The organism is Billgrantia montanilacus (genome assembly GCF_003336675.1).
Classification (GTDB): domain Bacteria; phylum Pseudomonadota; class Gammaproteobacteria; order Pseudomonadales; family Halomonadaceae; genus Halomonas; species Halomonas montanilacus.
In genome coordinates this window covers 280898-335765 of the sequence record NZ_QPII01000003.1, presented here as the reverse complement: position 1 = coordinate 335765, position 54868 = coordinate 280898, and the positions used below count along the sequence as shown (strand labels likewise).

Genomic DNA, 54868 nt, shown 5'->3' with positions numbered 1-54868 from the left:
TGCCGCCCACGTAGGTGGGTTCCAGCGTCTCGCCGGTGGCAGGGTTGACGCCATGGATGGGCGTGGAACTGCCGCTGACGGCCTCGCGGCCGATCAGCATCTTGCCTTGCAGGGTCATAAAAGAACTCCTTGTGCTGCTTCCAGGGGCCTGGCCCGATATAACGCGGCTAGCGGTCACTGGGGGCGATATTTGGCATACATGTTTCTGGCGCGGTTAAGGTGCTGAAACATGGTTTCCCGGGCCGCCTCGGCATCCCGCATCAGGATGGCTTCGAGAATATAGGTGTGCTCCTGTCGCACCCGCTCGAGATAGCGCTCCGATGTCACAGGATTGATCTCGATACTGAGTAGCTTGGCGCGGGGAATCACGCTCTGGCTCAACTGCTCGTAGAACTGTGCGAAGAACGGATTCTGAGTAGCCTTGGCAATCGCCAAATGAAAATCGAAGTCCTCCACACGTGCCTGTGACTTTTCTTCTTGAGCCTTGATGAAGGCGTCATGGCGTGCCTTCAGAATCCGGCGATCCGCCTCGCTGTGGCGCAGTGCCGCCAGTTCGGCCGCAGACGGCTCCAGGGTCAGGCGCAGCTCGAGTACATGGAGAATATCTTCCACGGTGGTGGGATTGATTTGCTTGGCCGGCCGGGCTTCGATGGTCGTGGAGCGCAGTACCGTGGTACCGACGCCACGGCGTGTCTCGACCAGACCGAGCGACTTGAGGTGGGTAATGGCTTCACGGATTACCGTGCGGCTGACGCCGAACGCCTCACAGAGACCGTTTTCGGTCGGCAGCTTCTCCCCTACGGGGATGCCGCCGTTGACGATCAGCGCTTCCAACTGGTCGGCAACATGCAGGGACAGGCTGCCTTCGCGTGAAAGCTTCTGAATGTTCAGCTGTTTTATGCCAGCTGCAACAGCGGGTTTACCTGTCATATCGCCTTCCATCCATCAGGAAACTGGTTCTATCGGTTCAGTGGATTCGTAATCATGCATATCCGTCCGGCATCGCGAGGCTCTGTTCGAAAACTGGCTGCGCTCGCTGCCTTTCCCGGCAATACCTAGGCATCATCGGGATGGCTGGATGTGGCGAACGGGCCGCCTTGAAAGATGACCGCCGGATCCTCGGGGTCGAGCCCGGCATCGAGTTCCTCCATCTCGGCGCGCCATGGTTCCGAGCTGTCCTTCGGCACCCAGCCCAGAAAAGCGGCCTTGCTGTTGTCCCACCACCGCTCGGCATTGTTCGAGTAACCGTAGACCACGGTATGGGCCAAACGCGGCGTGACAATGGCGCGTTGAACCAGGCTGACGAAATCCTCGGCACTGAGCCAGATCGCCATCTTGCGCGTATCGGTCGGCTTGGGGTGACACCAGCCGATACGAACGCTCAAGGTCTCGATACCAAACTTGTCATGATACAGACTGGCCAAGTCTTCACCGAAGCACTTGGTCACACCGTACAGTGAATCGGGACGGTGCGGCACATCGGTATCGATTCGGCGCGTACGCTCGTAGTAGCCGGTCACATGGTTCGAGCTGGCGAAGACGATGCGCGGCTTGCCCGTCTGGCGAGCCGCTTCGTACAGGTTATAGGTGCCGATGATATTGGCCTGGAGCAGGCTGTCCCACGGCTTCTCCAACGAGACGCCCCCCAGGTGCACGATGGCATCGCAGCCATCGACCAGGCCGCTGACGGCACCGGCATCGGAGAGATCGCACTGTACGAGCTCTTCGTGGCTGGCCGCCTCGCCCAGATCGGCGATATCGGAAAGCCGTACCTTGTGGGCCAGCTTCGACAAGTGCGGTCGAATGATTCGCCCCATGCCACCGCCGGCACCCGTTACCAATAGACGGTCGATCATGCGTTTCCTCCTTCCAGGCAGATAAAGAGATCAGAAGCCGTAGAGCACGGCGGGGTTGTCGACCAGAATCCGCTGCCGGTCATCCGCGCTGGTCCATTCGAGCAGCACGTCGAGCTGTTCGGCATCATCCGGATACCGTTCCCTTGGCACGCCGACGTGAGGCCAGTTGCTGCCCCAGATCACCCGCTCCGGGGCATGGGCGATGACCCGGCGGGCGATCGCTTCCACGTCCTCGTAGCATGGCCCGCCGGTCACGCTCGTCTCGTAGCCGCCACATATCTTGAACCAGGCATTGCCGCGATCGAGCAGCCTCAGGATCTCGTCGACACGGCAATCATCAGCCGGTACCGGGGGCATGAACTTGCCGATATGATCGATGATGTAGTCGACCTCGAGGCGCTGCAGGCCGTCGAGATAGTCGTCCAGGTGCTGGCCGTTGAACTGGACCATCAGGTGCCAACCAAGCGGCCGAATGAGACGTTCCACCTCGGGCATTTCCGCATGGGTCACGGCACCACAGGGCAGGTTCATTATCCTCGCCCCTCGCACCCCTTGTTCGTGCCACTCTCGCAGGCACTTGCCAGGCGTCCCCGGCGCCACGGCCGCTACGCCGCGGGCGGATGCCGTGCCCAGCTGGGTCAACGCCTCGATGAGTGCGCCATTGTCGCGCTGATAGGCGTTAGACTGGGTGACCACCACCCGCTCCAACCCCAGGCGCTGCTGCACCTGGCGGTAATCCGCTACTGTAGCCAGCTCAGCAATGGCCGGCCCGCCAGGCTGCGCTTCGTAGCCGGGAAGATAGAGGTGCATATGGCAATCGGTGGCCCCCGGCGGTGTCTCTAGCCGTGGTGGCGGCCCTTCCAATGGCCGCGTATTGGCGGGTATCGCTGTCACGTCGTCATGCCTCCTTGAGGGCGAAGTGGCTGAGCGCCTCGCGATTGATGTCGATGCCCAGGCCGGGGCCGTCGGGAATGGTCACAACGCCAGCGACATGTTCGATGGGTGACTGAACCACCGCCTGCCGAAACGGATTTTCGGTACGGTCGAACTCAAGAATCGGCTCGATCGGATCGCGCCGTGGTGGGTTGGGGAGTAGCGCGGCCATGAACTGCAGGCTGGCCGCGAGACACACCGCCGTACCCCAGACGTGTGGCACCAGACGCACGCCATGCAGCGCCGCCATGTCGGCCACCCGGCGAATCTCGGTGAACCCGCCAACGCCGCAGATGTCGGGCTGGACGATATCCACGGCCCGGGTCGCGAGTGGTTCGTGCATGGCGTAGCGGCCGTGCCAGGTCTCGCCGCCAGCCACCGGGATCGGCTGGTCGGCACGTACCGCACGATAGGCCGAGATATGCTCGGGCAGCACAGGCTCCTCGAACCAGTCGATATCGAACTTCGCCGCTCGCCGGCCCACTTCGACCGCTTCCAGGTAGTCGTAACCGTGGTTGGCGTCGATCATCAGGCGCAGGTCGGGGCCGATCGCCTCCCGCACCGCCTCGATCACACTCAGGTCCTCCTCCACATCGAAGCCGATCTTGATCTTCACTGCATGGAAGCCTTCCCGCCGATAGCCCGCAACCTCACGAGCAATATCCTCTACCCGGTCGACACCCTCGCGCCGGAAGGAGCCGGTGGCATAGGCACGCACGCTGTCGCGAAAGCGCCCGCCCAGCAGGGTCGAAATCGGCACACCGAAGCGCTTGCCCTTGATGTCCCACAGGGCAATATCGATACCGCTCAGGGCGGTGACGGTCAGGCCTCGCTGGCCCTGGTCACGCAACCGGTTGTAGAGATCCAGCCAGATCTTCTCCGTCTGCAGCGGGTCCTGACCGACCAGGGCGGTGGCATAGGCCTTCACCACGGCCGCGTTGGGCAGCGCCGGCCCCAGGCACTCGCCCCAGCCGGTGGTGCCGTCGTCGCACACGACCTCGACCAGACAGTGCTGACGCCGCGAGAAGTGCATGGATGCGCTCTCGAAGGTGGCATCGAGCACATGGTCGAGAATATGGGTATATACGGCTGCTACCTTCATCAGGTCGGGTCCTGTCGGTACGTAGGGATCGAGTGAGGCACTGTTCTGTTGCCTAGCGGAAGAAGTGGGGCAGCGTCAGCGACACTGCCGGGACGTAGGTCACCAGCATCAGGGCGACGAACAGCGCCAGGTAGAACGGCCAGATGGTGCGCACGGCCTGTTCAATCTTGATCTTGCCGATCACGCAGCCGACGAACAGACAGGCCCCGACTGGCGGCGTGCACAGGCCCAGCCCCAGATTCATCATCATGATGATGCCGAACTGGATCGGATCCATGCCGAACTGCATCGCCACCGGCAGGAAGATCGGCGTGCAGATCAGGATCAGGGCGGCCATGTCCATGAGCATGCCAAGCCCCAGCAACAGCAGGTTCAGCATGAGGAAGATAACGATGGGCTTGTCCGAGATCCCCATCAGCACCTCGGTCAGCAGCAGCGGTACGTTATATAGGGCCAGCAGGTAGGAAAAGGCCGCGGCGCAACCGACCAGGATCATGACCAGTGCGGTAGTCTTGACCGATTGCAGCACCGCAGCCTGGAACGAGGCCCAGTTCAACTCACGATAGACCAGCGAGGTGACGACGATGGCATAGATGGCCCCGAAGGCGCCGGATTCGGTCACGGTGAGAATGCCCGACAGCACGCCCCCGACAATGATCACCGCCGTCATCAGCCCCGGCAGGGCTGCGGCCAGGCTCATGACCAGCACGTCCCACCCCGGAAAGGTCTCGCCACGGTAGCCGCGTCGCACCGCTACCACATAGGCCGCCACCGCGAGCGTGAGGCACATCAGGATGCCCGGCACGATGCCGGCGATGAACAGCTGGGTGACCGAAATACCGCCCCCGGCTGCCACGGCGTAGAGAATCATGTTATGGCTAGGCGGTATCACCACCCCGGCCACCGACGATGTCACCGTGACATTGACGGCATAGTCGGCGTCGTAGCCCTTCTCCTTCATCACGGGAATCAACAGCGAACCAAGCGCCGAGGTGTCGGCAACGGCAGAACCGGAAATGCCGCCGAACAGCATCGACGAGCTGACGTTCACGATACCCAGTCCGCCGCGCATCCTGCCCACCGCAGCCGACGCGAGTCTCACCAGTCGCGTGGAAATCCCGCCGTGCAGCATCAGTTCCCCGGCAAAGATGAAGAACGGAATGGCCAGCAGCGAGAAAACGGAAATGCCCGACAGGATGCGCTGGAAGGCAACAAAGAGCGGCAGGCCTTCGTATATGAAGGTGACGACCGCGGCCAGGCCCACGGCAAACGCAACAGGCGCACCGACCAGCAGACCCAGGAAGAAAACACCGAAAAGAATGGCAAGGCCCATGTCAGCTATCCTCGGCACGGTCGCGATGGAAGATGCGCGATACGATATTGGCGGTGGCAAACAGCACCAGCAGGCCGCCACAGATCACCAGCGGTGCCGCACGCCAGCTTTCCGAAAGCCTGATCAGCGGTATGGCGCGCTCGAGATTGGTCATGACCAGGCCCCAGCCCTGGTACGCCATGAAGCCACCAAAGAGCACGATGAAGAGATCCGAGACATAGCGACAAATCGTTCTGAAAGGCTCAGGCATGCTTTCACGAACGAAGTCGATACTCAGGTGCGTATTGCCCCTGACACCTGCCGCCGCACCCAGACACGTGATGTAGACCACGAGAAGCAGGGAAGCCTGTTCCACCCAGGTTGGCGTGTTGTTGAGTACATAGCGACCAAACACCAACCAGCCGAAAATGGCGATCAGAAAGACGAGCAGCACACCGGCCGTGGCCAGGCACAGATTGGCGACTCCATCAAGAACTCGGCTAACCAGCTTGTGAAATCGTGGAAGATACACGGCGGCCCCTGGATCAGCGTAGATACTCATAGCGTACGTCTCCTGCCCTCCCGGCGACGCAGGTCACCGGGAGGGAATCGTCGCGTTGGAGATCAGTTCGAGGACCGAATCGCTTCGACCAGGCTTTCAAGCTCAGGATTGGCCTGGATGAATCCCGCATAGACTGGATCCATCCTTTCCTGGAAGGCCGCCTTGTCTTCTACTTCATTGATCTGAACACCGGCATCCACGACCTTCTGATGGCTCGCCCGCGACCCTTCGACCCAGAGCTCGCGCTGCATTGTGGACGCCTTGATGGCCTCGTCACGTACGATTTCCTGATCTTCGGGCGACAGTGCCTCCCAGCTGGCCTTTGCAATACACAGGCATTCAGGGATGATCAGGTGCTCGGTCAATGAGTAGTACTCGGCGACCTCATAGTGGTTACTGGACTCGAATGAAGGATAGTTGTTTTCCGCTCCATCCAGCACCCCTGTTGTCAGTGATTGATACACTTCGCCATAGGCCATTGGTGTTGCATTGCCACCCAGCGCCTCGATCATGTCGACGTAAAGATCGTTGTTCATGACGCGGATTTTCAGGCCACGAACATCATCGGGCGTACTGATGGGACGCTCGGTGTTATAAAGACTACGAGCACCGGAATCGAACCAGGACAGTGCGATCAGGTTCTTTTCCGCAAGGGCATCGGCGAACTGCTGGCCAATCTCGCCATCCATGACCTCATGCATATGTTCGATGCTGCTGAAAATGAATGGCAGGGAAAGGACGTTGGTTTCCTTGACGATGGGCCCCATGGGTCCCATGTTGAAATTGGCAAAATCCAGCGCACCGCTGCGCGTCTGTTCAATGGCATCGGGCTGGTCGCCAAGAACCCCGTTATTATAAACCTGAACCTTGAGCCGCTCTTCGGTTCTTTCGGTCACAGCCTCGGCGAAGGCTTCCAGGGCAACGGTATTCGGATAGCCCGGGGGGTGGATGTTCCATCCACGCCAACTGTTGGCCTGTGCCGGAAGCGCCATGGCCACCATGGCAACGGATACGGCAACTGCACTCCACGTCTTGCTTGTTGTTTTCATGACGCACTTCCTTCGTTGATATCGTTGAAGTTATAGTTTTTGAGCGATTCCCACCAGGGCTTCCAGCTGGTTTCGCTCTTCCTTCGTGGGCATCACCAGCGGTGCCCTGACACTCCCGGCCGACCGGCCGATGATTTCTGCGCCTGCCTTGATCAGGCTGACGGCATATCCCGCTTTTCTATCCCGAAGATTGATGAAAGGGATGAAGAAATCGTTGGTAATCTGTTTGACGACGTCCCGATTCCCCTTTCGCAGTTCCTGATAGAACTTGACGGCCATTTCCGGCACGAAGTTGAAGACAGCCGATGAATAGGTATTGACACCAATGGAGAGGTAAGCCTCGGCAAAAATCTCCGCGGTCGGTACGCCACCGATGTAAACAAGCCTGTCACCCACGGTCTTAACGATCTTGTTCAGTGCCTGGATATCCCCCTTGCCATCTTTCAGGCCGATCAGGTTTGGACAGCTGTCGGCAAGCTGGCTGACCGAAGCGACATCGAGCACACCGTTGCCGCGGTTGTAGTAGATGATATTGAGTTCGGTCCAGTCACAGATCTCACGAGCGTATCGCACCAGGCCATCCTGCGGACATTCCGTGAGATAGGGTGGCATCAGCAGGATGCCGTCGGCCCCCGCCTCTTCGGCCGCCTTGGCGTAGACCTTGCCGCTTTCCACGCTCAAGCCTGCACTGGCGATTACCGGCAGTTTGCCTTTGACGGTTTCTACAGCGACACGAACCACATCGCGATATTCCTCGAACGAAAGGTTGAAGAACTCGCCCGTACCCCCGGCGACGAAAACGGCGGAGATATCGTGACTGATGAACCACTCCAGGCGTCGACGATAGCTATCCGCATCGAACCGCCCGCTCTTGTCGAAATCGGTAATGGGAAAAGACAGCAACCCATCGCCCAAGGCTGCCGTAACGGCGGCTCTGGAAAACTTCACGGCGACATCCTCTTGTTCATGCATTGGCCCATTGGAGGCGACCCACCTGCTGGTCGGGGAGACAACCGGCACGACCAGTTGTCATACATCATACAACTTAAATGGGGACTCGACAGCATGCAAGCCGGTCATGGGCCAAAAGCGACTAAAGTGTAATATGCTTTATTTCGAATGGGCGTGGATCAGTTCAAGACGTGGATCAGCCCAGATCCCCGAAGCGATACTGCAGCAGGGAGAGCGCCACCACCGGGGCGGTTTCGGTGCGCAGGATACGCGGGCCGAGGGATAGGGGTGAAAAGTCGGCAGCCTGGGCGGCATCGACTTCAATACTGGACAGGCCGCCTTCCGGGCCGATCAGCAGCGCCACGCTGGGTGGCGCGGTTTCCCGCGCCAGGGCTCGGTCGGTGGCGGGGTGAAGCACCAGGCGCAGGGCTTCGTCGCGCTCGTCGAGCCAGTCGGCCAGTGGCATGGGGGGGTGAACTGTCGGCACCGTGGCGCGGCCACACTGCTCGCAGGCGCTGACGGCCACCGCCTGCCAGTGGGCGAGCTTCTTTGACGCTCGGTCCTCCTTGAGGCGCACGTCGCCATGCTCGGTATACAGCGGCGTGATCGCCGCCACACCCAACTCGACGGCCTTCTGGATGGCGTAGTCCATGCGGTCGCCCTTGGAGATCGCCTGCCCTAGATGGACTGCTAGCGGCGACTCGCCCATGCCCGCATCGACGGCCTCGATGCGTGCCACTACCCGCTTGCGGCCCGCCTCGATGAGCACTGCACTGGCTTCCCGGCCTTGGCCGTCGAAGAGCCGCACAGGGGCGCCTTCGCCCATGCGCAGCACCCGCGCCAGGTGCCGCGCGGCACCGTCGGGCAGAACGACGTCGCCGCCGACGGTGAAGTCGGCGGCGACGTGGATACGCGGGGCTCTTGCCACGCTCCTGACTGACACGTGCGGACCGCCCTTACTGTGTGGTCTGCTCGCCCTGCTGCTGGGCCTGTTCGGCCTCGCGCTTCTTCTTCTGGGCGTAGATCGCCTCGAAGTTGACCGGCGCCAGCATCAGGGGCGGGAAGCCACCGCGGTTGACCAGATTGTCGACGCACTCGCGGGCGTAGGGGAACAGCACGTTGGGGCAGAAGGCCCCCAGTGTGTGCTCGAGCTGTGCGCCCTCGATGCCGCTGATGCGGAACAGGCCGGCCTGTTCGATCTCGGCCAGGAAGGAGGTAGTGCCCTCTTCGCTGTGCTTGACCTGGGCCGTGACCTTGATCACCACCTCGAACAGGTCGTCACCCACCTTCTTGCTGGAGGTGTTGAGATCCAGGCTGACCTTGGGCTTGAACGGCTGCTGGAACACGGCCGGCGAGTTCGGCGCCTCGAAGGAGATGTCCTTGACGTAGATACGCTGGACGGCGAACTGCAGCTGCTGCTTGTTCTGGTCGGTGGCCTGGCTGCCACCGGCGGCGTTCTGGCTATTCTCTTCGGCCATGGAAGTATCCTTTGCGTCTTGTGTTTGACTATTTCTTGACCACCGGCAAGCCGTCGGCCTGCCACTGCATCATGCCGCCCTTGAGCTTGAGCACCCTGGGAAGGCCGGCCTTGGCCAGCTTGGCGACCGTAACGCCCGCTGACTGGCCATTCTTGCAGACGACGATGATCGGCTTGTCCTTCACTTTTTCCAGCTCCCGCACGCTGTCGTCGATACGACTCTGGGGGATGTTGCGCGCACCGGCAATGTGCCCGGCCTTGAAATCCCCTGTCTCGCGGGTATCAACGACCACGGCGTCCTCGCGGTTGATCAGCTGTGTCGCCTGACCGGATGTAACACCACTGGCGGCACTGTTGCGGACCTCGTAGGCGATCCAGGCAGCCAGCACCAACAGGAAGGCACCCACGAGGAGCGGGTGATTCTGCACGAATTCGAACAGCTGATCGATCATGGGTCCGGAACACTCTTCTCGATACACGTTTAGGGCAATCTGAAGGCGGACAGTATACACCAAGCCATGGCCCCTGGCGGCATGGCCCGCGCTTTACCTGATATGACGCTCGACCATGCCGTGCGTTATGATGCCGCAAGCCGATTCAAGTCGCGACCCCCGTCGTTCCAGGCGGTCGAGGAGGCTATGGGCAGCGTACCTTTCACAGCGAAGCCCGCCAGCCCCGGGTCGCGCCAATACCCAACGAGGCCTTTACCCCATGACGAACCCCGCTCCCGCCGCTCCTCGCCCGGTCGCACTGATCATTCTCGATGGCTATGGCCACAACCCGGACAGCGCGAACAATGCCGTGGCTGCCGCTCACAAGCCGGTAATGGATCGCCTGTGGCAGGAAAGGCCCCATACCCTGATCCACACAGACGGCCGCCATGTGGGGCTACCCGACGGGCAGATGGGCAATTCCGAGGTCGGCCACATGAACCTGGGTGCGGGGCGCGTCGTCTACCAGGAGCTCACCCGCATCACCAAGGCGGTGGAGGACGGCGACCTGGATGGCAATGCCATCCTCACCGACGCCATCGATGCCGCGGTGGCACAGGGCAGGGCCGTGCACCTGCTGGGCCTGCTCTCGCCGGGCGGAGTGCACAGCCATGAGGACCATATTCTCGCCATGGCCGAGCTGGCGGCCCGGCGCGGAGCCAAGCGCATTTTCGTACATGGCTTCCTCGATGGCCGCGATACGGCGCCCCGGAGTGCGCTCGCCTCGATCGAGCGCACCAATACGAAGCTGGTTGAACTGGTCGGCGCCGGCAACGGCGGCGTAGCCTCGATCATCGGCCGCTACTTCGCCATGGACCGCGACAATCGCTGGGATCGCGTCGAAAAGGCCTATCGCCTGCTTACCGAGGGCCGCGGCGAGTTCGAGGCGGCCAGCGCCGAAGAGGGCCTGCGAGCCGCCTACGAGCGTGGCGAGAACGACGAATTCGTCAGCGCGACCGCCATCCGTACCGACGGCGAGCCCGCCAGCATCGCCGACGGCGACGCCGCCATCTTCATGAATTTCCGCGCCGACCGCGCACGCGAGCTGACCCGGGCCTTCGTCGAGGATGGCTTCAGCGGCTTCGAGCGTCGGGTTCGCCCCGCCCTGGCGGGTGGCAGCCTGGTGACCCTGACCCAGTACGCCGCCGATATCCCCGCGCCGGCCGCCTTTCCCCCGGCGGAGCTTCACAACACCCTGGGCGAAGTCATGGAGCAACGCGGCCTGACCCAGCTGCGCATCGCCGAGACCGAAAAGTACGCCCACGTCACCTTCTTCTTTTCGGGTGGCCGCGAGGAGGAGTACAGGGGGGAGACCCGAGTGCTGGTCCCCTCCCCGCAGGAGGTGAAGACCTACGACGAGAAGCCTGAGATGAGCGCCGAGGAGGTCACCGACCGCCTGGTGGAAGCCATCGACTCCGGTCACTACGACCTGATCGTGTGCAACTACGCCAACGGTGACATGGTCGGCCACACCGGCAAGTTCGATGCCGCCGTCAAGGCCATCGAGGCCGTCGATGCCTGTGTCGGCCGCGTAGTGGAGGCGATCGAGCGTGCCGGCGGTGCCTGCCTGGTCACCGCCGACCACGGCAACGCGGAACTGATGGTGAACCCGGAAACCGGCGTAGCGCAGACCGCCCACACCACCTTCGAGGTACCGTTGATCTATGTCGGCCCCCAGCCGGTACGATTGCTCGATGATGGCTGTCTCTGCGACATCGCCCCGACCCTGCTCACCATGATGGACCAGTCGATCCCCGATGAGATGACCGGCCGGGTGCTAATCGAGTCGGCATGACGGGCAGGGCCCACACACCATGAGCCGAATCCGGCACCGCACTGCCCTGTGGGCCCTGCTGCTGAGTCTCGTCGCGCTGGCGTTGGGTTCGGCCGCGACGCAGGCCGCCACGCCAAGCGAGCGCGAAGCTCGCGAACGCCTGGATGCCATCGGCAGCGAGATCCAGGCGGCCAGCCGGCGGCTCGGCGCGACCCGGGAGGCACAGGATGAAGCGACCCAGGAGCTGCGCCAGGTGGAGACGGCACTGGCCGAGACCCACGGCCGCCTTGATGATATCCAGGCCGACCGCCAGGGCCTGAACCGGGAGATCGCTGCGCTGGAAGCTGCCCGAGAAGAGCTGGAGGAGGAGCGCGCCGAGCAGAGCGCCGCCCTGCAGGCCCAGCTCGACGCCCTCTACCGCCTGGGCCTCACGCCCCAGTTGAAGCTGCTGCTCAACCAGGATGACCCGGCACGGCTCGATCGACTGCAGACCTACCTCAACCACCTGGCACGAGCTCGCAATGCCCGTCTCGACGAGATCGCCAGCCTCGACGCCCAGCTGGCCGAGAACCGCCGTGAGCAGCGCGAGCGCGGTGAGCGGCTTGACGCCCTGGCGGACGAGCTGGCGTCACGCAGCGCCGAGCTTGCCCGGCGCATGGAGGAGCGGGAACGGCTGGTGGCCGACCTGCAGGGCCGTTACAGCGATGAGCAGACGCGACTGTCGGCACTCGACCGGGACCGCACCGAGGCCGAGCGAGTGCTGGAGCAGGTGCGCCAGGAGATGGCCCGGCTGCAGCAGCCGCCCCCGTCCACCGCCATCGAGCAGACCCAGGGCGAGCTGCCCTGGCCGGTCCAGGGCAGCGTCACATCGAGCTTTCGGCGCGGCGACGGGGTACACCACAACGGCATGTTGATCCAGGCCCGTGAAGGTACGCCGGTCAAGGCCGTCCATGCCGGGCGTGTGGTCTTCGCCGACTGGATGCGTGGCTTCGGCAACCTGCTGATTCTCGACCATGGCGACCAGGTCATGACGCTGCACGCCCACCTGCAGCAGTTCAGTGCCGAGGTGGGCCAGGCGGTATCTGGTGGTGACACCATCGGCACGGTCGGCGTGAGCGGTGGAAACGAATCACCGGCACTCTACTTCGAGGTCCGCCGTAACGGTGACCCCATCGACCCCCAGGGATGGATTGCCAAACGATGAGAGACGCTATTTCACAAGCCCCGGAGCAAGGGCTATGCTGGTCAGCCTCGTTTCGATACCGCGGAGTTCGCATGTCCTTACGTTCTGTCGGCTTCCTGCCCGCTTCCCGGCGCCTGCTGGCAACGCTGCTGCTGGTCCTGCCGCTTGCCGCCCTGCCGCTGACCGTTCAGGCCACCGCCCCGGTCGATGAGCTGCCTCTGGAGGATATCCAGACCTTTGCCGAAGTCTTCGAGCGGATCAAGCGAGCTTATGTCGAAGAGGTCGACGACCGTACGCTGATACGCAACGCCATGCGCGGCATGCTCAGCGAGCTCGACCCTCACTCCGCCTACCTGGACCGGGACGAGTTCCAGAGCCTTCGGGAAAGCACCGAAGGCCAGTTCGGCGGCATCGGCATCGAGGTGGGCCTGGAAAACGGCCGGCTGACCATCATCACCCCCATCGACGACACCCCCGCTTCCCGTGCCGGCCTGCAGGCGCGAGACACTATCCTGAGCATCGATGGTACCTCCACCGAACGCCTCTCGCTGCAGGAGGCCGTCTCGCTGATGCGCGGTGAGCCGGGCAGCGAAATCACCGTCACCATCATGCGCAGCGGTGAAGAGGGCGCCTTCGATGTCACCCTGACCCGCGAGATCATTCGTACCGAAAGCGTGCGCAGTGAGCTGCTGGAAACGGGTTACGGCTACCTGCGGGTCAGCCAGTTCCAGAATCGCACCGGCGAACAGGTCAACAGCGCCATTCGCCAGCTGGAGCGTGACGGCCCGCTGGACGGCTTGATCCTCGACCTGCGCAACAATCCCGGTGGCGTGCTGCAGGCTGCCGTGGCCGTGGCCGATGCCTTCCTGGATAGCGGCCTGGTCGTCTATACCGAAGGACGCCTGCCGGACACCGAGATGAGCTTTTCCGCTGGGCGCGAAACAATCGCCCCTGATGTGCCCCTGGTGGTGCTGATCAACGGCGGCAGCGCCTCTGCGGCAGAGATCGTCGCCGGCGCCCTGCAGGACCAGCGTCGTGGCGTGATCATGGGCACCGATAGCTTCGGCAAGGGATCGGTGCAGCAGGTCATGCCGCTGGGCAACGGTGAAGGGCTGAAGCTGACCACGGCGCTCTACTACACACCCAACGGGCGCTCGATCCAGGCACTGGGCATCGAGCCGGACGTGGAAGTGGTGCGCGGCCGGGTCGAAGTGACCGAAACGGGCCGCCAGCTGCGCGAGGCCGACCTGGAAGGCCACCTGCGCTCGCGCGACGACCCCCGCCAACGCGAGGCAATGACAGAGCGTCTGCGCGAGGACTATCAGCTCGGTGAGGCAATCAATCTACTCAAGGCGCTGAACGTGCTCGGCCGGCGCGACAGGTAGCTCCTAGCGGCAGGCAGCGGGCAGGCGACCGCGGTGCCCGGTCGCCTGACGCATCAGCAACCGCTTGACCGGCACCAGGCGATCGACCCCCGAAAGACCGAGGTTGCGCGCCAGGGTCAGGGCCGGATGGCGGCTGCCGAAGAGCAGGCGAAATCCATCCATCAGCGCCAGCATAGCCGCATTGTCGCCCCGCCGGCGTCGCGTATAGCGGGACAGTACGCTCTCGTGGCCTATCGACATGCCGCGCCGGCGCGCCGTGAGCACCTCTTCGGCCAGCACCGCCACGTCCATCAGGCCCAGGTTGACCCCCTGGCCGGCCAGGGGATGGATGCTGTGGGCGGCATCGCCCACCAGCACCAGGCCCGGCTGCCCATAGGTTTTCGCATGACGCTGGGTCAGCGGAACGGCAAGCGCCCGGTCCACGACCTCTACCCCACCCAGGCGCGACTCGAAGGCCGCCGCCAGGGCATGGCCCAGCACATCGGGCGACAACTCGACCAGCCTTGCGGCCTCCTGCGGCGACGTCGACCAGACGATGGAGCAGTAGCGGTCGTCGCCATCGACGGTCAGGGGCAGGAAGGCGAGCGGGCCGGTCGGCAGGAAGACCTGGCGTGCCACACCGCCATGGGCACGCTCCGTGCGTACGGTGGTCACCACGGCCATGTGCCCGGTGTCATGGGCGCTGACCTCGATCCCGGCCAGGGCCCTCAGCGGCGACTGGGCCCCGTCGGCGGCCACCACCAGCGGCGCCGATAGACGTTGGCCATTTTCCAGAATCACCTCGTGTCCTTTCTCCGCCGACGCCAGGCCGGAAACCCGGGCGCCGAACCGGACGGTTATCGTTGGCAGCTCGGCCAGGCGCGCCTCCAGCGCCGCCAGGATCACATCATTCTCGACGATATGTCCCAGCTCCGGTACGCCAGCCTCCTCGGCGGTGAAGGTGACTTCGCCGCTACCTTCACTGTCCCAAACCTGCATATGGCGGTACGGCGTCACCCGACGCGCCTGCATCCAGCGCCAGACACCCAGGCCCTCGAGCAGGCGCTGCGACACCGGCGTGAGCGCACTGACCCGCATCGCCGGCTGGCCACGCCCTACCGCCTCGGCGGCCAGCGGCTCGTCGCGGGCATCGAGCAGCGCCACCGACACGCCGGCCTGGCCCAGCAGGGCTGCCAGGGTGGCGCCCACCATGCCACCGCCTACGATGATGACCTCGAAGTGCGTGTGCGCTTCTCCATCCGCTTGCGTCATCTCACACTCCCTGCTTGTCATGCTTGCGTCCGACTGCGGTAACCATCAACGCTCCAGCCCCATGGCGCGGCGGGCCAGCCCGCGACGCAGTGGGCCGACCAGGTTGAGTCCCACCAGTCCTGCCGCCCGGGCATGGGACAGCAGGCCATTATCGATGCCGAACAGGCGTATCAGGCCATCGCTGAAACGAACGACATTGTGACGGTCGACGATGCGCCGCGCCTCGAAGTCGCGCAGGGTCAGCATGCTGCCCGCCGACTCACCGCTGCCCAGCGCCAGCTCCAAGGCGGCCACCAGGTCCGTTACGCCCCGTAGCGCCAGGTTGAAGCCCTGGCCCGCGACAGGATGCAACGAATGGGCGGCATTGCCCAGCACCGCCAGCCCAGGCCGGATCGCCTCCCTCGCGGTAACCAGCGCCAGCGGATAGGCGTGACGGCTGCCGACACGCCGAAAGCGGCCGGCACGGTCACCGAAGGCCCGCTGCAGCTCGGTCAGAAAGTCGCCGTCGCTGAGTGCGAGTCGCGCCCCTTCACGCCCTGCCGCATGGGTCCAGATCAGGGCCATCTGCTGTCCCGGCAACGGCAGCAAGGCAATCGGCCCCTCCCGGGTGAAACGCTCGTAGGCCGTACCCTCATGGGGCTGGCTCATTTCTACGTTGGCGATCAGCGCCACCTGATCGTAGGGCACTTCGTCACTGCCGATGCCCAGCCGCTCCTTGAGCCCGGAGCGACCCCCGTCGGCCAGTACTGTGAGCCCCGCCTGGAACTCGCTGCCGTCGGACAGTGTCAGCCGGTATCCCTCCGCCTCGGGCTCGATGCAGTCCACGTTGGCAGGGCAGTGCCATGCCAGGGGCAGCTCGGCCAGGCGCCGATGAAGTACCCGTCCCATCCAGGCGTTGGGAACGACATAGCCCAGTGCCTGCTGACCGAGCTCCTCGGCCAGCAGGCGCGTCACGCCTAGCCGCCCCCGCTCACTGACGTGGATGCGGGAAATCGGTGCGGCCTGCTCGGCCATCGCCGGCCAGAGGCCCATGTCGCGAAAGCGCTGGGCGGACCCCTGGGCGATGGCACTGGACCGGGCGTCGAAGCTGGGTTGCCAGGGTGCGCTCGCCGCGTCCAGCATCGGTGCCGCCTCGACCACGGCCACCCTGAGCCCATGACGTTCGATCAGCGGTGCCAGCGAACAGGCCAGGCTCGCCCCCACCAGGCCGCCGCCGACAATGGCGATATCCACGTTACGCGCATCATTACGCGGCTTGGCCACAGCATCACTCATTTTACGCATCCTGCGCCAAGGCATGAGTCGTAATGTAAATTACATAATGACATACCATACTCCGCTTCCGTTGGTCACTTCTTCACCATCAGGGCCTCGATTTCGTCGACTCCCTTGGGGACACCAGCCGTCAGTACCTCGTGGCCGGTATCGGTCACCGCCACATCGTCCTCGATTCGGATACCGATACCGCGAAAGTCGGTCGGTATATCGTCATCGGCAGGAACATAGAGCCCGGGCTCTATAGTCAGCACCATTCCTGGCACCAGCGGGCGAGGCGAGCCGTTGTGGCGATAGGCGCCCACATCGTGCACGTCGAGCCCCAGCCAGTGGGACGTGGAGTGCAGGTAGAAGCGCTTGAAGCTCGCGTCCTCGACCCGCGCCGACACCTCGCCCTGCAGCAGACCCAGGCGAATCAGGCCGGCGGTGAGGTCATGCACCACGCCCTCATGGATCTCGGCCAGGGTGACGCCTGGCTGAATGGATGCCACGGCACGCTCCTGGGCCGCTAGCACCACCTCGTAGAGGGCTCGCTGGGCCTCGCTGAACCGGCCGCCGACGGGAAAGGTGCGCGTGATGTCCCCGGCATAGAGGTCCAGCTCGGCACCGGCGTCGATCAACACCAGTTCGCCGTCACGTAACGGCTCGTTATTCTCGATGTAGTGCAGCACACAGGCGTTGGCACCGCCACCCACGATGGTGGCATAGGCCGGGCCGCTGGCGCCCTGCCAGCGAAACTCGTGTTCCAGCTCGGCCTGGAGGTGGTACTCGGCCAGGCCAGGCCGAGCCGCGCGCATGGCGCGCACATGACCCCGCGCCGATATTTCCGCGGCATGTCGCATCAGCGCCAGCTCACCCTCGCTCTTGGTCAGCCGCGCCTCGTGCAGCAGGGGGGCCAGGTCGGCATAGGCCTCGGCGGGCCGTGCCCCCTGGCGTACCCGTGTCGTCAGCTGGCCACGCACGTCATCGGCCAGCGCCATGCTTTCGGGATCCGCCAGCATCAGGTAGAGCATGGTGCGCCCGTCAAGCAGCGCCGCCAACTGCTCGTCCCGCTCGGCATTCTCGAAGGCCTGGTCGATCCCGTGCTCGCGTACCGCGCCTTCAGCGCCCAGCCGGATGCCGGTCCAGGCCTCCATCGTCGGCTCGCGGTCCTGGCAGAACAGGACGCTCTCGCCATCACTGCGTCCCGGCAGCAGCAGCAGCAGCGCTTCGGGTTCGGGAAATCCCGTCAGGTAGTGGAAATCGCTGTTCTGGCGAAACGGATAGTCGCTATCCCGCGAGCGGGTGACGAGGGAGGCCCCCATCAGCAGCACGGCACTGTCGGCGGGCAGCTGCGCCATCAGCGATGCGCGGCGGGCGCGATACTCGTCGTTGGAGATGGCCGCGGGGCGGGGCAGGGGGTCTGGCAACATGTCGGCTCCTGGCATCGGTAGGGAGACTCCTGGGACTCGGGCGGTCAGTGCTGGGTGGGCTCACCCGCTTCCACCTGCGGCTGCCCCGGCCGCTGTTCGGTATACAGCAGCATGGCGGCCATGCGGGCGTGTTCGGTCAGCGCGAAGAGGTCGTTCTCGTTCTCGGCGCTGTCATCGATATCGGTCTCCATGGCGGCCAGCGCCGCCAGGTCATCGACGGCTTCGCGCAGTGGCGCCGACCAGCCTTCACGGGGCTCGGAGCCGGCATCCTCGATCACCTCGAGAAACCCCAGCGTCCATTCACGCAGCCCTTGGGCCCGCTCGGCCAGGGAGTAGAGCTCATCGGGCAGCAGCGGCTCGTAATTCAACGAACTGTCCGCCAGCGTCTCCAGGGTGAGTCGCCGCCACTCCAGCAGGGCCTCGCCGCTCTCACGGTCCCGTGGCTGTTCCACCCCCAGCCCCAGGCAGACTTCCTCCAGCCAGCCGCTGGCGCTCAGCTCGTGCAGGGCCAGCGAGGCACAGAGCCTGCCGTCGAGAAAGGCGGGCGACTGCATGCTGCCGTGCAGCAGGAACAGGTCGGCGATGGTGGAAAAATCGGGGCGTTCGTCGATCGATGACATGACAACTTCCGTATGACAGGCTGTGTAGTGGGGCATCCGGACAATCCCACCGCGCGTTGACCGCCCGTGAGAGCCTCTCTTATAGTGTCCGAATGCCACGTCTTGATTGATAGGATGTTAACGCATCGGGCTGACAAGCCGACACCGGAGCCCTCCATGAGCGATGACGCCTCTCGGCCAACCGCCGAGATCACCCTGCTGGGCCGCCACTATGTGTTCGCCTGCAATCCGGGCGAAGAGCACAAGCTGGACCGTGCCGCACGCTACCTGGACCGAGCCATGCTTGGCATCCATTCCCAGAATACCCTGTTGGGTAGCGAACGCGTCGCCCTGATGGCGGCACTCAATATTGCCCACGAGCTGCTGGAGGTGCTGGAAGAGCGCCGCAGCGGTGAACAGGATCTCAACCGGCTCAGCGAGCGGCTGGAGCGCGCATTGGCGAATACGCTGCCGCCCGACGGGGTCACGGCCGAATGACATTGGACGGACTGGCCAGCTCTGATAGGATGAAGGTGTTCCCTGGGGTGTTGGCCAGTCGTTATAGTCCCTCGAGCCTATGCGCAATACCCAGGGCGGCCATTTGCTAGCCGGACCCGTGTGCATGTCCGTGCGACGGAAAGCCTGACGGTTCGGCTGCGGCCACCCACCTTGAACCAAGGGTTCAAGGGCCAGAATGACAGCGGCACTCTGGGGAACCCCATCGCATCATGAGCAACCTGTCCAATCCCTTCACATCCGATTTGCCCGACTCCCGGCGCCAGTTACGCCAGGCCTTACGACGCCGGCGCCGATCGCTCAGCCCGCGTGAACAGCACGCCGCCGCCCAGGCGATGTGTCGTCGCCTGCGCCAGCTTCCTGAAGTGATGCGCGCCCGCCGCGTTGCGCTCTACCTGCCCAACGACGGCGAAATCGATCCCCGGCCACTGCTCTCCTGGCTGGCGGACCGTTCGGCCCGGGCCTACCTGCCGGTACTCAAGCCCCTGTCGCACAACACCCTGTGGTTCGTGCACTACCACCGGGGCACGCCCATGGTTCGCAACCGCTTCGGCATTGCCGAACCCGAGACGCGACACGGCGCCCATCGGGCACGACGCCTGCCAACCTGGGCCCTGGATCTGATCCTGCTGCCACTAGTGGGCTTCGACGACCAGGGCCAGCGCATGGGCATGGGCGGTGGTTTCTACGACCGCAGCCTGGCATTTACCCGCCACCGTGGCCCGCGGCCACGCCTGCTCGGCCTGGCCCACGACTGCCAGCGGGTAGAGCGCCTCCCAACAGCCCCTTGGGATGTGCCGCTGGATGCCATCGTCACCGACAGCCGGGTCATCCGCCCCGCTGATAGCACCCATGAAAAGCCGCCCTTGAAAAGCCACTTGTGAAAAGCCCGCCATGAAAAAGCCGGCCCCTGCATGAGCACCGGCCGGCTTATTCGCTAACGTTGTTATTCTAGTCCTGCTTCATCTGATCATGGCACTGACTGCCGGTTCATCCACCCGTCAGCGCCTGGGCGTAGCCAGTTACCACTACGCCAATGCCGAAGGCCAGCACCAGTGCCATGACCAGATCGGGCTTTCGCTTCATTGCCTGCTCCCCTGAGTTGACCGTATGGAAGATGCCGCAACATGCCGCAACAGGGGGACTATAGGCCCAGAGGCACCGCCAATACAACCGATTCAGGCGTCGATTACATAATGAAACCCTCGCCATTTCGGGGCTTTGCTGTAAGCCGATACTAACTTAGACACCCCTGTGGCGACATCGCCACTCAGGCCATGAACAAGCGATAGGCCGCGTTGTCGGACTCCTTCCAGTAGCGATAGCCGATCTCGTCGAAGTACTCCTCCACATGGGAGCGGTCGCCGTTTGGCACCTGCATCCCCACCAGCACCCGGCCATAGGCGGCGCCGTGATTGCGGTAATGGAACAGCGAGATGTTCCAGTCCTGGGGCAGGTGGGTGAGGAAGTTCATCAGCGCGCCGGGGCGCTCGGGAAACTCGAAGCGGTAGACCTCTTCCTCGAAGTGTTCCTTGGGCCGGCCGCCGCCCAGATGACGGATATGCAGCTTGGCCAGCTCATTGTCGGTGAGATCCTCCACCGGATAGCCACCGTCACGCAGCTTCTCGATCACTGCCTGGCGGTCCTCGCCACCCGGCTTGACCTGCACCCCGACGAAGATGTGAGCCGCCTCGGGGTCGGCATAGCGATAGTTGAACTCGGTCACCATGCGCCGCCCCAGGGTCTTGCAGAACTTCTTGAAGCTGCCGGGTTTTTCGGGAATGGTCACGGCCAGGATCGCTTCACGCTGCTCGCCGAGTTCGGTACGTTCGGCAATGTGCTGCAGGCGGTCGAAATTGGTATTGGCTCCAGAGTTGATGCAAAGCAGGGTCTGGCCTTCGACGCCGGTCTGCTGAATGTACTTCTTCAAACCCGCCAGGGAGAGGGCGCCGGAAGTCTCCGATACCGCTCGGGTGTCGTCGAAGATGTCCTTAACCGCCGCGCACATCTCATCCGCGGTGACGGTGATGACGTCATCGACCAGATAGCGCACGATCTTGAACGGCACCTTGCCGATCTGCGCTACCGCCACGCCTTCGGCGAATACGCCAACCTGACTGAGGGTCACGCGCTTGCCCGCTGCGAGTGCTGCCTTGAGGCAGGCGCTGTCCTCGGCTTCCACACCGATCACCTTGATGTCGGGGCGCAGATACTTGATGTAGGCCGCCACGCCGGCAATCAGCCCGCCACCGCCTACCGGCACGAAGATGGCATCCAGGGGGCCGCTGTGCTGGTGGAGGATCTCCATGGCGATGGTGCCCTGGCCGGCGATGACGTCGATGTCGTCAAAAGGGGGGATGTAAGTATAGCCGTGCTCGGCGATCAGCTCCTGAGCATGCGCTGCGGCGGCGGCGAAGGCATCGCCCTTGAGTACCACCTTGGCCCCTCGGGCGCGTACCGCCTGGACCTTGATCTCCGGGGTGATGCGCGGCATGACGATGATCGCCTTCACGCCCATCTGCTTCGCCGCCATGGCAAGCCCCTGGGCATGGTTGCCCGCCGACGCCGCGATGACCCCCTTGGCCTTCTGCTCCTCGGTCAGCTGCGCCATCTTGTTATAGGCGCCGCGGATCTTGAAAGAGTAGACCGGCTGCAGGTCCTCCCGCTTGATCAGGATGGTGTTGTTGAAGCGCCGAGACAGAAAGGGGGCCGGTGAAATCGGCGTTTCCCGAGCGGCTTCATAGACCCGGGCCTGGAGAATCTTCTTTACGGTAGCTTCGAGCATCCTGATGTCCCAAGGTGTGGCGCAGAAGGGCGGCAGCGTGTGCTGCACTGCAGAGAACCCCTATAGGTAGCATTCCGGCGCCCCCGCCGTCCAGCTAACCCGTCGGCAGGAAGCCCCGTCTGGCTTATAATGGAGCGGCTATCGCCACACACCCCAGACAGCGAGCCTCACATGACCCAGGACGAACTGAAGGACGCCGTAGCCGCGGCCGCCATCGACGAGATTGCACCCCACCTCGAGCGCGATACCATTCTCGGCATCGGCACCGGCTCTACCGCCAATCGGTTCATCGATCGTCTGGCCCGGCTGCGCGACGACTTCATGGGGGCCGTGGCCAGCTCCGAGGCCAGTGCCGAACGCCTGCGCGGTCATGGCATCGAGGTCTTCGAACTCAACAGCGTCGGCACCGTGCCCTATTACATCGACGGCGCAGACGAAGTGAACGCTCACCTTCACATGATCAAGGGCGGCGGAGCGGCCCTCACCCGAGAGAAGATCGTCGCCGCCTGTGCGGAACGGTTCATCTGCATTGCCGATGCATCGAAGCGCGTGGAAAGACTGGGCGACTTCCCGCTGCCGGTGGAGGTGATCCCAATGGCACGCTCCTATGTCGCCCGCGAGCTGGTCAAGCTGGGCGCCGATCCGGTCTATCGCGAAGGCGTGATCACCGACAACGGCAACCGGATCCTCGACTGCTTCGAATTCATGATCGACGACCCCGTGGCCATGGAAGCCAGGATCAATGCCATCGTCGGCGTGGTCACCAATGGCCTGTTTGCCGCCCGTGGCGCCGATGTGCTGCTGCTGGGCAGTGACACCGGCGTCGAGCGGCTGACGCCGGCCTGACGATGCCCGCGATACCGGGATTAATTCGGCTTGCTTCCAGGCAAGTGGAATTCAGACATGTTGAGGTACGCGCTCACTCACCCAGCAGAGCAGATAGACCCGACATGGTGCGCCCCAGGGCGCCACGATTTGCCGCCATCACCGCTTGCCCGGCCGCGGCCAGCCGGTGGCGCTCGGCTTCATCGATAAACAGGGCGACCAGCGCTTCGACCAGCGCCTCGCTGTCGGGAACCTCCACCAGGGCGGCAGCATCGCGCAGGATCTCTGCCACGTCCTCGAAGTTGGCGAGTTCAGGGCCGGTGAGCACCGGCACCCCCATGGCGGCCGGCTCCAGCAGGTTATGCCCACCGATCGGCACCAGGCTGCCGCCGACGAAGGCCAGGTCCGCCGCGCCGTAAAGGGAGAGCAGCTCCCCCATGGTATCGCCCAGGTAGACCGCCGTGCGGGCGTCGGGCGGTTCGTCGCGGGAGCGGCGCGCCATGGCCAGGCCCCGCTCATGGCACAGAGACGCCACCGCATCGAAGCGTTGGGGGTGACGCGGCACCAGTATCAGCAGGGCGTTGGGATAGTGTTGTCGTAGCCGGACATGGGCCTGCAGCAGCAGCTCCTCCTCGCCCGGGTGGGTAGAACCGGCGGCCCATACCGGACGCGAGCCCAGCCGAAGGCTTAGCTTTCGACTCAGTGCCTCTGTTTCGGTGGTCGGCGTCAGGTCGTACTTCAATGAGCCCACCACCTCGATAGCCACCGGCGCCATGCCCAGCGACCGGAAGCGCTCGGCGTCGGCCGTGGATTTGGCAGCGAGCCAGTCGACGTGACTAAGGGCATCCTGCATCAGCGGGCGCAGCCGACGATATCCCCGATAGGCACGAGGGGAGAGGCGCCCGTTGACCACCGCCGTCGGTACTCCTCGTTGGTGGCAGGCCGCCAGCAGGTTGGGCCAGAGCTCGGTCTCGAAGAAAATGGCCAGCGCCGGATTCAACCGGTCGATGAAGCGGCGGGTCGCACCGGGAAAGTCCAGTGGCACGAAGTGGTGCTCGAGCGGGCCATCGGCTGCATCTACGGTCGCCGATTCTCGCAGCGCTCGGCTCAAGGCGCGGACACGCTCGGCGCCGGTCGCGGTCATGGTGGTGACTATTAGACGGTGCTCGGGATAGCGAGCCAGCAGGGCCTCGATCAGGGGCCGGGCTGCCAGGACTTCTCCCACCGAGGCGCAGTGAAGCCAGATGCCACGCTCCGCGACAGGCCGGGCAGGCAGCAGCCCGAGCCGTTCCCGCCGGGGGTTTGTGAGCGCTTGCTCACGCCAGACGCGCTGCCATATCAGCGGTGAGAGCAGATAGAGCGCCGTCGAATAGAGATGGCGTGCCCAGGGTCGGCCTCGGCGTTGCATCAGCTCTCGCGATCCAGGATCGTCGAGATCATCGCCGTGGTCGATACGCCGTCCTCAAAGCCCAGCACCATCACCTCGCCGCCGGCGGCACGGACCGCATCGCCACCGGCAATCTCCTCGGGGCGATAATCGCCGCCCTTGACCAGCACGTCTGGAATCACCGCCTCGATCAAGCGCTGGGGTGTGTCTTCCCCGAAGGGCACCACCCAGTCCACTGCCCCCAGTCCGGCCAGGACCTGCATGCGCCGCAGCAGCGGGTTGATAGGCCGCTTGGGACCCTTGAGCCGGGCAATGGAGGCGTCGTCGTTGACCGCCACGACCAACCGATCGCCGAGCCGACGGGCATGCTCCAGGTAGGCCACATGGCCGGCATGCAGGATATCGAAGCAGCCGTTGGTCATTACCACCCGCTCGCCGCGGGCCTGGGCGGCCCGCACCGCCTCGATCAACGCGGGCTCCTCGATCACACCGAACTCGGCCAGCTTATCGCCGTGCAGGGCCGTGTAGAGCTCGGCGATGGAGAGCGTCGCCGTGCCCGGCTTGGCCACCACCAGGCCGGCGGCCAGGTTGGCCAGGGTCATGGCTTCGGGAAAACCGTGGCCGGCGGCCAGCGCCAGCCCCAGCACGCCGATCACGGTGTCGCCGGCACCGGTCACGTCGTAGACCTCGCGGGCCCGGGTGGGAATATGCAGGGGTTCGTGCCCGGCCCGGATCAGCGTCATGCCTTTCTCGCTGCGGGTGATCAGCAGGGCCTCGAGTTCGAGCTCCATGCACAGCGCCTCGCCCCGGGCAGCCAGTTCGGCATCGTCGCGGCAGTGACCGACCACGCCCTCGAACTCGGCCAGGTTGGGGGTGATCACGCTGGCCCCCCGGTACTTGCGGAAGTCGCTGCCCTTGGGGTCCACCAGCACGCGCTTGCCCGAGGCCTTGACTAGCTGGATCAACGCCTCTACCTGATTGAGGGTGCCCTTGCCATAGTCGGAGAGAATCACCAGGTCGCTGCCGGGCAGGCCCTGCTCGACCCGAGCCAGCAGGCCGGAGGTGTCGACATTTTCCAGGCCATCCTCGAAGTCGAGACGAATCAGCTGCTGGTTGCGGCTCATGACCCGCAGCTTGGTGATGGTGGGAATGCCAGCGCTGCTCTCGAAGTAGGTCTCCACCCCCGCAGACTCCATGCGGGCAATAAGGCGCCGAGCATTGTCATCGTCGCCGACCATGCCGCTCAGGGCCGCGTGAGCCCCCAGTGAGGCAATATTGAGCGCCACGTTGGCCGCACCGCCGGGGCGATCCTCGCTCTCCTCCACCCGGACCACCGGCACGGGGGCCTCCGGCGAGATACGTGAGGTGGCGCCGTGCCAGTACCGGTCGAGCATGACATCGCCTACCACCAGCACGTGCGCCTGCTCCAGCGCAGTCAGATCAAGCTTCATCGGGTGTCTCCGTTTCCTTGCTCTCGTTCGGCCCTGTCAGCAATGCATCGAGCCGTTGGACGACATCGTCGACACGAATCAGGGACATGGCATCGGGATGACGAACGCGCTCGCCCCAGGCGATCTCCTCGGGCGCCTTGTGGAGGTAGGCGCGAACCGCCTCCGGATAGCGATCGACCACGTGGTCACGCCACAGATAGGGCGCTGCACGGTCGGGGTTGGTGGTGGCATACAATCCGATCACCGGGGTACCCATGGCGTTGGCCATGTGCACCGGCCCGGAATCCGGAGCGATCACCACCCGCGCCCGGGCAATAAGGGCCAGCAGGCCCTTGAGCGAGCTGTTGCCGATGACATCGATCACCGCCTCCGGGCGACTCAAGGCCTGGATACGCTCACCCACTTCCCGTTCCTGGGTGCTGCCGCCGCCGGTCAGCACCGTTTTCAGACCAAACTGAGCCCAGGCGTGCTCGATGACCGCCGCATAGCCCTCGGCGGACCAGTTGCGAAAGTTGCGTAGCCGCGGGTTGGCGCAGGGGCTCATCAGCAGGTAGGGGGAGGCGCCGGTCAGCCCGCGAGCCTCACCCTCGGCCTCGGCCGGCACCGGCAGGTTCCATTCCAACCCGTGATTCTCGACGCCCAGCAGGCGGGCGAAGTCCATGAACGACTCCAGCACATGGGCGCGCGGATGCGGCGCCAGCTGGCGATGGGTGAACCAATGCTGGGCATCCTTGGCCCGTGCCTTGTCGAACCCCACCCGCACGTCGGCCTTCAACCCCAGGGAGAGCACGCTGGCCCGCAGCGCCTGCTGCATATGCAGCAGCACGTCGAAGCGGGTGTCACCGAGCTGGCGCCATAGGCGCCGCATCCCGGCAAGGCCGCTGGCCTTGTCGTAGACGACGAACTCGACCCCCGAGAGACCGGCCAGTAGACTGTGTTCCGCCTTGCCGATGATCCAGGTGATGCGAATGTCGGGCCACTGCCGCTGCAGCGCTCGGATGGTGGGGACCAGATTGCACACGTCGCCCAGCGCGGAGAGGCGCAGCACGGCGATATGGCGAGGTTGGGCAGGCAGAGGATGCTTCATGCACTTGGCAACATGTCGGACGGGAAAGGTTTTCATTCTATATGATGCGGACAGTCTATGTGACGCCAACCTGACGCCACAAATCACCCCGCAGCTATTCTCGCCGGCCCATTGGCGTGAAGCGGGCCGTGTGGTGGGCGAAGCGCCCGGCCGTGGCAGCAGCCTCTTCCTCGATACAGGCACTGCCCAGTGGGTATTGCGCCCCTACCGCCGCGGCGGGCTGATGGCAAGGCTTGCCCGGCAACGCTACCTGTGGACCGGCCGGGAGCGGACCCGGGCGTTTCGCGAACTGCGCCTGACCGCCGAGCTCTACGCCCGGGGCCTGCCCGTACCCAGGCCGGTTGCCGCCGCCGTCACCCGCCACGGCCTCTCCTATGAAGCGGCACTGATCACGGTACGCATTACCGGCGCCCGCTCCCTTGCCGACCGCCTCATCGAAGGCCGTGACAGCGAGGCGCTCCTCGAGGCGGTGGGCCGCACCATTCGTCGATTCCACGACGCCGGCCTCGATCATGTCGATCTCAATGCCCGCAACCTGCTGGTCGATTCCGAGGAGAGTGTCTGGCTGATCGATCTGGATCGCTGCCGGTTGCGCACGCCCGGCAGCTGGCAGGAGGCCAACCTGCGACGCCTGGATCGCTCCCTGGAGAAATTCGGCGCCGGCGCAGCCGGTGAGGCGATCCGTCGAGGCTATGGCTAAGTGCTATGGTTAAGGTCTATGGCTAAGAGCTATGGCTGAGAATACTCCTCGAGCAGGGCTCGCACATGGGCAGCCAGCTCAAAGCGCTCCGCAGCCCGCCGCTGCGCCGCCTGCCCCAGTCGTTGTCGCTGCTCTGGATCCCTTACCAGCCCCGCCATGGCATCGGCCCAGGCCTCGGGCGCGTCCGGTGATGCGAGGCAGCCGCAGGTAGCATCGATCAGCTCCGGGATGGCGCCACTGTCGGCGCCGACCACGGCCTTGCCGGCGGCCATCGCCTCGATGACCGTGAGACCGAATGCCTCGTTGCGCGACGGTACGCAAACGATATCCAGCGCTTCGAACAGCCGCGGCAGGTCGCGGCGAAAGCCGGCAAAGTGAAGTCGCGTTTCCAGGCTCAACGATGCGACTTGAGCCCGCAGCCCCGCCACATAGGCCTCGTCGCTGCCCTCGGCGGCAGTGAGGCCACCAATGACGACGCCATGCCAGGCCAGGTCCGGATAGCGCTCGCGCAGCAGAGCCAGCGCCTCGACCCAGAGCTCCTGGCCCTTGCCATCCGTCAGCCGTCCAGGCAGGCCGATGGCCACACTAGCGGCAGGCACACCGAGTTCGCGGCGCAGTGCCTCGCGCTCCGCCTCGCTCAGCCGGGGGCGATAGGGCTCGAGGTCGATACCGAGATAGAGCCGCTTGATCCGCTCCACCGGCAGGGGGAAGGCGGCGACATTGCGCGCCCGCGTTGCATCACTGATGGCAAACAGTCGGGTGACCCTGCCATAGGCCCAGCGGTGGTAGAGGTCCTTCTTGGCGCGGGTGACCCCCATGTGATCGGTGAAGAACAGCTTTAGCTTCGGCCGCAAGGTGGCGAGCAGGGCACCCAGACGCAGATCGCTGGACTTGTGGCAGTGCAGCACGCCGATGTCATGACGCTTCAGGTACGCAAGCACCCGGCCGACCTGCAGCAGGGCACGCCCCCGCGTGGGCACCGTCATAGGCTCGATGCCCGCCTCGACCAGGCTTGCGGCTACCGCAGAGCCTGCCAGCGCCAGGCCATGGGGCTCCCAACCCTGGCGCTTAAGCTCGGGTATAATCCGCCCAGGATACATTTCCAGTCCGCCCCAGCCATCCGAAAGGCAGATATGCATTACCTTGTGCGACAAGGTCGTCTCCTTCTTCGGCCACCGGGGCACGGGAGCCCAGATGACGTCTTCTGCCAACGGGGGCAATCCCCGCGAATCGACCCGCATACTGGTCGTGCGTAACGACAAGGTCGGCGACTTCATGCTGGCCTGGCCGGCGCTTGCCTACCTCAAGGCCACATCGCCCGCCCTGCATATCAGTGTTCTGGTCCCAACCTATACCGCGCCATTGGCCCGGCTGTGTCCCTGGATCGACGAGGTGATCCTGGACCCGGGCGGCGATGCCGGTCGCAATGCACAGCGTTCTCTGCTGCAGCAGCTTCGAGCCGGTCGCTTTGCGGCCCTGCTGACCCTCTACTCGACGCCGCGAATCGGCTGGCTGGGCTGGCGTAGCGGAATACCGCTACGCCTGGCTCCTGCCACCAAGTGGGCGCAGCTATTCTACAATCATCGCGTCACCCAGCGCAGGTCCCGTTCCACCCGGCCTGAGTACGTCTACAATATCGAACTGGCCGATGCCTTGCTGCTCGCCCTGGGTGTGGCGTCGGTGGCTCGCCCGGACCCACCCTACTGGCCCCTCCCTGCCGGCACGTCCGAAGTGCAGAGGTCCCGCCTCGCCCAGGAGCTCGGCATCGCTACGTCACGTCCCTGGATCTATCTGCATGCCGGCAGCGGTGGCTCGGCGGTGAACCTGACCCCCGGGCAGTATGCCCAGCTGGCACGCTTGATCGATGCGCGCGCAGGCGGCAGCAGGCCCATCTGGATCATGACGGCGGGGCCCAGCGAGGAGGCCACCGCCGGTGAGCTGCGCGACCGGCTGGAGAGCGATGGTCTGGAGGCGGTCGTGCTGCCGCCGAGAAGGGGACTGGGCGACTTCGCGATGACTCTCGCGGCCGCCGACCTGTTTATCGCCGGCTCCACCGGTCCGCTGCATATTGCCGGCTGCCTCGACCGGCCCACCGCCGGCTTCTATCCGGCCCGACGATCCGCCACGCCGCTGCGCTGGCAAACCTGCAACAGCGAGTCGCACCGACTCGCCTTCAGCCCGCCGCCGGGGGCTGCAGAGTCCGACATGGCTGCCATCGACCTGGATGTGGCGGCGACCGCCATCAGTGAGCTGATATATCGTCTGGAGGAGGCGACGTCCGAGTTCTGACCCACAGGTCGGCATACTTGGCGAAGGTCGAGTGGGCAGAAAGCAGCGCCAACAGCAGGCCCTGCCGCCCGTCCAGGAAGCCGGCCTTGAACAGATACATGCGCAGAAAACAGCCGATGCCATGCCCGATACCCGCCGCCAGGCTGCCCCGCTTGCCCCGCGCTGCACGCTGCTCGGCCCAGGCCTGGGCATAGTGGGCGGACTTCTCCAGGTAATGGCGCAGGTCGCGGTAAGTAAAATGGAGCAGATCACCCTGAAGCGGCTTCACCACCAGCCGCTCAGGATTTTCCAGCTTCTCGTGCACCAAGGATGCGTTATACCCGGCTCGCTGCCGTGGATAGAGGCGTGCCACACGATCCGGGTACCAGCCGGAATGACGTATGAATGCCCCGAAGCACCAGGAGAGGCGCGGCAGCGTATAGATAGCCGGCTGATTCAACGCCACGGCGGCCTCGATGCTGCCGCGCAGCTCGGGCGTCACCCGCTCGTCGGCATCGATCATCAGCACCCAGTCGCTCTCCACCAGCGCCTCCGCGCGTTGCCGCTGCACGCCGAAGCCCTGCCAGTCATCCTCGACCACGACCTTGTCGGTAAAGGCCCTGGCGATATCGCGGGTGCCATCCATACTACCGGCATCCACCACCACGATCTCGTCCGCCCAGCTCAGCGTCTCCAGGCAGGCTTGCAGGTGAGCCTCCTCGTTCTTGACGATCAGTACGGCAGCGAGGCTCATCAGGCCCTTCCTTGTCAGCTGAGCGGGGCATCAGTTTACGGGTGCAAGCGCCGGGACGGCAAACGACGCCCTCCTCCAGCAGGCGGTTCGACCCACGACTTTTGGTGCAAACAGGCCTCGACTTGATAAGCTGCTAACTGAACTCACCACCTGCGCGCGCGGTGCCATGCCCTTTTTCTTCTCGTTTCGTGACCTGAACTTCCCCCGCTGGTGTTCGCTGCTGATCATCGGTCTTTGCCTGGGGTATGCCGTCACCTCCCTGACACCACTTCCGGTCTGGGGACTCCCCTTCGTCACGGCAGCCTGGTTGTTCCTGGGGTTCCGGCTTCTCTGGGGCGCGCCTCATGCCCCGCAGCGCTCCGCTGTTCCACGCCTATGGTCCTGGACACTGGTACCCATCGCGCTGTGGGGACTCTATATCTACCTTTCCGAAAGCTTCGGCAACGTCGACCTGAGTGCCGTCTTCTTCCATCTCCAGGCCGGCATGGCCGACCATGGTGGTGTCAGCCGGGTCGGGGCCGCCGTCATCTATACCCTCTCCATGGCAGCACTGTTCGTCTCGTTCCTCTGGCTTCTACGCCACGATCATCGCTGGCGACGGATAGAATTCTTCCTGGCCCTGCTGCTGCTGGCCAGCAACCCCCTGCTATACGGCGTGACCCAGCGCGGCGCGGCTATCGTTACCGACGATGGCGCCTGGCTGGACCGCCAGTATGTGGAACCGATGATTCTCGACGCTCGGGACGACCCGCCCAACCTCCTGCTGATCTATCTGGAAAGCATCGAGCGCACCTATGCCGATCGCGAGCGCTTCGGCGACGCCTATGCCGACCTGGATGCCATCGGCGAGAATGGCCTGGTCTATGAGGGCGTCTACCAGCTCGACAATACCGGCTGGACCATGGCGGGCATGATCGCCAGCCAGTGCGGTACTCCACTGATGCCCGCCGGCCTGCTCCACGACCGACAGTTCTCGCCGCTGGAAACGGTAGTACCCGGGGTCGACTGCCTGGGCGACCTGCTCTCCGAACAGGGCTATCGGCTCACCTACATGGGCGGCGCCAGTACCGCCTTCGCTGGCAAGGGTCTCTTCTATGAGGAGCACGGCTTCAACACGGTGCTGGGGCGTGAAGACCTTCAACCCCGGCTAGACGACCCTGACTATCTCAACAACTGGGGGCTCTATGACGACTCGCTCTACGACTACACGGTAGAGGAGATCCGTCGCCTGAACGACGAGCAAGGCCCCTGGGGACTGGTCAATCTCTCGCTGACCGGCCATGCCCCTCGTGGCTATCCCGCCCAGCGCTGTCTCGATCGCCAGGGCGAATTCGATGGCGAGGATATTCTTTATTCGGTCGAGTGTTCAGCCTGGCTGGCCCGGAACCTGCTCGAACGACTCAATAGTGAAGGTTTGCTGGATAATACTCTGGTGGTGATCGCCAGCGACCACCTGACCATGCGGGTCTCGGCCTGGGAGCAGCTGATCCAGAGCGAGCGCGACAATACCTTCATGTTGCTGGGCCCCGGCATCCCTGTGGGCAGACAAGGCCGGGAGGCGTCCATGGTGGACGTTTTCCCCACCATACTGGATGCCATGGGCTTTACCATCGACTGGCATCGTGCCGGCCTCGGCGTATCGCTGCTGTCGAATGAGCCCACCCTGATCGAGGAGCATGGCATGGAGTTTGTGAACGCCCGGATGCACGAGGAGAACGCCCTGCAGCAGCGTCTGTGGGAGGGGCTCGCACCGCAGCGCGAGGAGCCGCAGGCGGAGCCTCAGGAACAGATCGTGGAAACACCGGAGGACGCTACCGGTGAGGAGCCCGCTTCGGTCCAGTGATACCCCTCAGCCACGGCCGATGAGTTCTGCTCTCGAGGCCAGTATCGCCTGCAAGACCCGCTGGGGCGATAGCTGCACCAGGCAGTTGGTATGGCCCAGCGGGCAGGTGCGCTGGAAACAGGGAGAGCACTCCAGCGCCAGGGTATGAATCGTGGCTTTGTCGGTCAGGGGCGGCGTGTAGAGCGGCGACGACGAGCCATAGAGGGCCTGGACGCGGGTCCCCACGGCGGCCGCCACATGCATCAATCCCGAATCGTTGGTGACCACCTGCCGGCAGTCGGCCAGCAGGTCCACGGCGTCGGCCAGCCGTGTCTTTCCGCACAGGTTGTGCACGCCCTCCTGCCCTTCTGCAATCACCGTGCCGGCCTCGGCATCCTTGGGGCCGCCGAGCACCCGCACCTCGAAGCCTTCCGCCACCAGGCGCAGGGCCAATTCACGAAAATGGCCCAACGGCCACTGCTTGGCCGGGCCATACTCGGCACCGGGCATCATGCCGATGGCTGGTCGTGACGAGAGCCCCAGGCCGTCGCGCACAGCCGCCAGGTTCAGGGTATCGACCCGCAGCCGCGGACGAGGGATCGACAGAGCCTCCAGATCTGCACCCGCTGGCAGGCCCAGCGCGACGAAGCGCTTGACGGTCTGGTCCAGTACTTTCTTGTCCAGCGCGCGCCGATCGTTGAGCAGCCCGAAGCGATGTTCACCGGTATAGCCGGTGCGCCGGGGTATCCGCGCCAGGAAGGGAACCAGCGCCGACTTCCAGGAGCGAGGCAGGACGATCGCCCGGTCGAAGCGCCCCGCGAGCCGCTTCGCCAGCGTCCGCCGGGTGCCCCAACCGAATTCGCCGTGAGTTACGTCCAGCGTCGCCACCTCGGCGACCTCATCCATGCGCGCAAGGATCGGCTGCGACCAGCCGGGGGCCACGACCCCGATATGGCAGTCGGGCTGGCGCTGCTTGAGTGTCTTCAGCAGGCTCTGGGCCATCACCATGTCACCGACCCAGGATGGGCCAACCACCAGGATGCGCTCGCCCGACGAAGGCGGTGCCCTCATTCAGCCTCTCCGCCGAGCCACCGCAGGTACTCCCACACCCCCTCGGCCACAGTGCGGAATTCCCGATCATAGCCCGCCTCCCGCAGCCGTGAGATATCGGCCCGGGTATAGCTCTGGTAGCGCCCCTTGAGCTCTTCGGGGAAGTCGATGTACTCGATTTTGCCCTGGCGGTGAAAGTCGATGACGGCTTCACCGATCGCCTTGAAAGGCTCGGCACGCCCCGAGCCCAGGTTGAAGATTCCGGACTTCCCCGGGTTGTCGAGAAACCACAGGTTGACGTTCACCACATCACCGACATAGACGAAGTCACGGCTCTGCATGCCGGCCTCATAGCCATCCCAGGCGCCAAACAGCTTGAGGTCCTGCCCCGCCGATATCTGGGTGTGATGGTGGAAGGCGACGCTGGCCATCTTGCCCTTGTGTTGTTCCCGCGGGCCATAGACATTGAAGTAGCGAAACCCCACCACCTGGCTCGTCAGCTCATCCCAGTGCTCGCGCACGTACTGGTCGAAGAGCAGCTTGGAGTAGCCATAGACATTGAGCGGCTTCTCGTACTCGGGCTCCTCGCGAAAGACCTGGCTGCCTCCGTAGGTCGCCGCCGAGGAGGCGTAGATGAAGGGGATGCCCTGCAGCTGGCAGAAATGCAGCAGCACCTTGGAGTACTCGAAATTGTTGTCGAGCATGAAGCGGCCATCCCACTCGGTGGTGTCCGAGCAGGCGCCCTCATGGAAAATGGCTTCGATGGGGGGCAACCGCGATGACTCACCACGCAATACCGCCTCGACTCGCTCGCGAAAGTCATCCTTGTCCAGATAATCCCCGAGCGTGCAGTCGGCCAGATTGACGAACTTGGTGCCGTCGAGAAGGTCGTCGACGACCAGCACGTCCGTGCGACCACGCTCGTTGAGTGCCTTGACGAGATTCGAGCCGATGAAGCCAGCACCACCTGTCACTACGATCATTAGGGTTCCTCGCTGCGGCGCCGTTGACTGCGCCTATAACCGATGTGCCTGTGATTGTATACTTGACGCCTCGTGAATTCATGGCCAACGGTGCTTTCCCAATGACACTCTCGACACTATCGTCGACTTCGACCCCGGGGTCGACGCCGGACGCGACGACCTTCCAGGGCCTGATCCTGGCCCTGCAGCAGTACTGGGCCGAACAGGGCTGCGTGGTGCTCCAGCCTCTGGACATGGAGGTCGGCGCAGGCACCTTTCATCCCGCCACCTTCCTACGCTCCATCGGACCCGAGACCTGGAATGCCGCCTACGTGCAGCCCTCCCGCCGGCCCACCGACGGTCGCTACGGCGAGAACCCCAACCGGCTCCAGCACTATTACCAGTTCCAGGTCGTCATGAAGCCCTCCCCCGCCGACCTGCAGGCGCTCTTCCTGGGTTCCCTCCAACGCCTGGGCATCGACCCCTTGGTACATGACATTCGCTTCGTCGAGGACAACTGGGAGTCGCCCACTCTCGGCGCCTGGGGGCTGGGCTGGGAGGTCTGGCTCAACGGCATGGAGGTGACCCAGTTCACTTATTTCCAGCAGGCCGGCGGCATCGAATGCTACCCCGTCACCGGCGAGCTGACCTATGGTCTCGAGCGTATCGCCATGTACCTGCAGAACGTCGACAGCGTCTATGACCTCGTCTGGACCGTGGCACCGGATGGTTCCCGGGTCACCTACGGCGACGTCTACCTGCAGAACGAGCGGGAGCAGTCGGCCTACAACTTCGAGCAGGCCGATGTGCCCGCGCTATTCGCTGCCTTCGACCATCAGGAAAGGGAGTGCACCAAGCTGCTCGAAGCCAGCCTGCCCCTGCCCGCCTACGAGCAGGTACTCAAGGCATCCCATACCTTCAACCTGCTGGATGCTCGCCACGCCATTTCCGTCACCGAACGCCAGCGCTACATCCTGCGCGTGCGCACCATGGCCCGCGATGTGGCCCACGCCTATTACGACTCACGCAAGGCCGCCGGTTTCCCCATGGCCCCCGAGGCCCTGCGCCAGGAACTGCTCGCCAACGAGCCGCTTGCTGAACAGGGAGACGCTTGAACATGGCTGTTGATACCTTTTTGCTGGAACTGGGGGCCGAGGAGCTTCCGCCGGGGGCCATCGACGCCCTCTCCGACGCCCTGGCCGACGGCATCTGCCGTGGCCTCGCCGATGCCGATATCGCCTTTGCCGACGTTCACGCCTGGGCCACCCCCCGCCGCCTGGCCGTGCAGATCACCAAGCTGGCCGACAAGCAGCCCGACCGGGAAGTCGAGCGTCGCGGCCCCGCGCTGGCCGCCGCCTACAAGGATGGCGAGCCTACCAAGGCTGCCCAGGGCTTTGCCCGCTCTTGTGGCGTCGATGTGGCCGACTTGATTCACCTGGAGACCGACAAGGGCACCTGGCTTGGCTACCGCGAACAGCAGTCGGGTGAAGCCACGACGGCCCTGCTGCCCGCTATCGTTGCCAAGGCGGCAGCCGCCCTGCCGGTGCCCAAGAACATGCGCTGGGGGGCCTCGCGCATCGAGTTCTCCCGTCCCGTGCATTGGCTGGTGATGCTCTATGGCAGCGATATCGTCGACGCCGAGGTCCTCGGACTTTCCGCCGGTCGCACGACCCGCGGCCATCGCTTCCACGCCCCCGAAGCCATCGAACTGGCCCATGCCGACGACTATCTTGCCGCCCTGGAAAACGCCTGGGTGCTGGCCGATCGAGGAAAGCGCCGGGAGCGCATCCGTGAGCAGGTGCTGTCCGAGGCGGAGGTCCAGGAGGCCACGGCGGTCATCGATGAGGATCTGCTCATCGAAGTAAGCGGCCTGGTGGAGTGGCCCGTGGCGCTGGCCGGCAGTTTCGACGAACGCTTCCTCGAGGTGCCCGCCGAGTGCCTCATCTCCTCGATGAAGGCCAACCAGAAGTACTTCCATCTGCTCGACGACGCCGGCAAGCTCAAGCCCCTGTTCATCACCATCGCCAATATCGATAGCCAGGATCCACAGCAGGTCATCGAGGGTAACGAGAAGGTGATTCGCCCCCGCCTGGCCGATGCCGCCTTCTTCTACGACACCGACCGCAAGCAGTCGCTCGCCAGCCGCATCGACGGTCTCACCAGCGTGTTGTTCCAGCAACAGCTCGGCACCCTCGCCGACAAGGCGCATCGCACGGCGGCGGTCGCCGCCTTCATCGCCGGCCGCATCGGCGGCAACGTGGCCCATGCCCGGCGCGCCGCCGAGCTTGGCAAGTGCGACCTGGTCACCGAAATGGTGCTCGAATTTCCCGAGCTTCAGGGCATCATGGGCCGCTACTATGCCAGCCAGGACGGCGAGCCGGCCGACGTCGCCCAGGCGCTTGAGGAGCAGTACCTGCCACGCTTCGCTACCGACGCCATTCCCGAAACCCGCACCGGGCTCGCTCTGGCGCTGGCCGACCGGCTCGACACCCTGACCGGTATCTTCGGTATCGGCGCACGACCCACCGGCACCAAGGACCCCTTCGCCCTCCGCCGAGCCTCCATCGGGGTACTCAACATCCTGGTGAAGGGCGAACTCGATCTGGATCTCCGTGAACTGCTGGAACTTGCTGCTGCGCAACATCAGGAGCTCCCCTACGCCGAGAACCTGGTCGAGGAGGTCCTGACCTATATGCTCGACCGCTTCCGCGCCTGGGGCCAGGAGGAAGGGATCGAGGCCGAGGTCTATCTCGCCGTGCGTGCCCGGCCGGTGACTCGGCCACTGGACTTTGCCCGGCGCCTTCGTGCCGTCCATGCCTTTGCCCAGCGCGAAGAGGCTTCCGCCCTGGCCGCCGCCAACAAGCGTGTCGCCAATATCCTCGCCAAGCAGGACAGCCGAGTCGTCACCAGCGTTGACCCGGCATTGCTGCAGGAATCGGCCGAAGAGGCGCTCTTCAAGGCCATCGCCGCCCAGCGCGAGGCCGTCATGCCGCTGTTTGCCGAGGGCCGCTACCGTGAGGCGCTGGATGCCCTCGCGAGCCTGCGTGATCCCGTCGATACCTTCTTCGACCAGGTCATGGTCATGGCGGAGGATGACGCCACCCGCACCAATCGCCTGGCTCTGCTGGCTGGCCTCCAGGGGCTGTTTCTCGAAGTGGCGGATATCGCCCTGCTTCAGCAGTAGCCTTCGCTTGATGTGGCAGGAGCCGGCGAGACCTCTCGCCGGCTTTTTCTTGCCTGATGTTTCACGTGAAACACTCACCCTCGGCAACCACCGCTTGGCTCCCGATGTTTCACGTGAAACACTATTCCCCTGCCCGCCAGGTTCCGATCTGCCATATACGGATGTGCCATGTACGATACCAGCAAGCTTGTCATTCTCGACCGAGACGGTGTCATCAACCACGACTCCGACGACTACATCAAGTGTCTCGAGGAGTGGATTCCCTACGCCAGCTCCATTGATGCGATTGCCCGCCTGAGCCAGTCAGGCTGGAGTGTTGCCATAGCCACCAACCAGTCCGGAATCGCGCGCGGCTACTACGACGAAGAGACGCTGGCGAGCATGCACTATGAGCTCAACCGTCTCGTGGCGGCCGCTGGCGGCCGTATCGCGCATATTGCCTACTGCCCCCATGGACCCGACGACGGCTGCGACTGTCGCAAGCCCCGCCCGGGGCTGCTCGTGCAGATCCGTCAGGCACTGGGGTTAAGCACCCTTTCCGGGAGTTGGATAGTGGGGGATAGCCTGCGAGACCTGCAGGCCGGTGAGGCAATGGGCTGTCGTTCTGTGCTGGTGCGAACCGGCAAGGGCAAGCGAACGGAAACCAAGGGTAGCGGGCTGGAGCACACAATGATCTTCGACGACCTGGCGGCCTTTACCGACTGGCTGCTGTCGCAATAGCTCTGTCACAAGAATACCGTAAGAGCCCGCCACACATTACCCCTGCGCGAAACTCATGCTCCACCTGACAGTATCATCCCTTCTGAAGAACACCTTCTAACCGTGCCGCATCAGTCATCAGCCCTCAAGCACACAAGCTAGTTGTAGCCTTCATCGGCTCGCAAGAGACCCTACCCCACGCGACATCTCAAGGGTGCGGTCAAGCACGCATGCAACGCGCCTGGCTGGTGCCCCCTCCGCTCCATACTCATGACCTGGTGTTTCTGAAGAGATGGCGAGCGTGCCGCCAGCTTTCTGCACACACCGTCCTGCATCATTAACTAAAGCCTAACCTGCTGTTTTAGAATATTTTTCTACACTGAACTGAAGAAGGGGGGCCTGCTTTCGCAGGCCCCCCCCTTCTTCAGTTCAGTGTGGCTCGACTAGAGTCAGGCAGTGATGTTTCACGTGAAACATCGCTGCCTAACTGAGCGCGGACTAGACATCGAGATTGGCAACCAGGGCGTTATGCTCGATGAAGGCGCGCCGCGGTTCCACTTCATCCCCCATGAGGGTGTTGAACATCATGTCGGCCGCGACGGCATCCTCAATGGTCACGCGAAGCAGGCGGCGAGTATCGGGGTCCATGGTGGTTTCCCAGAGCTGATCCGGATTCATCTCGCCCAGCCCCTTGTAGCGCTGTACGGCCAGGCCACGCTGGGCTTCCGCCATCAGCCAGTCCAGCGCCTGGTAGAAGGTCTCTACGGGCTTCTTGCGCTCGCCGCGGGCGATGTAGGCCCCCTCCTCCAGCAGACCATCGAGCGTGGTGCCCAGGGCTGCCATGGCGCGATAGTCGGCGCTGATGAAGAAATCGATGCCCCAGACATAATCGGTGCTGACACCGTGTGCGGTAAGCGTCACCGCCGGCAGGTACAGCTCACGCTCCGTGTCCTCCTCGAGACGGAACGTGTAGCGAGGTCCGCCTTCATAGGCCACCAGCGCATCCATCTCGGCCTGCAGGAACTCGATCCAGTTCTGCATGGTCACGCGATCCTTGAGGCTAGCCTCACCCTCCAGCGTGGCGGCATGGACGACCTTGCGCAGCACCACATTGGGATAGACCCGCGACAGGCGATCGATCCGCTTCATCACGTCACGATACTGCTGGACCAGGGATTCCAGCTGGCTGCCGGTCACTGCAGGCGCGTCCGGGTTGACGTAGAGCCGAGCGCCATCCATTGCCGTCGTGGTGAGGTAATCGACCAGGGCTTGCTCATCCTTGAGATAGGTCTCCTGCTTACCCCGCTTGATCTTGTAGAGCGGCGGCTGGGCAATGAAGACGTGTCCGCGTTCGATCAGCGGGCCCATCTGACGGAAGAAGAAGGTCAGCAGCAAGGTACGGATATGCGACCCGTCGACATCTGCATCGGTCATTATGATGATGGAGTGATAGCGCAGCTTGTCGGGGTTGAACTCCTCCCGGCCGATGCCGCAACCCAGCGCCGTGATCAGGGTGCCGACTTCCGCTGAGGAGAGCATCTTGTCGAAGCGTGCCTTCTCGACGTTGAGTATCTTGCCCTTCAGCGGAAGGATTGCCTGGGTGCGACGCGCACGCCCCTGCTTGGCGCTGCCACCCGCCGAGTCACCCTCGACCAGGAACAGTTCTGACAGGCTGGGGTCCTTCTCCTGACAGTCGGCCAGCTTGCCGGGTAGGCCAGCAATGTCCAGGGCGCCCTTGCGACGAGTCATGTCCCGCGCCTTGCGTGCCGCCTCACGCGCACGTGCCGCATCCAGCATCTTGTTGACGATGGCTTTCGCCTCGTTGGGCTTTTCGATGAGGTACTCGGCAAACAGCCGCCCCATCTCCTGCTCTACCGCCGTCTTGACCTCGGATGAAACGAGTTTCTCCTTTGTCTGGGAGGAGAATTTCGGATCGGGCACCTTGACCGAGATGATGGCCGTCAGGCCTTCTCGGGCATCATCACCGGCGGTGTTCACCTTGGACTTCTTCAGCAGGCCTTCCGCTTCGATATAGTTGTTCATGGTGCGCGTCAGCGCCGCACGAAAACCAGCCAGGTGGGTGCCGCCATCGCGCTGAGGTATATTATTGGTATAGCAGAAGATGTTCTCGGTGAAGGAATCGCTCCACTGCATCGCCACTTCCACCTCGACGCCATCTTCGCGCACAGCATTGAAGTGAAAGACCGGGTTGAGCACCGTCTTGTTGGTGTTGAGATGGTCCACGAAAGCCCTGAGGCCCCCTTCGTAGTGGAACAGCTCCTCCTTCCCTGAGCGCTCGTCCATCAGGCGAATCGCCACCCCGGAGTTCAGGAAGGATAGTTCGCGTAGACGCTTGGCCAGAATATCGTAATGGAACTCGATATTATGGAAGGTATCCGTCGACGGCTTGAAATGGACACGCGTTCCGGTCTTCTCGGTCTTTCCCACAACGCCGAGCGGGGCCTGAGGCACGCCATGACGGTAGATCTGTTCGTGAACCTGGCCGGCACGCCAGATTGTCAGGCGGAGCTCTTCGGAAAGCGCATTGACCACCGAAACACCGACCCCGTGCAAGCCGCCGGACACCTTGTAGGAGTTGTCGTCAAACTTGCCCCCGGCATGGAGCACCGTCATGATCACTTCGGCCGCCGATACACCCTCGCCTTCATGCATATCGGTGGGCACGCCACGACCATTGTCGCTGACAGTAATCGACTCATCAGGGTGGATGACCACGCGTATTTCGCTACAGTGGCCGGCTAGGGCTTCATCGATGGAGTTGTCCACCAGCTCGAACACCATATGGTGAAGGCCTGTCCCATCATCGGTATCCCCGATATACATGCCGGGACGCTTGCGAACGGCATCCAGGCCCTTGAGTACCTTGATGCTCGTTGAGTCGTAAGCCTGCTCGCTCATTGACTACTCCGTCATGAAGTCTATCTGTGCCTGTGGCACCAGCGTTCCTGACCCATCACTGCCATGTTTCACGTGAAACATCTCCAGCGGGGTTTGAGACTGCCAGGGTCCCACCAGGGCATCGTGTTCGACACTTGTAATGAAGGCTTGGCAGCGCATCGATTCCAGCAAACGGCAGAATACCTGCCGATGCCTGGCATCGAGTTCCGCCGGCAAGTCATCGACCAGGTAGAGGCACGACTGGCCGGTCGTTCGCTCCAGCAACCTACCCTGCGCCAGCTTGAGCGCAGTAACGACCAGCTTTTGCTGGCCACGCGACAAAACCTCGACTGCTGGATGCCGTCGAAGACGAATACGCAGGTCGGCCCGCTGTGGCCCTTGCTGGGTAAAGCCCATCTGCTGATCCGTCGCGCGCCCCTGTTCGAGAATATCGAGCAGGCTGCGCTTTCTATCCCAACCGCGTGAGTAACCCAGCGTCAGGTCGGGCAGCGCCAGTAGTTGCGACAGTGTTTCCTCGAAGACGGGCAGGAACTCTGCCATCCAGTCGCTTCTCAGGCTATCGACGCGGTCGCCCCAGTGTGCCAATTCGTGCTCCCAGGCCGACAGCGATTTGGCATCCATTCTATCACGCCTGAGCAATGCATTCCGATGTTTGAGGGCGCGCCGCGCGCGCCGCCAGGCATCGAAAAACCCATGTTTCACGTGAAACACTCCCCAGTCGAGGAACTCCCGTCGCCCGGCCGGAGCCCCTTCCAGCAGCCGGAACGCATCGGGGTTAACCAGCTGGAGTGGCAGTGTTTCGATCAACTGGGACAGCCGCTCGACACGCTCCCCCCCCATACGTATTTCAAGCTCGGGGGCATCGCGTGAACGACGAATGCCGATCGGCACCGGCGGCTCGCCGTCGAGACGAGCGAAGAGTGTCATGGCCTGTGCGTCATGGGCGATGGCATTCTTGAGTAGACGGGTCCTGAACGAGCGACCCATGCCCAGGATATGGATGCCTTCCAGGAGGCTGGTCTTGCCGCTTCCGTTGACACCCACAATCAGATTGATGCCTGGCCCCGGCTCGAAGTCGACCGCCGTCAGGTTTCGTAACCCATTGAAACTAAAGCGATTAATCAGCATCACTTACGCCGTAGGCGACTCCACCGCTGCGTGACGGCAGCGGATGCATGAATGCTGCCGGCCAGCGATATCCCACAGAGCCATTCAGAGGCGCATCGGCATGACAACGTAAAGTGCATCGCCGCCTCCCGGCTCCTCCATCAAGGCACTGCTGTTGGAATCCGCCAGCGTCATCTGCATGCGATCCTCATCCAGCACGTTGAGCACATCGATGAGGTAGCCCACATTGAAGCCTATTTCCAGCGCATCGCCGCCGTACTCGACGGCCACATTCTCCTCGGCCTCTTCCTGCTCGGGATTGTTCGCCATGACCTGAAGGTTGCCTTCCTTCAGGTGCAGGCGCACCCCCCGATACTTCTCGTTGGAGAGAATGGAGGTGCGCGACAGGACCTGACGCAGTTCGGTGCGATCGGCGATGAAAACCTTGTCCCCTCCCCTTGGCACCACTCGCTCGTAATCGGGGAACTTGCCGTCAACCAGCTTGGAAGTAAAGGTGAAGTCGCCGGTGTGAGCACGCACGTGGCTCGCGCTCAGCGTCAGCGTGACCGGCTCATCGCTATCGTCGAGCAGTCGCACCAGCTCGAGTACGCCCTTGCGCGGCACGATCAGCTTGCGGGCCGGCTCGACCTGTATCTCGGCGGGGCGCGAGCAAACGGCGAGCCGGTGGCCATCGGTGGCCACCGTGCGGACCAGGTTCGAGCGCAGCTCAAGCAACATGCCGTTGAGGTAATAGCGGACATCCTGCTGGGCCATGGCAAAGGAGGTGGCATCGATGAGGTGCTTGAGCGTTCCGCGGGGCAGGCTCAGCTCCACATCGCCCTGGCTGTCCTCGATATTGGGGAACTCCGCCACCGGCAGCGTCGACAGGGTGAAACGGGAGCGACCGCTACGCAGCACGGCGCGACCATCCTCCAGGCTGAACTGGAGCTCGGCCTGGTCGGGCAAGGATTTACAGATATCCATCAGCTTGCGCGCCGGAACCGTGGCCGACCCGGGCACTTCCACCAGCGAGGCGGCGGTGCGCCCGATCAGCTCGACTTCCAGGTCGGTGCCCGTCAGCGCCACCTGCTCATGATCGACCTGTATCAGCACATTGGACAGTACCGGCAGGGTCTGTCGGCGCTCCACCACGCCGGCAACCAGAGCCAGCGGCCGAAGCAGGGCCTCGCGGGAAATGGAAAATCTCATGTCGGCTCCACGTCTAATCCTGAAGAAGGGTGTCGGGCGTTGGCATCAATGGCCAGGAACCTCTTGGCTCAGCTGGTCAAGAGCCGCAGCAGGTTCTTGTAATCCTCGCGGATATCCGCGTTCTCTTCCTGCAATGCCACAACCTTGCGGCAGGCATGCAGTACCGTTGTGTGATCACGCCCGCCGAAGGCATCGCCAATCTCCGGCAGGCTGTGATTGGTCAGCTCCTTGGCCAGTGCCATGGCCACCTGGCGAGGCCGGGCAACGGAACGGGAGCGGCGCTTCGACAGCAGGTCGGACAGCTTGATCTTGTAGTATTCGGCAACGGTGCGCTGGATGTTGTCGACCCCCACCTGCTTGTCCTGCAGGGCCAGCAGATCCTTGAGCGATTCGCGGATGAAATCCTGGGTAATCGGCTTGCCCATGAAGTGAGAGTCGGCAATGACCTTCTTCAGCGCCCCTTCCAGTTCGCGCACGTTGGAGCGGATCTTCTGGGCAATGAAGAACGCCGCATCGTGGGGCAGGTCGACCTTGGCCTGGTCGGCCTTCTTCATCAGGATCGCCACCCGCGTCTCCAGCTCCGGCGGCTCGATCGCCACCGTCAACCCCCAGCCGAAACGCGACTTGAGTCGCTCCTCGACGCCACTGATCTCCTTGGGGTAGCGATCGGACGTCAGGATCATCTGCTGGCCACCCTCGAGCAAGGCATTGAAGGTGTGAAAGAACTCCTCCTGGGAGCGCTCCTTGCCGGCAAAGAACTGGATATCGTCGATCAGCAACGCATCGACGCTACGATAGAAACGCTTGAAATCGTTGATCGCGTTAAGCTGAAGTGCCTTGACCATATCGGCGACGAAACGCTCGGAATGGAGATAGACTACCGTGGCATTCTCCCGCCTGGTGGCCAAGGCATTGCCCACGGCGTGCATCAGGTGTGTCTTGCCCAGGCCGACACCACCGTAAAGAAACAGCGGGTTATAGGCGCCACCCGGATTCTCCGAGACCTGCCGAGAGGCTGCCCTGGCCAGTTGGTTCGACTTGCCCTCGACGAATGTCTCGAAAGTGAAGTTTGGATTGAGGCCACTGTTGTGCTTGAGGCTACCCTCGACCTGCACTTCACGCTCACCTGCGGCACGTCGTGCCGACCGCCCCTCCTCACGCTGGCGGTCGATCTCACGCTCGTCGCCGATGTCTCCCCTCGGCGGGGTATGTACGGCCGGCCCCAGGGGGGAGCGCGGGCTGGCCGAAACCGGCGCTCCCAGCTCCCGCGGCCTGGGGGCCGTAGCGGAGCTTCGGCTACCGACGGTCAACACCACCCTGGGTGGCTTGGCCGGCGCCAGGTCGCGCAGCAGCTCGTTGATTCGCTTGGCATACTTGTCCCCCACCCAGTCGCGGACAAAGCGATTGGGCGCCAGAAGACGCAGTTCATTGGACTCCCCCTCTTCCGCCTGAAGAGGACGGATCCAGGTATTGAACTGCTGGGCGTTCAGCTCATCCTGCAGGAAATCCAAACACTGTTGCCAAAGAGCAAGCGACACTCGACCTCACCATCCGGTTGATGCATGACCGGCCATTGTATCCTTCACCCGCCGGGTTATCCACACGCAGCCGTTACCGAGGAACGCTGTGGAAAACTACACGTGGATCAACAGGATAACCCCGGTATGGTCGGGGTAGCGTCTACGAGCTGTGGGCAAAAGCGACAATTTCGCACAGGGACTCAACAGGGAGGACACCGGAAGGGCAGTGCTTTTCCACAGATCATGCTGCGCTGCACACATCTGTAAACAAAGGCTTTTCCCGGTTTATCAACAGAAAGAATCCCCAACATTAATAACAGTATCAGTAAAATATCTCTTTATTACTGTTACAGCCTCCGGGGATGGCGTTTCAAAATTGCATCGCCGGAGGAATTGCGTCGGGGGCCCGAAGTCACTACAATTTCCGGTCTTGAACCGAATCTCCCCAGGTTCCAGCAAGGAGCCAGGGCATTTCCTGTAAGACATTCCGTCCAAACACACCACGTGGGAATCAAGAGTTATGAAACGCACCTTTCAACCCAGCGTTCTGAAGCGCAAGCGTGTGCACGGCTTTCGTGCTCGCATGGCCACCAAGAACGGTCGTGCCGTACTGTCGCGCCGTCGTGCCAAGGGCCGCAAGCGCCTGAGCGCCTGATTGCGGATTGCGCGTGTCCGGTCATGACTTTCCCCCGCAGCTGCGTCTGCTGACTGCCGGGGATTATCGATTTGTCTTCGATCACGCTGCATTCAAGGTTCATGGCAATGGGCTAATGGCCCTGGCGTGCCCCAACGGACTGGGCCACCCCCGTCTCGGCCTGGTCTTCAGCAAGAAGAATGTCCGCAGGGCCGTGGATCGCAACCGCCTGAAACGGCTGACTCGCGAATCCATCCGCCTCCAGCAGCATCAGCTTCCCGGCGTCGACATCGTGGTACTGGCTCGACGGGGTGCCAATGAGCTGGACAATGCGACACTGCATCGCCAGCTCTTCGGCATGTGGCGTCGGCTGGAGCGAGACGCACGCAAGTCGATGGTATCCTGACCGGACGCGGTGCTTGTCGCCGCCACGATAGCCTGCCTTGGGCAGGCTTTCGCATATCAACATGGCAGCGCATACCGTTCCAGCGGCATGTTCACTACCCACCGGGCAGAACTCTCAATGGACGTAAAACGACTTCTTTTGCTGATTCCACTGGCCGTGCTTGCCTACTTGCTCGTGATTCAGTGGAATCAGGACTACGGCCAGGTTGCTCCTGAGCCTGAAGCACCCACCTTCACCGCCCCCGCTCCCGGCGAACAGCGCGTAGATTCGGACGACGACCTGGCCGTCCCTGCCGCACCCCGCGCCGAAGAGGATGTAACGGGCGACATGCCCGGCGAACCGGCGAGCGCCACGGGCACCCGCGATCTCATCGCCGTAGTCACCGATGTGCTCGACCTGCGTATCGACCCCCAGGGCGGCGATATCGTCTACGCCGCTCTGCCCCAGCATCGGATGACCCTGAACTCCGACCGACCCTACGTGCTGCTTTCCGATAGCGAAACCCGCAGCTATGTCGCCCGCTCGGGCCTGCAGCTGGACGGCCATTCCGGCCGCATCGGTTTCACGCCGGACAGCACCAGCTATCGCATGAGCGACGATGAGAATCGCCTGGAAGTCGACCTGGCAGCCGAGGTCAATGGCGTCGATATCATCAAGCGGTTCTCCTTCGAGCGCGGCAGCTACGCAGTAGATGTCCATTACTACCTGGCCAACAATACCGAGGAGCCTGTTACTGCTCGCTTCATTGGCCAGCTAGCACGGGACAACAGCTCCGACCCCTCCTCCGGCGTGGCAATGGGCATGAGCTCCTATCTTGGCACCGCCTACTCCTCGCCGGACGATCGCTACGAGAAGGTCGATTTCGACGATATACAGCGTGGAGGCTTCAACAACCGGGACGTTCAGGGCGGCTGGGTAGCTATCCTGCAGCACTACTTCGTCACCGCCTGGGTACCGCCGCAGAATCAGCAGAATCTGCAGTACGCCTCCACCGACTCGCGCGACCGCAATGTCGCCGCCTTTGCCGGCTCAGTGAGCACGGTGGCTCCGGATAGCGAAGCCCGCCTGGGCGCGACCCTCTACATGGGGCCGAAGGTTCAGAGCTACCTCGAGCAGGTTGCACCCAACCTGCGCCTGACCGTCGACTTCGGCTGGCTCTGGTTCATCGCCAACCCGCTGTTCTGGTTGCTGGATCAGATTCACAGTCTGATCGGCAACTGGGGCTGGTCGATCGTGTTCCTCACCATCGTGGTCAAGCTGGTGATGTGGCCGCTCTCCGCCAAGGCCTATAAGTCCATGGCCCGCATGCGCAAGCTGGGTCCGGAGATGCAGCGCCTCAAGGAGCAGTACGGCGACGACCGCCAGAAGATGTCACAGGAGATGATGAAGTTCTACCAGAAGGAGAAGATCAATCCTCTGGGTGGCTGTCTGCCGATACTGGTGCAGATGCCGGTCTTCATTGCGCTGTACTGGATGCTGCTGGAGTCCGTGGAGCTGCGCCATGCGCCCTTCATGTTCTGGATCCAGGATCTGTCGATGCGGGACCCATTCTTCATCCTGCCGATCCTGATGGGCGCCTCGATGTTCGTTCAGCAGATGCTCAACCCCACGCCTCCGGACCCGATGCAGGCGAAGATCATGAAGATGCTGCCGATCGTCTTCACCTTCTTCTTCCTCTGGTTCCCGGCGGGCCTGGTCATCTACTGGGTGGTCAACAACCTGATCTCGATCGGACAGCAATACGTGATCACGCGCAAGATCGAGAACGACCCCACGGTCGGCAAGGGAATGAAGGTAAAGTAGGCTATCTTCTTGCTCGAACCACCAGACCCCTGCCACGGCAGGGGTCTGGCGTTTCCGGCCCGTGAAAAGGACAATAGCCCCCACCCGGCCACCCTGGCTGTGAGGAGCCCACCATGGTAGATCGCCTCTATATTCCGGACACCATCGCCGCCCTGGCCACCCCACCGGGACGTGGCGGCGTAGGCATCATTCGTGTGTCCGGCCCCGGCTGTCGGACCATCGCCGAAGGGGTGCTGGGTCACTGCCCCCAACCCCGCCATGCCCACTACGCCCCCTTCCAGGGCGACGTGCGGGTGATCGATGAAGGCATCGGGCTCTACTTTCAGGCGCCACACTCCTTTACCGGTGAAGACGTGCTGGAGCTGCAGGGACACGGCGGGCCGGTGATCATGGACCTGCTGCTGGAGCGCTGCGTACAGCTGGGCGCACGCCTGGCACGACCGGGGGAGTTCTCCGAACGCGCCTTTCTCAACGACAAGCTCGACCTGGCCCAGGCCGAGGCCATCGCCGACCTGATCGAGGCGAGCTCCCGGTCTGCCGCCGAGAATGCCCTGCGCTCGCTTCAGGGCGAATTCTCACGCCGGGTCTCGGCGCTGGTCGAACGCCTGATCGAGCTACGCATCTACGTGGAGGCGGCCATCGACTTCCCCGAAGAGGAGATCGACTTCCTCGCCGACGGCAGAGTGGCCGAGATGCTGGCGGCGGTGAAAGCGGAGCTGGCAGCGGTACGCGCCGCCGCCGCTCAGGGTGCGCTGATGCGCGAAGGCATGAACGTGGTGATCGCAGGGCGCCCCAACGCCGGGAAGTCGAGTCTGCTCAATGCCCTGACCGAGCAGGAGACGGCCATCGTGACCGAAATCGAGGGCACCACACGGGACGTGCTGCGCGAACACATCCATATTGATGGCATGCCCCTGCATGTGATCGATACGGCCGGCCTGCGCGACACCCCGGACGCCGTGGAGCGCATTGGCGTGGCGCGTGCCTGGAGCGAGATAGAGAAGGCCGACCGGGTGCTGCTGCTGGTGGATGCCACCACGACCAACGCCACCGACCCCATGGCGATCTGGCCCGAGTTCGTCGAGCGACTCAGCGACCCCGGCCGGCTGACCCTGATCCGCAACAAGATTGATACCAGCCACGAGACAGTCGGAGTCGAGTTATCCACAGCCACGCCGGTCATTCGACTCTCGGCCAAGACCGGGGAGGGTGTGGATAACCTGAAGTCACACCTGAAGGAGGTGATGGGCTATGCCGCCACCACGGAGGGGCGCTTCTCCGCTCGACGGCGCCACCTCGATGCGCTCGACAGGGCGAAGCGAGCCCTCACCAACGGCGAGGAGCAGCTGAGCGGCTACGGTGCCGGGGAACTGCTCGCCGAAGACCTGCGCGATGCCCAGCAGGCGCTGGGCGAGATCACCGGCGAGTTCAGTGCCGACGATCTGCTGGGCGAGATATTCGGCAGCTTCTGTATCGGCAAGTAGCCCGCGGCCGCCCTACTCCGCTACCCACCACTCGCCACGATGTCGCGCATCGGGACCCAGCAGTGGCTCGATCCGCTTCATGGCAGTTACCAGCTGCTCCTCCAGCCCCCAGGGAGGATTGATGACCAGCATGCCGCTGCCGTACATGCCTCGCTCTTCGCTGCTTGGTTCGCGCAGTGTCAGTTCGCTGCGCCAGATCTTGCGCAGGCCACCGCTGCGCAGCCCCTCCAGCAGCTCGCTGTGGCGACCGGCGGGCAGTAGCGGGTACCACACCAGCACCACGCCGTGCCGCGCCTTGCGCATGGCCGAGAGGACGGTCTCGGCCACCTCTGCGTACTCGCTCTTGCGCTCATAGCTGGGATCGATCAATACGCACAGCCGCGGCGTCGCCACCGGCAATCGCTGCAACAGGCCCTTCAGGCCATCGCCATGGATATGCTTCACGTTGCTTGGCAGACGCTGACCCGCCAGATGTTCGTGCTCCCCGGGATGCAGCTCGAAAAGGGTCAAGCGATCCACGGCGCGCAGCCGCCGGGACAGCCACCAGGGGGAGCCCGGGTAGCAGTCCAGCGTTAGAGACGCCTGCTTGCCGGCGGTCAACTGAGCCTCGGCCAGCAGTGACAGCCAGTCACCGAGCAGGGGGTCCGCCGCCAGCGCCTGCCTCTCCTGCCAGAGTCGCTCCGCTCCCTGGCGATGCTCCTGCAGCTTCTGGCTCTCCGCCGCGGATAGCGGGTAGAGCCCGCGCCCCGCATGGGTATCAATATAGGTGATCGGTGACGCCTTGCGCAGCAGAAAGCCGGTAACGGCAAAGAGAGTCAGGTGCTTGTGCACGTCGGCGAAATTACCGGCATGGTAGGCGTGCTGATAGGAAAGCATGGCCACGGGTCCTTGAGGTGGCGAAGAGGTGGCGAATCGACGGGGGGCTTCACACCAGACTGGCAAAGCGACCGAGCTCGACGTCTGTCAGACAAGTGACGATTCTTGGCAAAGACTATCGAAAAGGCCCGCCACTGTCAGTGACGGGCCCGGTTCGAGCGACAGGCATGGCCGGTCTATTGCTGGAACTGACTCTCGATGGGAGTGAGCGTAATCTCGACGCGCCGGTTCTGGGCGCGGCCATCCTCGGATGCGTTACTCGCCACCGGCTGGCTGGCACCATAGCCGGTCATATGGAGCCGATTGCGTGTTACGCCATTCTGAGCCAGATAGTTGCCGACTGACTCGGCCCTGCGCTCTGAAAGCCGCTGGTTGTAGCCGGCATCACCGGTGCTATCGGTATGACCGGCGATATTGACCCGCGTGTCGGGGTATTGCGTCAGGATCGACGAGACGTCATTGAGGGCGTTGCGAGCACTCGGGGTCAGGTCGCTGGAGTCGAAGCCGAAGGTTACGCTGCTTGGCATGTTGAGCACGATGTCATCGCCACGACGCTCCACGTCGACGCCAGTGCCCCTCATGCTCTCGCGCAGCTGCTGCTCCTGCCGGTCCATATAGGCACCGACGCCGGCACCTGCAGCGGCACCCACAGCGGCACCGATCAGCGCACGATCGCGCCGACTGGTGCTGCCGCTACCCGACAGGGCGCCGGCGGCGGCTCCGACGGCTGCACCAACACCGGCACCGGTCATGGTGCTGGAGCGCTGGGTCTGGCCGCCGTAGGGGTCAGTCGTTGCGCAGCCGATCAGCAGGGTAGCAGCGGCAAGCGGCACAGCGAGACGAAGGGGTTTGAACATGGCTATCTCCGGAGGTCAGGGAGTGAATCATTCAGCGCCGGCATCGGCTTCGCCAATCATAACCAGCAACTCGTTCAAGAATAATAGACCTTGGGGCGATGCCTGCAGTCGCTGGCCATCTTCCACAAGAAGTCCTTTTTTACGCGCCGCCAGAAGGCGAGCCTCCAGGGTGGCGGCCGGACGTCCAGTATGCGCCACCCAGTCCGCCATCGACACACCCTCTACCAGGCGCAGCGCATTCATGGCGAACTCCAGCGGCAGCTCATCCTCGTCCACCTCGGCGCGGCCTGCGACGAAGCCCCGCGGATCCTGGCACCGACGCAGATAGGCCTCCGGCTGCCGAGCCTTCCAGCGCCGTTCGATATGCAGACCGTCCTGCCCATGGACGACGCTCAGCTTGCCGTGTGCACCGGCACCGATACCCAGATAGTCGCCGAAGCGCCAATAGTTGAGATTGTGGCGCGATTGCAGGCCCTGACGGGCATAGGCCGATATCTCGTAGCGCATGAATCCGGCGGCCTCGAGCCGCTCGTGCCCCCGGTCCTGGATATCCCACAGGACCTCCTCCTCGGGCAGGACGGGGGGACGCGAATGGAACTCGGTATTGGGTTCCAGCGTGAGCTGGTACCAGGAGAGGTGCTCCGGCGCGAGTGAAAGGGCACGCTCGAGATCGGCAACCGCCAGCGCCGGGGTCTGGCCCGGCAAGCCATGCATCAGGTCGATGTTGATGTTGTCGAAGCCGGCATGGCGCGCCTCATCCATTGCCGTGATCGCATCGGCCCCACTGTGGATACGGCCCAGCGCCTGCAGCTGAGCATCCTGGAAGCTCTGCACTCCCAGTGAGAGACGATTGATGCCCGCCGCTCGATAGCCCTGAAACCGACCCCGCTCCAAGGTGCCCGGGTTCGCTTCCAGGGTCACTTCGATATCGGAGGCCAGGGGCAGTCGTGAGGCCAGCACCTCGAACAGCGCCGCATAGAAGTTGGCCGACATCAGGCTTGGCGTACCTCCGCCGATGAAAATACTGGTCAGCTCACGGCCGCCGACAAGGGGCAGGTCGGCGTCTAGGTCCTGGCGCAACGCCGACAGGTAATGTGCCTCGGGCAAGTCGGCGCCATGACCCACGCCGTGCGAGTTGAAATCGCAATAGGGGCATTTACGCACGCACCAGGGCACATGAACGTAGAGCGACAGCGGCGGCAGGCTGTCTATTCGCCGAGAAAGGGTGTGCATCACCCTGACGCCGCCTCGCCCAGGGCTGCCACCAGCGCCTGAAGCGCCCGTCCCCGATGGCTGAGCCGGTTCTTCTCTTCGGCACCGAGTTCGGCGACGCTTCGGCCAAGCGGTGGCAGCCAGAACAGCGGATCGTAGCCAAAGCCGCCTTCACCACGAGGGGCCGTCAGGATCTCACCTTCCCAACTGCGCTGCACGATCAAGGGCACCGGGTCTTCGGCATGGCGCAAATAGCACAATACGCACCAGTAGCGGGCCGTACGGCGCGCTGCCGGTATCCCTGACAGCGCCGCAAGCAGCTTGGCATTGTTGCGAGCGTCGCTCTTCGGCTCACCGGCGTAGCGGGCGGAGTAGATGCCAGGCTGACCATGGAGAAAATCGACCTCCAGCCCGGAATCATCAGCCAGGGCGGGCAAGCCGCTGACACGGCTCGCCTCACGCGCCTTGAGCAGGGCATTCTCGACGAAGGTCAGCCCGGTCTCCTCGACATCGATCACCCCGAAATCCGCCTGGGGCTGAACCCCTAGCCCGAGGGTGGCAAGCAGTTGCTGGAATTCCAGAATCTTGCCTTCATTGCCGCTGGCAAGAACCAACGAATGCATCGCGGTCATCAACAACACTCCACCGTATGAAAAGCCACATTCTAGGGGGCAAGCGACAAAGGAAGAAATTCCTGATGGCCGGAATAGGGCAACCCCCGGATAGATTCCTCACACTTTTACATGAATAAAAATCATTATGAGAAAAAACAAGTAGCAAGGACATCATGCGAAGTCATTTTATAAATTCTATTTACTTGTTTTTAAAGGGAAAAAATAAAGTAATGAGGAAAACCATACTATGCTATAATAAAAATACATTAGGTAACATAACTTTACTGAACTCCCTGCCTGAGCCATGATGACGCGTAGCAAGGCGTCTCTCGCGTCATACGGCGAACCCCGGCTATATCAACAGCCCGGAGATCCATAACGATGAATCAAGAGAAAGGATTGATCCTGCTGGTCACGGAACACAACCCTCAGTCACAGCTGTTCGTTGATTATATACAACGTCAGCTTGAATGCCCCGTGTTGATCGTCTCGCCCAGCGATCATACGGAGGAGGGTGACGGAATCCGTACCGTAGTACTCATGGACAGCGATCATGTGGAAGAGAGCGTCATGCAGGCGTGGCAGACACACTACTACGATCAGCCCCAATGGATACTGACGGCCTTCAACCTCAAGGATGAAGACCATGCCGCTGAACTCTCGACCTTCATGCATCTACAGGGCGTGTTCTATCGCAACGATACGCTGGAACTTATCTGCAAGGGAATCAAGACGCTGCTGGCAGGCGATCTGTGGATGTCACGCACGTTGATGGCACGGCTGATCGAATACTTTCGCCGTCAGCAGCTCAACTCTTACCGGCGACCTGCCTGTGGCCTGACGCAACGCGAACTGGAAATCATCGGCCTGCTTGGCTCGGGGGCTTCCAACACGGAAATCGCCAATCGGCTGTTCGTCAGTGAGCATACGGTAAAGTCCCATCTCTACAACATCTTTCGCAAGATCAACGTGCACAACCGTCTTCAGGCAGTCAATTGGGCTCGGCAACACCTTGGGGTACCGCCCCTCATGAATCCTCACAGCGGAAAACCGACAACCGCCAACCACTGATTCGAGCTACCCATGAACAAGGCCTTTTCCTATCTGCTGATACTGCTGATTCTGCCCGGTTATACCGCGCTGGGACAGGCTTTGCCTCCCGCGGCCGAACCTTCGCCTGCCCCCGGTGAGGAAGATCCTCAAGCCATCATCGATGATGAAGAGATCATGGAAGAGGGTGAGGCAGAGGAAGAACTGGAACGACAGTTCAGCCTGGCTGAACCGGGCCTGTCAGGGGTCTTGATCGATCGAACCATCACCATGATCGGCAAGACCTTCTATCGCCAGTTCAGCCAACTAAGCCTGGAACGACCCGTCCTCAGCAACACCACGCTTTCCGTTCATGAACGGCCTGATGCGCGGTGGGGCAGCCAGGTCTGGATAGCCGAAAACAATCGAATCCTGTTCCAGGCAACCCTGCCTCCACGGCTGAGCGAGATCGACCAGTATGTCCAGATCGCTGCCGACCAGGTAGAGGAAATGATTATACAGCGCACCATCATGCAGGCACTGGATAGCGACCCGGATCTCGCTGACGAAGAGATCTAGGCCATTAACTAACGCAACACTGACCAGAGCACGAAGGGGGTTCCCCATGAAAAGCCGTACTCATCTCGCTCCCATCCTGGTGGGCAGCGCCATCCTGTTGGCCAGCACGGCTCTCCAGGCGGGGCAGCTTATCTACCAGCCCATCAATCCATCGTTCGGCGGCGATCCGTTGCTGGGCAATCATCTGCTGAACAAGGCCCAGGCCCAGGACACCAAAAAAGATCCCGATGCACCTGACTTTGGCCGTTTCTCGGAAACGGACTTCTTTATACAGGACCTGCGCGCCGGGTTGATCAACCAGGCCATCGAGGATGCCCTGGACCCAGACGGTACCGGGAGAGACAGTGTTATCGACAGCTCCACCCTGCGCGTCGAGTTAACTAGCGATGGGCAAGGTGGCTTCAACATGACGATACTCGACAAGACATCGGGCGAAACCACCACGGTCAATTTTGGCCAGCAATTCTGATTGCATCTCAGAACAATAAGGAGTTGACGATGAAACCGCTGAGAGTAT

Annotated in this window: 51 protein-coding genes and 1 other RNA gene (1 of these 52 only partly in view); 21 read left to right on the top strand and 31 right to left on the bottom strand. The window is 63.2% G+C overall.

Annotated elements, in window-relative coordinates; translation table 11 throughout:
* Positions 1 to 174: 174 nt before the first annotated feature.
* The 11 genes from DU505_RS06965 to DU505_RS06915 form a co-directional block, all read right to left on the bottom strand.
* Positions 175 to 930, bottom strand: coding sequence for a FadR/GntR family transcriptional regulator (locus DU505_RS06965; protein ID WP_114478256.1), 756 nt, complete (start codon positions 928 to 930; stop codon positions 175 to 177).
* A 125-nt stretch (positions 931 to 1055) separates the two neighbouring features.
* Complete coding sequence (locus DU505_RS06960; protein ID WP_114478255.1) at positions 1056 to 1856, bottom strand: NAD-dependent epimerase/dehydratase family protein; 801 nt, start codon at positions 1854 to 1856, stop codon at positions 1056 to 1058.
* A gap of 30 nt (positions 1857 to 1886) precedes the next feature.
* Entirely contained in the window at positions 1887 to 2750 is an 864-nt protein-coding gene (locus tag DU505_RS06955) for an amidohydrolase family protein (protein ID WP_114478254.1), read from the bottom strand.
* Between the two features lie 4 nt (positions 2751 to 2754).
* The gene (locus tag DU505_RS06950) at positions 2755 to 3891 is read right to left on the bottom strand and encodes a mandelate racemase/muconate lactonizing enzyme family protein (RefSeq protein ID WP_114478253.1); all 1137 of its coding nucleotides are present in this window, start codon (positions 3889 to 3891) and stop codon (positions 2755 to 2757) included.
* Between the two features lie 52 nt (positions 3892 to 3943).
* The gene (locus tag DU505_RS06945; protein ID WP_114478252.1) at positions 3944 to 5224 is read right to left on the bottom strand and encodes a TRAP transporter large permease; all 1281 of its coding nucleotides are present in this window, start codon (positions 5222 to 5224) and stop codon (positions 3944 to 3946) included.
* A 1-nt stretch (position 5225) separates the two neighbouring features.
* Positions 5226 to 5765, bottom strand: a complete 540-nt coding sequence (locus tag DU505_RS06940) for a TRAP transporter small permease (protein WP_114478251.1) — start codon at positions 5763 to 5765, stop codon at positions 5226 to 5228.
* Positions 5766 to 5827: 62 nt separating this feature from the next.
* Positions 5828 to 6814 (bottom strand): TRAP transporter substrate-binding protein, encoded by a 987-nt coding sequence (locus DU505_RS06935; RefSeq protein WP_114478250.1) that lies wholly within the window; start codon positions 6812 to 6814, stop codon positions 5828 to 5830.
* Between the two features lie 30 nt (positions 6815 to 6844).
* The gene (gene kdgD, locus DU505_RS06930) at positions 6845 to 7762 is read right to left on the bottom strand and encodes a 5-dehydro-4-deoxyglucarate dehydratase (protein ID WP_114478281.1); all 918 of its coding nucleotides are present in this window, start codon (positions 7760 to 7762) and stop codon (positions 6845 to 6847) included.
* A 199-nt stretch (positions 7763 to 7961) separates the two neighbouring features.
* Positions 7962 to 8693: a 16S rRNA (uracil(1498)-N(3))-methyltransferase gene (locus tag DU505_RS06925; RefSeq protein ID WP_114478249.1), complete on the bottom strand. Its 732-nt coding sequence runs from the start codon at positions 8691 to 8693 to the stop codon at positions 7962 to 7964.
* A gap of 28 nt (positions 8694 to 8721) precedes the next feature.
* Positions 8722 to 9243 (bottom strand): protein-export chaperone SecB, encoded by a 522-nt coding sequence (secB, locus tag DU505_RS06920; protein ID WP_114478248.1) that lies wholly within the window; start codon positions 9241 to 9243, stop codon positions 8722 to 8724.
* A 28-nt stretch (positions 9244 to 9271) separates the two neighbouring features.
* Complete coding sequence (locus DU505_RS06915; RefSeq protein ID WP_114478247.1) at positions 9272 to 9694, bottom strand: rhodanese-like domain-containing protein; 423 nt, start codon at positions 9692 to 9694, stop codon at positions 9272 to 9274.
* Positions 9695 to 9953: 259 nt separating this feature from the next.
* Between DU505_RS06915 and gpmI the strand changes: the two genes are divergently transcribed.
* The 3 genes from gpmI to DU505_RS06900 all read left to right on the top strand — a co-directional run bounded on the left by gpmI (position 9954) and on the right by DU505_RS06900 (position 14075).
* The gene (gene gpmI / locus DU505_RS06910) at positions 9954 to 11528 is read left to right on the top strand and encodes a 2,3-bisphosphoglycerate-independent phosphoglycerate mutase (RefSeq protein ID WP_114478246.1); all 1575 of its coding nucleotides are present in this window, start codon (positions 9954 to 9956) and stop codon (positions 11526 to 11528) included.
* 19 nt (positions 11529 to 11547) lie between these two features.
* The gene (locus DU505_RS06905) at positions 11548 to 12711 is read left to right on the top strand and encodes a murein hydrolase activator EnvC family protein (protein ID WP_114478245.1); all 1164 of its coding nucleotides are present in this window, start codon (positions 11548 to 11550) and stop codon (positions 12709 to 12711) included.
* A 71-nt stretch (positions 12712 to 12782) separates the two neighbouring features.
* Positions 12783 to 14075: a S41 family peptidase gene (locus DU505_RS06900; RefSeq protein ID WP_114478244.1), complete on the top strand. Its 1293-nt coding sequence runs from the start codon at positions 12783 to 12785 to the stop codon at positions 14073 to 14075.
* A gap of 3 nt (positions 14076 to 14078) precedes the next feature.
* Here the strand turns inward: DU505_RS06900 and DU505_RS06895 are convergent, their stop codons facing one another.
* The 4 genes from DU505_RS06895 to DU505_RS06880 form a co-directional block, all read right to left on the bottom strand.
* Positions 14079 to 15326 (bottom strand): UbiH/UbiF/VisC/COQ6 family ubiquinone biosynthesis hydroxylase, encoded by a 1248-nt coding sequence (locus DU505_RS06895; RefSeq protein WP_245947796.1) that lies wholly within the window; start codon positions 15324 to 15326, stop codon positions 14079 to 14081.
* Between the two features lie 45 nt (positions 15327 to 15371).
* Positions 15372 to 16601, bottom strand: a complete 1230-nt coding sequence (gene ubiH / locus DU505_RS06890) for a 2-octaprenyl-6-methoxyphenyl hydroxylase (RefSeq protein WP_114478242.1) — start codon at positions 16599 to 16601, stop codon at positions 15372 to 15374.
* 74 nt (positions 16602 to 16675) lie between these two features.
* Positions 16676 to 18013, bottom strand: coding sequence for a Xaa-Pro aminopeptidase (gene pepP, locus DU505_RS06885; RefSeq protein ID WP_114478241.1), 1338 nt, complete (start codon positions 18011 to 18013; stop codon positions 16676 to 16678).
* 44 nt (positions 18014 to 18057) lie between these two features.
* Positions 18058 to 18633: a UPF0149 family protein gene (locus DU505_RS06880; protein WP_114478240.1), complete on the bottom strand. Its 576-nt coding sequence runs from the start codon at positions 18631 to 18633 to the stop codon at positions 18058 to 18060.
* A 156-nt stretch (positions 18634 to 18789) separates the two neighbouring features.
* Here DU505_RS06880 and DU505_RS06875 point away from each other — a divergent pair, with 156 nt between their 5' ends.
* The 3 genes from DU505_RS06875 (at position 18790) to DU505_RS06865 (ending at position 20012) form a co-directional block, all read left to right on the top strand.
* Positions 18790 to 19110, top strand: a complete 321-nt coding sequence (locus DU505_RS06875; RefSeq protein ID WP_114478239.1) for a cell division protein ZapA — start codon at positions 18790 to 18792, stop codon at positions 19108 to 19110.
* A 36-nt stretch (positions 19111 to 19146) separates the two neighbouring features.
* Positions 19147 to 19331, top strand: a non-coding RNA gene (gene ssrS, locus DU505_RS06870) — 6S RNA.
* A 9-nt stretch (positions 19332 to 19340) separates the two neighbouring features.
* Positions 19341 to 20012, top strand: coding sequence for a 5-formyltetrahydrofolate cyclo-ligase (locus DU505_RS06865; protein ID WP_114478280.1), 672 nt, complete (start codon positions 19341 to 19343; stop codon positions 20010 to 20012).
* A 386-nt stretch (positions 20013 to 20398) separates the two neighbouring features.
* Here the strand turns inward: DU505_RS06865 and ilvA are convergent, their stop codons facing one another.
* Positions 20399 to 21913: a threonine ammonia-lyase, biosynthetic gene (gene ilvA / locus DU505_RS06860; protein ID WP_114478238.1), complete on the bottom strand. Its 1515-nt coding sequence runs from the start codon at positions 21911 to 21913 to the stop codon at positions 20399 to 20401.
* A 171-nt stretch (positions 21914 to 22084) separates the two neighbouring features.
* Here ilvA and rpiA point away from each other — a divergent pair, with 171 nt between their 5' ends.
* Entirely contained in the window at positions 22085 to 22759 is a 675-nt protein-coding gene (gene rpiA, locus DU505_RS06855) for a ribose-5-phosphate isomerase RpiA (protein ID WP_114478237.1), read from the top strand.
* Positions 22760 to 22832: 73 nt separating this feature from the next.
* Here rpiA and waaA read toward each other — a convergent pair whose 3' ends face one another.
* Genes waaA through DU505_RS06840 form a run of 3 tightly spaced genes read right to left on the bottom strand, consistent with a single transcriptional unit; the run spans position 22833 to position 26663 of the window.
* A complete protein-coding gene (waaA, locus tag DU505_RS06850) occupies positions 22833 to 24146 on the bottom strand; it encodes a lipid IV(A) 3-deoxy-D-manno-octulosonic acid transferase (protein WP_114478236.1) in 1314 nt (437 codons plus the stop codon).
* A complete protein-coding gene (hldE, locus tag DU505_RS06845; protein ID WP_114478235.1) occupies positions 24146 to 25576 on the bottom strand; it encodes a bifunctional D-glycero-beta-D-manno-heptose-7-phosphate kinase/D-glycero-beta-D-manno-heptose 1-phosphate adenylyltransferase HldE in 1431 nt (476 codons plus the stop codon). The genes waaA and hldE overlap by 1 nt, the downstream gene beginning before the upstream one ends.
* Entirely contained in the window at positions 25566 to 26663 is a 1098-nt protein-coding gene (locus tag DU505_RS06840; RefSeq protein WP_114478234.1) for a glycosyltransferase family 9 protein, read from the bottom strand. Before DU505_RS06840 ends, hldE begins: the two co-directional genes overlap by 11 nt.
* On the opposite strand from DU505_RS06840, the gene DU505_RS06835 reads away from it, so the two are divergent.
* Entirely contained in the window at positions 26662 to 27363 is a 702-nt protein-coding gene (locus tag DU505_RS06835) for a 3-deoxy-D-manno-octulosonic acid kinase (RefSeq protein ID WP_114478233.1), read from the top strand. The two genes, DU505_RS06840 and DU505_RS06835, sit on opposite strands and share 2 nt — an antisense overlap.
* Before the next feature lie 29 nt (positions 27364 to 27392).
* Here the strand turns inward: DU505_RS06835 and DU505_RS06830 are convergent, their stop codons facing one another.
* A complete protein-coding gene (locus tag DU505_RS06830) occupies positions 27393 to 28517 on the bottom strand; it encodes a glycosyltransferase family 4 protein (protein WP_245947795.1) in 1125 nt (374 codons plus the stop codon).
* Positions 28518 to 28557: 40 nt separating this feature from the next.
* On the opposite strand from DU505_RS06830, the gene DU505_RS06825 reads away from it, so the two are divergent.
* On the top strand, positions 28558 to 29652 hold the full coding sequence (locus DU505_RS06825; protein WP_114478231.1) for a glycosyltransferase family 9 protein: 1095 nt from the start codon (positions 28558 to 28560) through the stop codon (positions 29650 to 29652).
* Here DU505_RS06825 and DU505_RS06820 read toward each other — a convergent pair.
* The gene (locus DU505_RS06820; RefSeq protein ID WP_114478230.1) at positions 29606 to 30385 is read right to left on the bottom strand and encodes a glycosyltransferase family 2 protein; all 780 of its coding nucleotides are present in this window, start codon (positions 30383 to 30385) and stop codon (positions 29606 to 29608) included. The two genes, DU505_RS06825 and DU505_RS06820, sit on opposite strands and share 47 nt — an antisense overlap.
* Before the next feature lie 166 nt (positions 30386 to 30551).
* On the opposite strand from DU505_RS06820, the gene DU505_RS06815 reads away from it, so the two are divergent.
* On the top strand, positions 30552 to 32228 hold the full coding sequence (locus DU505_RS06815) for a sulfatase-like hydrolase/transferase (protein WP_114478229.1): 1677 nt from the start codon (positions 30552 to 30554) through the stop codon (positions 32226 to 32228).
* 6 nt (positions 32229 to 32234) lie between these two features.
* Here the strand turns inward: DU505_RS06815 and waaF are convergent, their stop codons facing one another.
* Both waaF and rfaD read right to left on the bottom strand, forming a co-directional pair.
* The gene (gene waaF, locus DU505_RS06810; protein WP_114478228.1) at positions 32235 to 33278 is read right to left on the bottom strand and encodes a lipopolysaccharide heptosyltransferase II; all 1044 of its coding nucleotides are present in this window, start codon (positions 33276 to 33278) and stop codon (positions 32235 to 32237) included.
* A complete protein-coding gene (gene rfaD / locus DU505_RS06805) occupies positions 33275 to 34240 on the bottom strand; it encodes an ADP-glyceromanno-heptose 6-epimerase (protein WP_114478227.1) in 966 nt (321 codons plus the stop codon). The genes waaF and rfaD overlap by 4 nt, the downstream gene beginning before the upstream one ends.
* A 101-nt stretch (positions 34241 to 34341) precedes the next feature.
* Between rfaD and glyQ the strand changes: the two genes are divergently transcribed.
* The 3 genes from glyQ to gmhB all read left to right on the top strand — a co-directional run bounded on the left by glyQ (position 34342) and on the right by gmhB (position 38123).
* A complete protein-coding gene (gene glyQ, locus DU505_RS06800; protein WP_114478226.1) occupies positions 34342 to 35334 on the top strand; it encodes a glycine--tRNA ligase subunit alpha in 993 nt (330 codons plus the stop codon).
* A gap of 2 nt (positions 35335 to 35336) precedes the next feature.
* Complete coding sequence (glyS, locus tag DU505_RS06795; RefSeq protein ID WP_114478225.1) at positions 35337 to 37403, top strand: glycine--tRNA ligase subunit beta; 2067 nt, start codon at positions 35337 to 35339, stop codon at positions 37401 to 37403.
* A gap of 168 nt (positions 37404 to 37571) precedes the next feature.
* Positions 37572 to 38123, top strand: a complete 552-nt coding sequence (gmhB, locus tag DU505_RS06790) for a D-glycero-beta-D-manno-heptose 1,7-bisphosphate 7-phosphatase (protein ID WP_114478224.1) — start codon at positions 37572 to 37574, stop codon at positions 38121 to 38123.
* Between the two features lie 477 nt (positions 38124 to 38600).
* Here gmhB and gyrB read toward each other — a convergent pair whose 3' ends face one another.
* The 4 genes from gyrB to dnaA all read right to left on the bottom strand — a co-directional run bounded on the left by gyrB (position 38601) and on the right by dnaA (position 44875).
* Complete coding sequence (gyrB, locus tag DU505_RS06785) at positions 38601 to 41021, bottom strand: DNA topoisomerase (ATP-hydrolyzing) subunit B (RefSeq protein WP_114478223.1); 2421 nt, start codon at positions 41019 to 41021, stop codon at positions 38601 to 38603.
* A gap of 3 nt (positions 41022 to 41024) precedes the next feature.
* Positions 41025 to 42149 (bottom strand): DNA replication/repair protein RecF, encoded by a 1125-nt coding sequence (gene recF, locus DU505_RS06780; RefSeq protein WP_114478222.1) that lies wholly within the window; start codon positions 42147 to 42149, stop codon positions 41025 to 41027.
* Between the two features lie 84 nt (positions 42150 to 42233).
* Positions 42234 to 43337, bottom strand: coding sequence for a DNA polymerase III subunit beta (gene dnaN, locus DU505_RS06775; protein WP_114478221.1), 1104 nt, complete (start codon positions 43335 to 43337; stop codon positions 42234 to 42236).
* A 68-nt stretch (positions 43338 to 43405) separates the two neighbouring features.
* Positions 43406 to 44875 carry a chromosomal replication initiator protein DnaA gene (dnaA, locus tag DU505_RS06770; RefSeq protein ID WP_114478220.1) on the bottom strand — a complete coding sequence of 490 codons (1470 nt, stop codon included), beginning with the start codon at positions 44873 to 44875 and terminating at the stop codon, positions 43406 to 43408.
* A gap of 502 nt (positions 44876 to 45377) precedes the next feature.
* Between dnaA and rpmH the strand changes: the two genes are divergently transcribed.
* From rpmH to mnmE, 4 genes are all read left to right on the top strand, one after another.
* Positions 45378 to 45512, top strand: a complete 135-nt coding sequence (rpmH, locus tag DU505_RS06765; protein ID WP_043514730.1) for a 50S ribosomal protein L34 — start codon at positions 45378 to 45380, stop codon at positions 45510 to 45512.
* Positions 45513 to 45525: 13 nt separating this feature from the next.
* Entirely contained in the window at positions 45526 to 45897 is a 372-nt protein-coding gene (gene rnpA, locus DU505_RS06760; protein WP_114478219.1) for a ribonuclease P protein component, read from the top strand.
* Between the two features lie 117 nt (positions 45898 to 46014).
* A complete protein-coding gene (gene yidC / locus DU505_RS06755) occupies positions 46015 to 47700 on the top strand; it encodes a membrane protein insertase YidC (protein ID WP_114478218.1) in 1686 nt (561 codons plus the stop codon).
* Positions 47701 to 47813: 113 nt separating this feature from the next.
* Positions 47814 to 49184 carry a tRNA uridine-5-carboxymethylaminomethyl(34) synthesis GTPase MnmE gene (mnmE, locus tag DU505_RS06750; protein WP_114478217.1) on the top strand — a complete coding sequence of 457 codons (1371 nt, stop codon included), beginning with the start codon at positions 47814 to 47816 and terminating at the stop codon, positions 49182 to 49184.
* 12 nt (positions 49185 to 49196) lie between these two features.
* Here mnmE and DU505_RS06745 read toward each other — a convergent pair whose 3' ends face one another.
* The 4 genes from DU505_RS06745 to rdgB all read right to left on the bottom strand — a co-directional run bounded on the left by DU505_RS06745 (position 49197) and on the right by rdgB (position 52761).
* Entirely contained in the window at positions 49197 to 50060 is an 864-nt protein-coding gene (locus tag DU505_RS06745) for a 23S rRNA (adenine(2030)-N(6))-methyltransferase RlmJ (protein WP_114478216.1), read from the bottom strand.
* A gap of 176 nt (positions 50061 to 50236) precedes the next feature.
* Positions 50237 to 50917, bottom strand: coding sequence for a YiaD family glycine zipper/OmpA-like lipoprotein (locus DU505_RS06740; RefSeq protein WP_114478215.1), 681 nt, complete (start codon positions 50915 to 50917; stop codon positions 50237 to 50239).
* Positions 50918 to 50944: 27 nt separating this feature from the next.
* Complete coding sequence (gene hemW, locus DU505_RS06735) at positions 50945 to 52150, bottom strand: radical SAM family heme chaperone HemW (RefSeq protein WP_114478214.1); 1206 nt, start codon at positions 52148 to 52150, stop codon at positions 50945 to 50947.
* Positions 52150 to 52761, bottom strand: a complete 612-nt coding sequence (rdgB, locus tag DU505_RS06730; protein WP_114478213.1) for an RdgB/HAM1 family non-canonical purine NTP pyrophosphatase — start codon at positions 52759 to 52761, stop codon at positions 52150 to 52152. Before rdgB ends, hemW begins: the two co-directional genes overlap by 1 nt.
* Before the next feature lie 363 nt (positions 52762 to 53124).
* Here rdgB and DU505_RS06725 point away from each other — a divergent pair, with 363 nt between their 5' ends.
* The 4 genes in view from DU505_RS06725 to DU505_RS06710 are tightly spaced (at most 46 nt apart) and all read left to right on the top strand, a layout consistent with a single transcriptional unit that may run on beyond the window.
* Positions 53125 to 53814, top strand: a complete 690-nt coding sequence (locus tag DU505_RS06725) for a LuxR C-terminal-related transcriptional regulator (RefSeq protein ID WP_114478212.1) — start codon at positions 53125 to 53127, stop codon at positions 53812 to 53814.
* Positions 53815 to 53826: 12 nt separating this feature from the next.
* On the top strand, positions 53827 to 54351 hold the full coding sequence (locus DU505_RS06720; protein ID WP_114478211.1) for a CsgE family curli-type amyloid fiber assembly protein: 525 nt from the start codon (positions 53827 to 53829) through the stop codon (positions 54349 to 54351).
* 46 nt (positions 54352 to 54397) lie between these two features.
* Entirely contained in the window at positions 54398 to 54820 is a 423-nt protein-coding gene (locus tag DU505_RS06715; protein ID WP_114478210.1) for a curli assembly protein CsgF, read from the top strand.
* Positions 54821 to 54849: 29 nt separating this feature from the next.
* On the top strand, positions 54850 to 54868 hold the 5' portion of the coding sequence (locus tag DU505_RS06710) for a CsgG/HfaB family protein (protein ID WP_181872748.1). 818 nt of this gene lie beyond the right edge of the window; 19 of the gene's 837 nt are visible here — the first part of the coding sequence; it begins with the start codon at positions 54850 to 54852; its stop codon lies beyond the right edge, outside the window.

What these genes read in the sequence shown, in the direction of transcription:
- gmhB (WP_114478224.1), top strand. Translation starts at nt 37,572, where the DNA reads ATGTACGATACCAGCAAGCTTGTCATTCTCGACCGAGACGGTGTCATC.
- pepP (WP_114478241.1), bottom strand. Translation starts at nt 18,013, where the DNA reads ATGTTGCCAGACCCCCTGCCCCGCCCCGCGGCCATCTCCAACGACGAG.
- DU505_RS06815 (WP_114478229.1), top strand. Translation starts at nt 30,552, where the DNA reads ATGCCCTTTTTCTTCTCGTTTCGTGACCTGAACTTCCCCCGCTGGTGT.
- rpmH (WP_043514730.1), top strand. Translation starts at nt 45,378, where the DNA reads ATGAAACGCACCTTTCAACCCAGCGTTCTGAAGCGCAAGCGTGTGCAC.
- waaF (WP_114478228.1), bottom strand. Translation starts at nt 33,278, where the DNA reads ATGAGGGCACCGCCTTCGTCGGGCGAGCGCATCCTGGTGGTTGGCCCA.
- secB (WP_114478248.1), bottom strand. Translation starts at nt 9,243, where the DNA reads ATGGCCGAAGAGAATAGCCAGAACGCCGCCGGTGGCAGCCAGGCCACC.
- gyrB (WP_114478223.1), bottom strand. Translation starts at nt 41,021, where the DNA reads ATGAGCGAGCAGGCTTACGACTCAACGAGCATCAAGGTACTCAAGGGC.
- DU505_RS06915 (WP_114478247.1), bottom strand. Translation starts at nt 9,694, where the DNA reads ATGATCGATCAGCTGTTCGAATTCGTGCAGAATCACCCGCTCCTCGTG.
- DU505_RS06895 (WP_245947796.1), bottom strand. Translation starts at nt 15,326, where the DNA reads ATGACGCAAGCGGATGGAGAAGCGCACACGCACTTCGAGGTCATCATC.
- DU505_RS06965 (WP_114478256.1), bottom strand. Translation starts at nt 930, where the DNA reads ATGACAGGTAAACCCGCTGTTGCAGCTGGCATAAAACAGCTGAACATT.
- gpmI (WP_114478246.1), top strand. Translation starts at nt 9,954, where the DNA reads ATGACGAACCCCGCTCCCGCCGCTCCTCGCCCGGTCGCACTGATCATT.
- DU505_RS06865 (WP_114478280.1), top strand. Translation starts at nt 19,341, where the DNA reads ATGAGCAACCTGTCCAATCCCTTCACATCCGATTTGCCCGACTCCCGG.
- DU505_RS06960 (WP_114478255.1), bottom strand. Translation starts at nt 1,856, where the DNA reads ATGATCGACCGTCTATTGGTAACGGGTGCCGGCGGTGGCATGGGGCGA.
- DU505_RS06905 (WP_114478245.1), top strand. Translation starts at nt 11,548, where the DNA reads ATGAGCCGAATCCGGCACCGCACTGCCCTGTGGGCCCTGCTGCTGAGT.
- DU505_RS06935 (WP_114478250.1), bottom strand. Translation starts at nt 6,814, where the DNA reads ATGAAAACAACAAGCAAGACGTGGAGTGCAGTTGCCGTATCCGTTGCC.
- hemW (WP_114478214.1), bottom strand. Translation starts at nt 52,150, where the DNA reads ATGCACACCCTTTCTCGGCGAATAGACAGCCTGCCGCCGCTGTCGCTC.
- DU505_RS06745 (WP_114478216.1), bottom strand. Translation starts at nt 50,060, where the DNA reads ATGCTTTCCTATCAGCACGCCTACCATGCCGGTAATTTCGCCGACGTG.
- rfaD (WP_114478227.1), bottom strand. Translation starts at nt 34,240, where the DNA reads ATGATCGTAGTGACAGGTGGTGCTGGCTTCATCGGCTCGAATCTCGTC.
- DU505_RS06875 (WP_114478239.1), top strand. Translation starts at nt 18,790, where the DNA reads ATGAGCGATGACGCCTCTCGGCCAACCGCCGAGATCACCCTGCTGGGC.
- dnaN (WP_114478221.1), bottom strand. Translation starts at nt 43,337, where the DNA reads ATGAGATTTTCCATTTCCCGCGAGGCCCTGCTTCGGCCGCTGGCTCTG.
- rdgB (WP_114478213.1), bottom strand. Translation starts at nt 52,761, where the DNA reads ATGACCGCGATGCATTCGTTGGTTCTTGCCAGCGGCAATGAAGGCAAG.
- DU505_RS06740 (WP_114478215.1), bottom strand. Translation starts at nt 50,917, where the DNA reads ATGTTCAAACCCCTTCGTCTCGCTGTGCCGCTTGCCGCTGCTACCCTG.
- ilvA (WP_114478238.1), bottom strand. Translation starts at nt 21,913, where the DNA reads ATGCTCGAAGCTACCGTAAAGAAGATTCTCCAGGCCCGGGTCTATGAA.
- DU505_RS06880 (WP_114478240.1), bottom strand. Translation starts at nt 18,633, where the DNA reads ATGTCATCGATCGACGAACGCCCCGATTTTTCCACCATCGCCGACCTG.
- DU505_RS06945 (WP_114478252.1), bottom strand. Translation starts at nt 5,224, where the DNA reads ATGGGCCTTGCCATTCTTTTCGGTGTTTTCTTCCTGGGTCTGCTGGTC.
- DU505_RS06900 (WP_114478244.1), top strand. Translation starts at nt 12,783, where the DNA reads ATGTCCTTACGTTCTGTCGGCTTCCTGCCCGCTTCCCGGCGCCTGCTG.
- DU505_RS06725 (WP_114478212.1), top strand. Translation starts at nt 53,125, where the DNA reads ATGAATCAAGAGAAAGGATTGATCCTGCTGGTCACGGAACACAACCCT.
- glyQ (WP_114478226.1), top strand. Translation starts at nt 34,342, where the DNA reads ATGACACTCTCGACACTATCGTCGACTTCGACCCCGGGGTCGACGCCG.
- DU505_RS06720 (WP_114478211.1), top strand. Translation starts at nt 53,827, where the DNA reads ATGAACAAGGCCTTTTCCTATCTGCTGATACTGCTGATTCTGCCCGGT.
- hldE (WP_114478235.1), bottom strand. Translation starts at nt 25,576, where the DNA reads ATGAAGCTTGATCTGACTGCGCTGGAGCAGGCGCACGTGCTGGTGGTA.
- glyS (WP_114478225.1), top strand. Translation starts at nt 35,337, where the DNA reads ATGGCTGTTGATACCTTTTTGCTGGAACTGGGGGCCGAGGAGCTTCCG.
- recF (WP_114478222.1), bottom strand. Translation starts at nt 42,149, where the DNA reads ATGCTGATTAATCGCTTTAGTTTCAATGGGTTACGAAACCTGACGGCG.
- DU505_RS06825 (WP_114478231.1), top strand. Translation starts at nt 28,558, where the DNA reads ATGACGTCTTCTGCCAACGGGGGCAATCCCCGCGAATCGACCCGCATA.
- mnmE (WP_114478217.1), top strand. Translation starts at nt 47,814, where the DNA reads ATGGTAGATCGCCTCTATATTCCGGACACCATCGCCGCCCTGGCCACC.
- DU505_RS06950 (WP_114478253.1), bottom strand. Translation starts at nt 3,891, where the DNA reads ATGAAGGTAGCAGCCGTATATACCCATATTCTCGACCATGTGCTCGAT.
- ubiH (WP_114478242.1), bottom strand. Translation starts at nt 16,601, where the DNA reads ATGAGTGATGCTGTGGCCAAGCCGCGTAATGATGCGCGTAACGTGGAT.
- yidC (WP_114478218.1), top strand. Translation starts at nt 46,015, where the DNA reads ATGGACGTAAAACGACTTCTTTTGCTGATTCCACTGGCCGTGCTTGCC.
- DU505_RS06940 (WP_114478251.1), bottom strand. Translation starts at nt 5,765, where the DNA reads ATGAGTATCTACGCTGATCCAGGGGCCGCCGTGTATCTTCCACGATTT.
- rpiA (WP_114478237.1), top strand. Translation starts at nt 22,085, where the DNA reads ATGACCCAGGACGAACTGAAGGACGCCGTAGCCGCGGCCGCCATCGAC.
- DU505_RS06840 (WP_114478234.1), bottom strand. Translation starts at nt 26,663, where the DNA reads ATGAAGCATCCTCTGCCTGCCCAACCTCGCCATATCGCCGTGCTGCGC.
- waaA (WP_114478236.1), bottom strand. Translation starts at nt 24,146, where the DNA reads ATGCAACGCCGAGGCCGACCCTGGGCACGCCATCTCTATTCGACGGCG.
- DU505_RS06835 (WP_114478233.1), top strand. Translation starts at nt 26,662, where the DNA reads ATGCACTTGGCAACATGTCGGACGGGAAAGGTTTTCATTCTATATGAT.
- DU505_RS06820 (WP_114478230.1), bottom strand. Translation starts at nt 30,385, where the DNA reads ATGAGCCTCGCTGCCGTACTGATCGTCAAGAACGAGGAGGCTCACCTG.
- DU505_RS06715 (WP_114478210.1), top strand. Translation starts at nt 54,398, where the DNA reads ATGAAAAGCCGTACTCATCTCGCTCCCATCCTGGTGGGCAGCGCCATC.